This is a genomic window from Streptomyces sp. NBC_00237 (assembly GCF_026342435.1).
Classification (GTDB): domain Bacteria; phylum Actinomycetota; class Actinomycetes; order Streptomycetales; family Streptomycetaceae; genus Streptomyces.
Genome location: NZ_JAPEMT010000002.1, coordinates 1,496,421 through 1,554,091, shown reverse-complemented (window position 1 = coordinate 1,554,091; position 57,671 = coordinate 1,496,421). Strand labels below are relative to the sequence as shown.

The 57,671-nt window shown below is 71.7% G+C and carries 45 protein-coding genes (2 of these 45 cut by a window edge); 27 read left to right on the top strand and 18 right to left on the bottom strand.

The genetic code is table 11. The annotated features are described in order from the left end of the window. From OG897_RS20690 to OG897_RS20670, 5 genes are all read left to right on the top strand, one after another. A protein-coding gene (locus OG897_RS20690) for an RIP metalloprotease (protein WP_266658685.1) crosses the window boundary here: on the top strand, positions 1-1,297 show its 3' portion. 5 nt of this gene lie to the left of the window's left edge; the window shows 1,297 of its 1,302 coding nt (coding positions 6-1,302); its start codon lies beyond the left edge, outside the window; it ends in the stop codon at positions 1,295-1,297. Positions 1,298-1,480: 183 nt separating this feature from the next. Continuing rightward, positions 1,481-2,638 (top strand): flavodoxin-dependent (E)-4-hydroxy-3-methylbut-2-enyl-diphosphate synthase, encoded by a 1,158-nt coding sequence (gene ispG / locus OG897_RS20685; RefSeq protein WP_266658684.1) that lies wholly within the window; start codon positions 1,481-1,483, stop codon positions 2,636-2,638. A 237-nt stretch (positions 2,639-2,875) separates the two neighbouring features. Further along, positions 2,876-3,724, top strand: a complete 849-nt coding sequence (locus OG897_RS20680; protein ID WP_266658683.1) for a GNAT family N-acetyltransferase — start codon at positions 2,876-2,878, stop codon at positions 3,722-3,724. A gap of 23 nt (positions 3,725-3,747) precedes the next feature. Beyond that, the gene (locus tag OG897_RS20675) at positions 3,748-4,290 is read left to right on the top strand and encodes a GNAT family N-acetyltransferase (protein WP_266658682.1); all 543 of its coding nucleotides are present in this window, start codon (positions 3,748-3,750) and stop codon (positions 4,288-4,290) included. A 118-nt stretch (positions 4,291-4,408) separates the two neighbouring features. After that, positions 4,409-6,103 (top strand): proline--tRNA ligase, encoded by a 1,695-nt coding sequence (locus tag OG897_RS20670; RefSeq protein WP_266658681.1) that lies wholly within the window; start codon positions 4,409-4,411, stop codon positions 6,101-6,103. A 228-nt stretch (positions 6,104-6,331) separates the two neighbouring features. Here the strand turns inward: OG897_RS20670 and OG897_RS20665 are convergent, their stop codons facing one another. Beyond that, entirely contained in the window at positions 6,332-6,931 is a 600-nt protein-coding gene (locus OG897_RS20665; RefSeq protein ID WP_266658680.1) for a TetR/AcrR family transcriptional regulator, read from the bottom strand. A 141-nt stretch (positions 6,932-7,072) separates the two neighbouring features. Here OG897_RS20665 and OG897_RS20660 point away from each other — a divergent pair, with 141 nt between their 5' ends. Further along, positions 7,073-7,951, top strand: coding sequence for an NAD(P)-dependent oxidoreductase (locus OG897_RS20660; protein WP_266658679.1), 879 nt, complete (start codon positions 7,073-7,075; stop codon positions 7,949-7,951). 144 nt (positions 7,952-8,095) lie between these two features. On the opposite strand, the gene OG897_RS20655 is transcribed toward OG897_RS20660, so the two are convergent. Genes OG897_RS20655 through OG897_RS20645 form a run of 3 tightly spaced genes read right to left on the bottom strand, consistent with a single transcriptional unit; the run spans position 8,096 to position 9,979 of the window. Next, positions 8,096-9,007 (bottom strand): aminoglycoside phosphotransferase family protein, encoded by a 912-nt coding sequence (locus OG897_RS20655; RefSeq protein WP_266658678.1) that lies wholly within the window; start codon positions 9,005-9,007, stop codon positions 8,096-8,098. A 31-nt stretch (positions 9,008-9,038) separates the two neighbouring features. After that, entirely contained in the window at positions 9,039-9,482 is a 444-nt protein-coding gene (locus tag OG897_RS20650; protein ID WP_266658677.1) for a ferritin-like domain-containing protein, read from the bottom strand. Continuing rightward, positions 9,479-9,979, bottom strand: a complete 501-nt coding sequence (locus OG897_RS20645; RefSeq protein ID WP_266658676.1) for a hypothetical protein — start codon at positions 9,977-9,979, stop codon at positions 9,479-9,481. Before OG897_RS20645 ends, OG897_RS20650 begins: the two co-directional genes overlap by 4 nt. A gap of 154 nt (positions 9,980-10,133) precedes the next feature. Between OG897_RS20645 and rimP the strand changes: the two genes are divergently transcribed. The 9 genes from rimP (at position 10,134) to OG897_RS20600 (ending at position 22,144) form a co-directional block, all read left to right on the top strand. After that, entirely contained in the window at positions 10,134-10,658 is a 525-nt protein-coding gene (gene rimP, locus OG897_RS20640) for a ribosome maturation factor RimP (RefSeq protein ID WP_266658675.1), read from the top strand. Between the two features lie 2 nt (positions 10,659-10,660). After that, positions 10,661-11,713: a transcription termination factor NusA gene (gene nusA / locus OG897_RS20635; RefSeq protein WP_266658674.1), complete on the top strand. Its 1,053-nt coding sequence runs from the start codon at positions 10,661-10,663 to the stop codon at positions 11,711-11,713. A 131-nt stretch (positions 11,714-11,844) separates the two neighbouring features. Further along, positions 11,845-12,135 carry a YlxR family protein gene (locus OG897_RS20630; RefSeq protein ID WP_266658673.1) on the top strand — a complete coding sequence of 97 codons (291 nt, stop codon included), beginning with the start codon at positions 11,845-11,847 and terminating at the stop codon, positions 12,133-12,135. A gap of 166 nt (positions 12,136-12,301) precedes the next feature. Then, a complete protein-coding gene (infB, locus tag OG897_RS20625; RefSeq protein ID WP_266658672.1) occupies positions 12,302-15,454 on the top strand; it encodes a translation initiation factor IF-2 in 3,153 nt (1,050 codons plus the stop codon). Positions 15,455-15,611: 157 nt separating this feature from the next. Beyond that, entirely contained in the window at positions 15,612-15,905 is a 294-nt protein-coding gene (locus OG897_RS20620) for a DUF503 domain-containing protein (RefSeq protein ID WP_266658671.1), read from the top strand. A 26-nt stretch (positions 15,906-15,931) separates the two neighbouring features. Further along, on the top strand, positions 15,932-16,378 hold the full coding sequence (rbfA, locus tag OG897_RS20615; protein WP_266658670.1) for a 30S ribosome-binding factor RbfA: 447 nt from the start codon (positions 15,932-15,934) through the stop codon (positions 16,376-16,378). Further along, positions 16,375-17,277 carry a tRNA pseudouridine(55) synthase TruB gene (gene truB / locus OG897_RS20610; RefSeq protein WP_266658669.1) on the top strand — a complete coding sequence of 301 codons (903 nt, stop codon included), beginning with the start codon at positions 16,375-16,377 and terminating at the stop codon, positions 17,275-17,277. The genes rbfA and truB overlap by 4 nt, the downstream gene beginning before the upstream one ends. Positions 17,278-17,534: 257 nt before the next feature. Continuing rightward, complete coding sequence (locus OG897_RS20605; RefSeq protein WP_266658668.1) at positions 17,535-20,984, top strand: trypsin-like peptidase domain-containing protein; 3,450 nt, start codon at positions 17,535-17,537, stop codon at positions 20,982-20,984. Positions 20,985-21,190: 206 nt separating this feature from the next. Then, positions 21,191-22,144, top strand: a complete 954-nt coding sequence (locus tag OG897_RS20600; protein ID WP_266658667.1) for a bifunctional riboflavin kinase/FAD synthetase — start codon at positions 21,191-21,193, stop codon at positions 22,142-22,144. A gap of 58 nt (positions 22,145-22,202) precedes the next feature. Here OG897_RS20600 and OG897_RS20595 read toward each other — a convergent pair whose 3' ends face one another. Continuing rightward, positions 22,203-24,119: an FAD-dependent oxidoreductase gene (locus tag OG897_RS20595; RefSeq protein WP_266658666.1), complete on the bottom strand. Its 1,917-nt coding sequence runs from the start codon at positions 24,117-24,119 to the stop codon at positions 22,203-22,205. 172 nt (positions 24,120-24,291) lie between these two features. Here OG897_RS20595 and OG897_RS20590 point away from each other — a divergent pair, with 172 nt between their 5' ends. After that, entirely contained in the window at positions 24,292-24,498 is a 207-nt protein-coding gene (locus tag OG897_RS20590) for a CsbD family protein (RefSeq protein ID WP_266658665.1), read from the top strand. A gap of 102 nt (positions 24,499-24,600) precedes the next feature. On the opposite strand, the gene OG897_RS20585 is transcribed toward OG897_RS20590, so the two are convergent. The 9 genes from OG897_RS20585 to eccE form a co-directional block, all read right to left on the bottom strand. Beyond that, on the bottom strand, positions 24,601-25,638 hold the full coding sequence (locus tag OG897_RS20585; protein WP_266658664.1) for an ABC transporter ATP-binding protein: 1,038 nt from the start codon (positions 25,636-25,638) through the stop codon (positions 24,601-24,603). Further along, positions 25,635-26,633, bottom strand: a complete 999-nt coding sequence (locus OG897_RS20580; RefSeq protein ID WP_266658663.1) for an ABC transporter ATP-binding protein — start codon at positions 26,631-26,633, stop codon at positions 25,635-25,637. Before OG897_RS20580 ends, OG897_RS20585 begins: the two co-directional genes overlap by 4 nt. Continuing rightward, positions 26,630-27,604, bottom strand: coding sequence for an ABC transporter permease (locus OG897_RS20575; protein ID WP_266658662.1), 975 nt, complete (start codon positions 27,602-27,604; stop codon positions 26,630-26,632). The genes OG897_RS20580 and OG897_RS20575 overlap by 4 nt, the downstream gene beginning before the upstream one ends. Continuing rightward, positions 27,601-28,680 (bottom strand): ABC transporter permease, encoded by a 1,080-nt coding sequence (locus OG897_RS20570; RefSeq protein ID WP_266658661.1) that lies wholly within the window; start codon positions 28,678-28,680, stop codon positions 27,601-27,603. Before OG897_RS20570 ends, OG897_RS20575 begins: the two co-directional genes overlap by 4 nt. A 126-nt stretch (positions 28,681-28,806) precedes the next feature. After that, positions 28,807-30,738 (bottom strand): ABC transporter substrate-binding protein, encoded by a 1,932-nt coding sequence (locus OG897_RS20565; RefSeq protein ID WP_266658660.1) that lies wholly within the window; start codon positions 30,736-30,738, stop codon positions 28,807-28,809. 283 nt (positions 30,739-31,021) lie between these two features. Then, entirely contained in the window at positions 31,022-34,918 is a 3,897-nt protein-coding gene (locus tag OG897_RS20560) for an SCO5717 family growth-regulating ATPase (protein WP_266658659.1), read from the bottom strand. Between the two features lie 477 nt (positions 34,919-35,395). Further along, positions 35,396-35,629: a DUF397 domain-containing protein gene (locus OG897_RS20555; RefSeq protein WP_266658658.1), complete on the bottom strand. Its 234-nt coding sequence runs from the start codon at positions 35,627-35,629 to the stop codon at positions 35,396-35,398. Between the two features lie 177 nt (positions 35,630-35,806). After that, positions 35,807-36,496, bottom strand: coding sequence for a hypothetical protein (locus OG897_RS20550; RefSeq protein WP_266660359.1), 690 nt, complete (start codon positions 36,494-36,496; stop codon positions 35,807-35,809). Positions 36,497-36,501: 5 nt separating this feature from the next. After that, positions 36,502-37,581, bottom strand: coding sequence for a type VII secretion protein EccE (gene eccE, locus OG897_RS20545; RefSeq protein WP_266658657.1), 1,080 nt, complete (start codon positions 37,579-37,581; stop codon positions 36,502-36,504). Positions 37,582-37,782: 201 nt separating this feature from the next. Between eccE and eccB the strand changes: the two genes are divergently transcribed. From eccB to OG897_RS20515, 6 genes are all read left to right on the top strand, one after another. Further along, the gene (gene eccB, locus OG897_RS20540) at positions 37,783-39,285 is read left to right on the top strand and encodes a type VII secretion protein EccB (protein ID WP_266658656.1); all 1,503 of its coding nucleotides are present in this window, start codon (positions 37,783-37,785) and stop codon (positions 39,283-39,285) included. Further along, positions 39,282-40,532: a type VII secretion-associated serine protease mycosin gene (gene mycP, locus OG897_RS20535; protein ID WP_266658655.1), complete on the top strand. Its 1,251-nt coding sequence runs from the start codon at positions 39,282-39,284 to the stop codon at positions 40,530-40,532. Before eccB ends, mycP begins: the two co-directional genes overlap by 4 nt. A gap of 203 nt (positions 40,533-40,735) precedes the next feature. Further along, positions 40,736-41,191 (top strand): hypothetical protein, encoded by a 456-nt coding sequence (locus OG897_RS20530; RefSeq protein WP_266658654.1) that lies wholly within the window; start codon positions 40,736-40,738, stop codon positions 41,189-41,191. After that, on the top strand, positions 41,188-42,492 hold the full coding sequence (locus tag OG897_RS20525; protein WP_266658653.1) for a WXG100 family type VII secretion target: 1,305 nt from the start codon (positions 41,188-41,190) through the stop codon (positions 42,490-42,492). The genes OG897_RS20530 and OG897_RS20525 overlap by 4 nt, the downstream gene beginning before the upstream one ends. Positions 42,493-42,505: 13 nt before the next feature. Further along, a complete protein-coding gene (locus tag OG897_RS20520; RefSeq protein WP_266658652.1) occupies positions 42,506-42,871 on the top strand; it encodes a WXG100 family type VII secretion target in 366 nt (121 codons plus the stop codon). A gap of 37 nt (positions 42,872-42,908) precedes the next feature. Further along, entirely contained in the window at positions 42,909-43,208 is a 300-nt protein-coding gene (locus OG897_RS20515; protein WP_266658651.1) for a WXG100 family type VII secretion target, read from the top strand. Positions 43,209-43,271: 63 nt separating this feature from the next. Here the strand turns inward: OG897_RS20515 and OG897_RS20510 are convergent, their stop codons facing one another. The 4 genes from OG897_RS20510 to eccCa form a co-directional block, all read right to left on the bottom strand. Next, complete coding sequence (locus tag OG897_RS20510) at positions 43,272-43,823, bottom strand: hypothetical protein (protein ID WP_266658650.1); 552 nt, start codon at positions 43,821-43,823, stop codon at positions 43,272-43,274. A gap of 12 nt (positions 43,824-43,835) precedes the next feature. Beyond that, entirely contained in the window at positions 43,836-46,103 is a 2,268-nt protein-coding gene (locus OG897_RS20505; RefSeq protein WP_266658649.1) for a hypothetical protein, read from the bottom strand. Further along, entirely contained in the window at positions 46,100-46,555 is a 456-nt protein-coding gene (locus tag OG897_RS20500; protein ID WP_266658648.1) for a hypothetical protein, read from the bottom strand. Before OG897_RS20500 ends, OG897_RS20505 begins: the two co-directional genes overlap by 4 nt. Positions 46,556-46,659: 104 nt before the next feature. Continuing rightward, positions 46,660-50,757 (bottom strand): type VII secretion protein EccCa, encoded by a 4,098-nt coding sequence (gene eccCa, locus OG897_RS20495; RefSeq protein WP_266658647.1) that lies wholly within the window; start codon positions 50,755-50,757, stop codon positions 46,660-46,662. Positions 50,758-50,944: 187 nt separating this feature from the next. Here eccCa and eccD point away from each other — a divergent pair, with 187 nt between their 5' ends. The 5 genes from eccD to dapB all read left to right on the top strand — a co-directional run. Further along, positions 50,945-52,492: a type VII secretion integral membrane protein EccD gene (gene eccD / locus OG897_RS20490; protein WP_266658646.1), complete on the top strand. Its 1,548-nt coding sequence runs from the start codon at positions 50,945-50,947 to the stop codon at positions 52,490-52,492. A 190-nt stretch (positions 52,493-52,682) separates the two neighbouring features. Then, complete coding sequence (gene rpsO, locus OG897_RS20485; protein WP_266658645.1) at positions 52,683-52,973, top strand: 30S ribosomal protein S15; 291 nt, start codon at positions 52,683-52,685, stop codon at positions 52,971-52,973. 376 nt (positions 52,974-53,349) lie between these two features. Beyond that, positions 53,350-55,560: a polyribonucleotide nucleotidyltransferase gene (locus OG897_RS20480; RefSeq protein WP_266658644.1), complete on the top strand. Its 2,211-nt coding sequence runs from the start codon at positions 53,350-53,352 to the stop codon at positions 55,558-55,560. Between the two features lie 2 nt (positions 55,561-55,562). After that, a complete protein-coding gene (locus tag OG897_RS20475; RefSeq protein WP_266658643.1) occupies positions 55,563-56,942 on the top strand; it encodes a pitrilysin family protein in 1,380 nt (459 codons plus the stop codon). Positions 56,943-56,965: 23 nt separating this feature from the next. Continuing rightward, positions 56,966-57,671, top strand: the 5' portion of a protein-coding gene (gene dapB, locus OG897_RS20470) for a 4-hydroxy-tetrahydrodipicolinate reductase (protein WP_266658642.1). It continues 47 nt past the right edge of the window; only the first 706 of its 753 coding nucleotides appear in the window; it begins with the start codon at positions 56,966-56,968; its stop codon lies off the right edge, out of view.

The following is a 57,671-nucleotide window of genomic DNA, read 5'->3' as shown; positions in this document are numbered from 1 at the left end:
GCAATTCCTGTTGACGGTCCTCGGGATAGTCATCTTCTTCGTCGGGCTGCTCGTCTCGATCGCCCTGCACGAGCTCGGCCACCTCTCCTTCGCCAAGCTCTTCCGCATCCGCGTCCCGCAGTACATGGTCGGCTTCGGCCCCACCATCTTCTCGCGGCACAAGGGCGAGACCGAGTACGGCATCAAGGCCATCCCGCTCGGCGGCTACATCCGCATGATCGGCATGTTCCCGCCCGGCGCCGACGGCCGGATCGAGGCCCGCTCCACCTCGCCGTGGCGCGGCATGATCGAGGACGCCCGCTCGGCGGCGTACGAAGAGCTGAAGCCCGGCGACGAGGAGCGGCTCTTCTACACGCGCAAGCCGTGGAAGCGCTTCGTCGTGATGTTCGCCGGTCCCTTCATGAACCTGATCATCGCCTTCGTGCTCTTCCTCGGCGTGTTCATGGTCATCGGCCAGAACAAGCAGACGACCACCGTCGACAACGTCGTCCCCTGCGTCGTCTCCCAGAGCGAGGACCGGGCCTGCCGGGACAGTGACCCGCCGTCGCCCGCCAAGGCAGCGGGCCTGAAGAAGGGCGACCGGATCGTCGCCTTCCAGGGGCAGCCCGTCACCGACTGGGCGGCCCTCTCCGACCGCATCCGCGCCTCCCGCGGCGAGGTCAGCATCACCGTCGACCGCGCGGGCAAGCAGCAGGTCCTCACCACCACGGTCGGCACCAACAAGGTCCTCAAGAAGGACGCCGACGGCAACCCGGTCAAGGGCGAGTACGTCGAGGCGGGCTATCTCGGCTTCGGCCCCGGCGTCGCCATCACGCCCCTCACCTTCGGCGAGTCCATCGACCAGATGGGCGTCATGTTCCAGTCCGGCGTCGACTCCCTGATCGCGCTGCCCTCCAAGGTCCCGGACCTGTGGAACGCGGCGTTCAACGGCGAGGAGCGCAAGTCGGACTCCCCGATGGGCGTCGTCGGAGCCGCCCGCGTCGGCGGCGAGATCATGGGTCTGGGCCTGCCCACCGACACCACCATCGGCTTCATGCTCACCCTGGTGGCGGGCTTCAACCTCTCCCTGTTCCTCTTCAACATGCTGCCGCTGCTCCCGCTGGACGGCGGCCACATGGTCGGCGCCCTCTGGGAGTCCCTCCGCCGCAACCTGGCGAAGGTCTTCAAGCGGCCCGACCCCGGCCCCTTCGACGTGGCGAGGCTCATGCCCGTCGCGTACGTCGTCGCGGGCATCTTCATCTGCTTCACCGTGCTGGTCCTGATCGCCGACGTGGTCAACCCCGTCCGCATCTCCTGACCCCGCAGTCGCCCCCCGTCACCGGCGCCCCTCCCGGGGTGCCGGTTTCTGGTCTCCATTGAGTGGATTTGTCGACGTGGTGTATTCGGCTCTTTCGGGGTGACGTACGCTCGAAGACCGGAGTCCGCCGATCTCGGGCACGATCTCGGCACACTTAGATCCACACTTGGGGTTGCACAGCAGATGACTGCAATTTCTCTCGGAATGCCCGCCGTTCCGACGAAGCTCGCCGACCGAAGGATCAGCCGCAAGATCCAGGTCGGCACCGTGGCGGTCGGCGGAGACGCACCCGTGTCGGTGCAGTCGATGACCACGACCCGTACGTCCGACATCGGCGCGACGCTCCAGCAGATCGCCGAACTCACCGCGTCCGGCTGCCAGATCGTCCGCGTCGCCTGCCCGACCCAGGACGACGCCGACGCACTCGCCACGATCGCGAAGAAGTCGCAGATCCCGGTGATCGCCGACATCCACTTCCAGCCGAAGTACGTGTTCGCGGCGATCGACGCGGGCTGCGCGGCAGTCCGCGTCAACCCGGGCAACATCAAGCAGTTCGACGACAAGGTCAAGGAGATCGCGCACGCCGCGAAGGACTCCGGCACCCCGATCCGCATCGGCGTCAACGCGGGCTCCCTCGACGCCCGCCTGCTGAAGAAGTACGGCAAGGCCACCCCCGAAGCCCTCGTCGAGTCGGCCCTCTGGGAAGCCTCCCTCTTCGAGGAGCACGGCTTCGGCGACATCAAGATCTCGGTCAAGCACAACGACCCGGTCGTGATGGTCAACGCCTACCGCCAGCTCGCCGCCCAGTGCGACTACCCCCTGCACCTCGGCGTCACCGAGGCGGGCCCCGCCTTCCAGGGCACCATCAAGTCGGCCGTCGCCTTCGGCGCCCTCCTCTCCGAGGGCATCGGCGACACCATCCGGGTCTCCCTCTCCGCCCCGCCGGTCGAGGAGATCAAGGTCGGCATCCAGATCCTGGAGTCCCTGAACCTCAAGCCCCGCCGCCTGGAGATCGTCTCCTGCCCGTCCTGCGGCCGCGCCCAGGTCGACGTCTACAAGCTCGCCGAGGAAGTCACCGCCGGGCTCGAAGGCATGGAGGTCCCCCTCCGCGTCGCCGTCATGGGCTGTGTCGTCAACGGCCCCGGCGAAGCCCGCGAGGCCGACCTCGGCGTCGCCTCCGGCAACGGCAAGGGCCAGATCTTCGTGAAGGGCGAGGTCATCAAGACCGTCCCGGAATCGAAGATCGTCGAGACCCTCATCGAAGAGGCCATGAAGATCGCCGAGCAGATGGAGAGGGACGGCGTCCCCTCCGGCGAGCCGACGGTCGCGATCGGGAAGTAGCTCCCGGCGGCCCCCGCCTGCCCCGCGTTCCCGCCGGAACGCGGGGCACGCGCGTTTCCCGAGCGCTGTCGGCAGGGTCGTCGTCCGGGGCGGGCGGGGCGCCGCTCCTGTCCGCGCCGCCCCTCCCCGCCCCCTGCCGTCCGCGCCCGCGAGCACGGCTTTTCGGTCCGGCTGGGTGCTTTCGAACGTCCCGGGTACAGTGCGGAGATCAGCGATCCGTACGGTGAGGCACTCCACGTGTTGACGACGACCACCTGCCGCGTCCTCGCACCCGGCGACCTGGGCGAGGCCCTCGCCCTGCTGGAGAGCGAGCCCGTCAACAACGCCTTCGTGACCTCCCGGGTCCAGGTCGCGGGCCTCGACCCCTGGCGGCTCGGCGGCGAGATGTGGGGCTGGTACGAGTCCGGCAGACTCCGCAGCCTCTGCTACTCCGGCGCCAACCTCGTCCCCATCTGCGCCACGGACGAGGCCGTCCGCGCCTTCGCCGACCGCGCCCGCCGCACCGGCCGCCGCTGCTCCTCCATCGTCGGCCCCGCCGAGGCCACGTCCCTCCTGTGGCGGCTCCTCGAACCGAGCTGGGGCCCCGCCCGCGAGGTCCGCGCCCACCAGCCCGTGATGGTCGCCGAGCAGCTCCCCGCCGACATCACCCCCGACCCCCTCGTCCGCCGCATCCGCAAGGACGAGATGGAAACGATCATGCCCGCGTGCATCGCCATGTTCACCGAAGAGGTCGGCGTCTCCCCGATGGCCGGTGACGGCGGCCTCCTCTACCAGGCGCGCGTCGCCGAACTGGTCGGCGCGGGCCGCTCCTTCGCCCGCCTCGACGACCACGGCAAGGTCGTCTTCAAGGCGGAGATCGGCGCGGCCACCCCCGCCGCCTGCCAGATCCAGGGCGTCTGGGTCGCCCCCGAACACCGCGGCCGGGGCCTCTCCGTCACGGGCATGACCGCCGTGCTCCGCTACGCCCTCGCCGACGTCGCCCCCGTCGTCTCCCTCTACGTCAACGACTTCAACACCCCCGCCCGCGCCTCGTACCGCCGGGTCGGCTTCCGCGAGGTCGGCGCTTTTACCAGCGTCCTCTTCTGACCGCCGGCGGCTAGGGTTCGCCCATGACGGACGAAGCAGCCATCGGCCCCCTGGACCTCACGGAGCACGTCGACGAGGCGCTCGCCGTGCAGGCGCTCGCCTTCGGACTCGGCGCGGACGAGGTGGGCGTACGACGCCACATCGTGCTCCGCCACATGACCAGCCCCGGCGCCCGGGCGCTCGGCGCGACCACCCCCGACGGCCGCCTCGTCGGCTTCGTGTACGGCATGCCCAACGACCGTACGCACTGGTGGTCCACCGTCGTCGAGCCGTACCTGCGCAGGTACGGACGGGACGGCTGGCTCGACGACTCCTTCGTGATCACGGAACTCCACGTCCATCCCGACTTCCAGGCCCGCGGCATCGGCCGCGCCCTCATCACGGCGCTCACCGACCCGGCCCCGCAACCGCGCTCGATCCTGTCGGCGATCGACATCGAGAGCCCGGCGCGGGCGCTGTACCGGTCACTGGGGTACGTGGACCTGGCCGAGCAGGTGCTCTTCCCGAGCGCCCCGAGGCCGTACGCGGTGATGGGGGCTCCGCTGCCGCTGCTGCGGCGCGGGTAGGGGCCCCGCCACGGGCGGTCCGGCCCTGGCGGCCCCCGGGCGACCCCGGAACCGATTTCCGCCCGCCCCCACCCCCCGGCTAACCTCCTGACACCACCCTTCCGAGCAGGAGTTCACCATGGCCCAGGTCCAGCGCATGTCCCGTTTGATGGTCAAGACATTGCGTGACGACCCGGCGGACGCCGAGACCCTCAGCCACAAGCTGCTGGTCCGCGCCGGTTACGTCCGTCGCAACGCCGCCGGCATCTGGACCTGGCTGCCCCTCGGCAAGAAGGTCCTCGACAACATCTCGCGCGTCGTGCGCGAGGAGATGGACGCCATCGGCGCGCAGGAGGTCCTGCTGCCCGCCCTCCTCCCCAAGGAGGCGTACGAGGCGTCCGGCCGCTGGGAGGAGTACGGCGACCTCCTCTTCCGCCTCAAGGACCGCAAGGGCGCCGACTACCTCCTGGGCCCCACGCACGAGGAGATCTTCACCCAGACGGTCAAGGACCAGTGCACGTCCTACAAGGACCTGCCGGTGATGCTCTACCAGATCCAGACGAAGTACCGCGACGAGGCCCGGCCCCGTTCCGGCGTGCTGCGCGGCCGCGAGTTCCAGATGAAGGACTCGTACTCCTTCGACACCACCGACGAGGGCCTCGCCGAGTCGTACCGCCTGCACCGCGAGGCGTACATCAAGATCTTCAACCGCCTCGGCCTGGACCACCGCATCGTGTCCGCCGTCTCCGGCGCCATGGGCGGCTCGGCCTCCGAGGAGTTCCTCGCCCCGGCCGCCGCCGGTGAGGACACCTTCGCCGACTGCCCGAACTGCGACTACGCCGCGAACACCGAGGCCGTCACCTTCGGGCTGAAGGCCGTCGACGGCTCGGCGCACCCCGCCGCCGAGGACATCGCCACCCCCGACACCCCCACCATCGAGACCCTCGCCGCCCAGCTCGGCGTCGACGCCTCCGCGACCCTGAAGAACCTCCTGGTCAAGGTCGACGGCGAGATCGTCGCCGTCGGCGTCCCGGGCGACCGCGAGGTCGACCTCGGCAAGCTGGGCGAGCACCTCGCCCCCGCCGTCGTCGAGCTGGTCACCGCCGAGGACTTCGAAGGCCGCGACGACCTCGTACGGGGCTACGTCGGCCCGCAGGGCCTCGCCAAGGTCCGCTACATCGCCGACCCCCGCGTCGCCCCCGGCACCGCCTGGATCACCGGTGCCAACAAGGTCGACACCCACGCCAAGAACGTCGTCGCGGGCCGCGACTTCGAGGTCGACGACTACCTCGACGTGGTCGTCGTCGAAGAGGGCGACCCCTGCCCGAAGTGCGGCACCGGCCTCAAGCTGGACCGCGCCATCGAGATCGGCCACATCTTCCAGCTCGGCCGCAAGTACGCGGACACCTTCTCCCTGGACGTCCTCGGCCAGCAGGGCAAGCCGGTCCGCGTCACCATGGGCTCGTACGGCATCGGCGTCTCGCGCGCCGTGGCCGCCCTCGCCGAGCAGACCGCCGACGACAAGGGCCTGTCCTGGCCCGCCGAGATCGCCCCGGCCGACGTGCACGTCGTCGCGGCGGGCAAGGCGCTCCAGACGGAGCTGGCCGTCGAGGTCGCCGAGAAGCTGGGCGCGGCCGGTCTGCGCGTCCTGGTCGACGAGCGCCCCGGCGTCTCGCCCGGCGTGAAGTTCACCGACTCCGAGCTGATCGGCTGCCCGAAGATCCTGGTCGCGGGCCGCCGCGCCGCCGACGGCGTCCTGGAACTCAAGGACCGCCGCACCGGCGAGCGCGAGGAACTGACGGTCGAGGAGGCCATCGCCCGCCTGACGGCCTGACGGCCTGATCCGCACGGTTCGACGGCAGGGCCCCGTACTCCTCGAAGGAGTACGGGGCCGTGCCCGTACGGAGCTGCCCGTACGGAGCCGGAACGTGCGCGCGGCTGCGCGGGGCCTGCGGGTCATCTACGGGTGCGTCGCGACCGGTCGCGCGCACGCGGCGGAGCCGCACATCGATCTCACGAGGCGGAGCCGCACATCGATACGGCCCCGCGCCCCTGACCGGCCTCAGCGATACGACGTGATCAGCCGTGCCAGGTGCCGCCCCACGACCTCCAGGGGTTCCGTGCTGCGGGCCACCTGGGCGGCCATCTCCGCGCCCTCCAGCGCGCTGACGACGGTGTACGCGAGCTCCACCGCGTCCCGCTCGCCGAAGCCCGCCCGCAGCAGCGCCTTTGCCACCAGACTCCGCCAGTGCGCGAACGCCTCCGCGGCCGCCTCCTGGATGCCGGGGGAGTCCACGGCCGTGCCGACGACCGTCGACGTCACCGGACACCCGTCCAGCCAGTCCGACTCCTCCAAGCCCTCCCCGAGCACCTTCGTCAGGACGAGGACGGCCGTCGCCGGATCGTCCTCGGCGGCGAGCATCTTCTCCAGGATGTCCGCGAACTCCTCGTCCCCGTGCCGCACGGCAACCGTGCCCAACTCCTGCTTCCCGCCGGGGAAGAAGTGGTACACGGAGCCGAGCGTGGCCTGTGCCTCGCGGGCGATCTGCTTGATGCCGGTGCCCTGGTAGCCCTGGCGCTGCATCAGCCGTGACGTCGTCCGGACGATGCGCTCCCGGGTGCCGAGGGCGTCGGAGTGCTGGGGTTCTGGCCTCTTCTTCACCCCGCGATCGTACCGAGTAGAGCGTTCTTTTCAGCCTGGGTAGAGCGTTCGTTCTAGTCCGTGCTACGTTCTTCCCATCTCCACCAGATAGAGCGTTCGTTCTAGACCTCAAGGGTCTGGACCTCACGACAGGGCACCCTTATGACCACGCAGAAGTCCGTCACCGTCATCGGCCTCGGCCCGATGGGCCGCGCCATGTCCGCCGCCTACCTCGACGCGGGCTACCGCGTCACCGTCTTCAACCGCACCCCCAGCCGCGCCGACGAGCTCGTCGCCCGAGGCGCGCACCGCGCCGACAGCATCGAACAGGCGCTCTCCGCCAATGAGTTGAGCATCCTCAGCCTCACCGACTACGACGCCGTGTACGCACTCCTGGAGTCCGAGGCCGCCACCGCCGCCCTGTCCGGCCGCGTCCTGGTCAACCTCAGCTCCGACACCCCCGACCGCGCCCGCGAAGCCGCCGAGTGGGCGGCCTCGCACGGTGCGCAGCACCTCACCGGTGGCGTCGGCGCCCCGCCCACCAGCATCGGCGACCCCGAGATGTACACGTACTACAGCGGCCCGAAGGACGTCTTCGAGCAGCACAAGGACGTTCTCGAAGTCCTCACCCGCGCCGACTACAAGGGCGAGGACCCGGGCCTCGGAGCGCTCTACTACCAGCTCCAGATGGACATGTTCTGGACCGGCCTGACCAGCTGGCTGCACGCCCTCGCCGTGGCCCGCGCCAACGGCATCACCGCCGAGGACCTCCTGCCGTACGCCACCGACGTCATGGGCACCATGCCGGGCTTCTTCGCCCACTACACGCCCCGTGTCGACGCGGGTGAGAACGGCGGCGAGCTGGAGCGGCTGTCCATGGGCATCGCCAGCATCGACCACGTCCTGCACACCACCAAGGCCGCGGGGGTCGACCCCACGCTCCCCGCCGCCGTCCTGGAGACCTTCCGGCGCGGCGCCGCCGCCGGGCACTCCGAGAACAGCCTCACCAGCCTGGTGGAGGTCTTCACCAAGGGCGCCTGACCCGCAGAACCTGACCCGCAGAACCTGACCTGCGGGACCTGACCTGCGGGACCTGACCCGCGGAACACGTGAGGGCGGGCGGGGTGTGCGCACACCCCGCCCGCCCTCGCCCCGCCCGCCCTCACGTGTCAGCAGCCCCGGCGCCTACAGCCAGCTCGCGAACTCCAGCAGCATCTCGCCGTCCTGCCGCCGCCCCGCCGCCATCGCCCGCGTCCCCGACTCCACCGCCCGGAACAGCGTCCAGCCGTGCAGCCGCTCCCGGTCCACGTCCAGGGAGTCGGCGAGCCGGTTGACCCGGCGGCGCGTCGCCGGAGCCCCGGCCGCCGTCGCGATCTGGTCGTCGATCCGGTCCCGTACGAGACGCGCCAGGTCGTACGCACGCTCCCCGACCAGCGGATCGGGACCGACCGCCAGCCACGGCGTACGGTCGCCGCCCAGCACCTTGCCCTGCCGGAAGTTGCCGTGCAGCAGCAGGAGTTCGGGGGAGGAGGCGACCAGTTCGTCGCGCGCCGCGAGAGCCGCGTCCACCAGGGGCAGCAGGTCGGAAGGGGCCTCGCGCATCGGCTCGGACTGCCGCTGGGTGCGCTCCGCCACCGTCTCGAAGGGGTGCCCGACCGCAGGGGCCACCCACAGCTTCCGTACCGTCCCCGCCGCCTCAAGGAGTGCCTTCGCCTCCGGCAGCGACCGCAGCGACACCTCGCAGTGCAGGCGTTCCAGGAGCAGCGCCCCGGGCTCCACCGGGCCGTCCGCGAGCAGGTCGTCCGCGAGGCGGACCGCCCCCCACCCGTTCCAGTGCGCGAGCGCCGCCCGCTCCCGCTCCGGGTGCGCCTCCTCGGGTACGAGCTTCAGCGCGGCCTGCGTGCCGTCCGCGCGGCGCACCAGCACCACCACGCTGCTCCGGCCGCCCGGCGCCATGACCCGCTCGAAGGTCAACTCCCGTCGTTCCAGGGCTTCCTGAGCCAGCGACGGAGCCCGCCCGAGCCAGTCGGCGGCCACCGTTTCCCCGTACGCCTCGCCCAGCGCCTTCACCAGGCGCTGTGGCGGTTCGAAAGCCATAGGTGGGGTGTTCTCCTTCGATTCCCAGGGCTCACACGCCTTCGCGTGCCGAAGTGGTCAGTTCGGCGAGCCCAGGAAAGGCTACGCTGCTGCCCCGCCAGCGGGCCGCCCGCACCGCCGCCTCGCGCAGGGCCCCGGCCGCCTCCCGGCGCAGCGGGCCCTCGGCCGCGCGCACCAGGTCCGAGTACACCCCGGCCACCCGGTCCTCCAGTACGGCGGCCAGCTTCGCGGCGCTCACCGCTTCCGGCACCGGGAACGGCAGCGCGTAGGCGGCCTCCGCGACCACGGGCTTCCCGCCCAGGTCACCCACCGTGCGGGCCAGCGCGTCGCGCCGCGAGCGGTGCGCGTCGTACGCCTCCTTGGCCTCGGTGCGGCGCTTGCCGCCGATCCGGCCGCCCACCACTCCGTACCCGTACACAGCCGCATGCTCGGCGGCGAGCGCCGCCTGTACCGCGTCGAGCGCGTCCCGCGTCACTTCGAGCCCCCGTCGTCCAGCAGGTACACGTGTACGGCACCCGAGGCCGCCACCGACGCCAGCAGCCGGGCCAGCTCCGGGGTGGCCCGGTCCACGGCGGCCAGCTGCGCGTCGGAGGCCCGCCGGGCGGCGTCGGCCAGCTCCTTCACCGCGGCCCCCGGCTCGGCGGCCACCGTCACGGGAGCGCTCCCGGCGGTCGCGCGGCCCGTCGCGCCGCGCAGCACCTGAGCCTGCCGGGCGACCTCCTCGCGCAGCGGCTTCAGCCGCCCCGCCTCGGCGGGGTGCTTCTTCAGTACGGCGTCGTAGTGGGCGAGCAGGTCCGCGCTCGTACGGGTCGCCGCCCCCCGGATGCGGGCGGCGGCCTTGCCCGCCGCCGCGGAAGTCTGCGTACCGGAAGAACCGGACGGGGCGTCTGTGTTCGAGCAGCCGGCCAGCAGGCCCGCTGCGGCGGCCCCGCTCAAGGCCAGCGCACGTCTGCGAGTGGTGGGCGTGCGCAACTGTTCCGTCTCCCTCGGTCCCCGGGTGATCACCGCAGGCGAGCGTACCTTCGCCGGGTGCGGGACGGACGGCAACACCCCTTCGGACCGGATACCCTTTGACCTGACACACGACGAAACAGACAACAGCACACGCGGCCGAGGAGTCACCCGGATGAGCACCACCCAGAGCGACAGGCTGCGCGAACTGCTGGAACCGCTGGTCGCCGCCCAGGGCCTGGACCTCGAAGAGATCGAGGTGTCCAAGGCGGGCAGGCGCCGCATGCTGCGGGTCGTCGTGGACTCGGAGGAGGGCGTCGAGCTCGACGCGTGCGCCGAGGTCAGCCGCGCCATCTCCGACAAGCTCGACGAGACCGACGCGATGGGCGACGAGGAGTACGTCCTCGAAGTCGGCTCCCCGGGCGCCGACCGCCCGCTCTCGGAGCACCGCCACTACGTACGGGCCACCGGCCGCCTCGCCAAGCTCCAGCTGAACGACGGCGCCGAGCTGATCGCCCGCATCCTCGTCGTGGACGAGGACGGACTCGACCTGGAAGTGCCGGGCGTGAAGGGGCGCAAGCCCACCGCCCGCCGCGTGGAATTCGCCGACATCGCGAAGGCCCGCGTCGAGGTCGAGTTCAACCGCAAGGACGACGAGAACAAGAAGATCGTGAACGACGAGAAGGAAGAGGAGGCGTAGCCGTGGACATCGACGTGAAGCTTCTGAAGGGCTTGGCGAAGGAGAAGGAGATCTCCTTCGACCAGCTTGCGGAGGCGATCGAGCAGGCCCTCCTCATCGCCTACCACCGCACGGACGGCAGTTTCCGCCGCGCCCGCGTCAAGCTGGACCGTGAGAACGGCCATGTGACGGTGTGGGTGAAGGAGGACCCGGCGGACCTCGAAGAGGGCCAGGAGCCCAAGGAGTTCGACGACACCCCGGACGACTTCGGCCGGATCGCCGCCAGCACCGCCAAGCAGGTCATCCTCCAGCGTCTGCGCGACGCCGAGGACGACCAGACCTTCGGCGAGTTCGCGGGCCTGGAGGGCGAGGTCATCACGGGCGTCGTCCAGCAGGGCATGGACGCCAAGAACGTGCTGGTGGACATCGGCAAGCTGGAGGCCATCCTGCCGGTGCAGGAGCAGGTCCCCGGCGAGGAGTACACGCACGGCCTGCGCCTTCGTACGTTCGTCGTACGGGTGGCCAAGGGCGTCCGGGGTCCCTCCGTGACCCTCTCGCGCACCCACCCCAACCTGGTGAAGAAGCTCTTCGCGCTGGAGGTCCCGGAGATCGCCGACGGTTCGGTGGTCATCGAGGCCATCGCCCGCGAGGCCGGTCACCGCACCAAGATCGCGGTCCGCTCGACGCGCTCCGGCATCAACCCCAAGGGCGCCTGCATCGGCCCGATGGGCAGCCGTGTGCGCAATGTCATGGCGGAGCTGCACGGCGAGAAGATCGACATCGTCGACTGGTCCGACGACCCGGCCGAGATGGTCGCCAACGCCCTGTCCCCGGCCCGCGTCTCCAAGGTCGAGGTCGTCGACATGTCGACGCGCTCCGCCCGGGTGACCGTGCCGGACTACCAGCTGTCGCTCGCCATCGGCAAGGAGGGCCAGAACGCGCGCCTGGCCGCCCGCCTCACCGGCTGGCGCATCGACATCCGCCCCGACACCGAGGAGCTCGGCGAGGGCGAGGAGCCGGGCGAGTACCGCCGGGACAACGGTGAAGGCCGTGACCGTCGGGACGACCGAGGCTGAGTGAGCCGCAGGCGGTGGTGTGAGCCCGGGTGAGACCCGGGCCACATCGTTTTTCGGACCGAACTTGAACGAGCAGGCTTTCGATCCTTGCCCCAAAGGGGTGAGGTCGGTGCGGGGAGGTAGACTTAGTCGTGTCTGGCCAAACGCATACCGGCGCATGCCCTGAGCGAACCTGTGTGGGTTGCCGGGAGCGAGCGGCCAAGAACGATCTGCTGCGCATCGTGACGGTCGAGGGTGAATGCGTCCCCGATCCACGCGGTACGCTGCCCGGCCGGGGTGCGTACGTACACCCCGCCTCTGCCTGTTACGACCTGGCGGTCCGCCGCCGGGCGTTTCCCCGGGCCTTCCGGGGCCAGGGTCCGCTCGACACCGCGTCGCTGGAGAAATACGTGGCGCACCGTGCCGGGCAGGCAACACAGTAGGACAGCAGTGATCTGCAAGAAGTGAACGGCACGGGTCCCCGTGCGGTCAGGTACCTCGCGAGTTGGAAGTAGGTCGAGATTGCGATGAGCACTCGATGAGTACGCGATGAGTACGCCCATGAAGTAGCGACGGTCCGGCGTTCAACCCGGACCTAAAAGGAGCGAAGTGGCTAAGGTCCGGGTATACGAACTCGCCAAGGAGTTCGGTGTTGAGAGCAAGGTCGTCATGGCCAAGCTCCAAGAACTTGGTGAATTCGTCCGTTCGGCGTCCTCGACGATCGAGGCGCCGGTTGTACGCAAGTTGACTGACGCACTGCAGGGCCCTGGCGGCAACGCCGGGAAGTCCGCAGCGAAGCCCGGCGCGCCCCGCAAGGCGACGCCTGCCAAGCCCGCGGCACCTTCCGCGGCAACCCCGGCGGCACCGGCGGCTCCCCGCCCCGGCGCCCCCAAGCCCGGTGCACCGGCCCCCAAGCCGGCCGCCGCCGAGGCACCCAAGAGCGAGCCCACGGCCCCCGCCGCGACCCCGGCTGCCGCCGGTCCGCGTCCGGGCCCCAAGCCCGTCACGAAGCCTGCCCCGGTCACCCCGGTGCCGCAGGCCGAGTTCTCCGCGCCTGCCCCCGCGCAGCCGCAGACCCCGCAGCAGGCCCCGCGTCCCGCGGGCGCCACCCCCGGCCCGCGTCCCGCCCCCGCCCGTCCGGCCCCCTCGGCCGGTCAGCGCGACGGCGGCCAGCGTGACGGTGGTCAGCGTGACAACCGTGGTGGCGAGCGTGGCGGCGACCGCCCCGCACGTCCGGCCGGTCAGGGCGCCCCGCGCCCCGGTGGTGCCCGTCCCTCGGGTCCCCGCCCCGGCAACAACCCCTTCACCTCGGGTGGCTCCACCGGCATGGCGCGCCCGCAGGCGCCCCGTCCCGGCGGCAACGCACCGCGTCCCGGCGGTGCCGGTGCGCCCGGTGGCGCCCCGCGTCCGCAGGGCGGCCCCGGCGGCGCTCCGCGTCCGCAGGGCGGCCAGGGCGGCGCAGGCCGTCCGAGCCCCGGTGGCATGCCCCGCCCGCAGGGCGGCGCTCCGCGTCCGGGTGGTGCCCCCAGCGGTAACCGCCCGAACCCGGGCATGATGCCGCAGCGTCCGGCTGCCGGTCCCCGTCCTGGTGGCGGTCCCGGTGGCGGCGGTCGCGGTCCCGGTGGCGGCGCTGGTCGTCCGGGTGGCGGCGCTGGTCGTCCCGGTGGCGGCGGCGGCTTCGCCGGTCGTCCCGGCGGCGGTGGCGGCGGCTTCGCAGGCCGTCCGGCCGGTCCCGGCGGCGGTGGCGGCGGCGGCTTCGCCGGTCGTCCCGGTGGCGGCGGCGGTGGACGTCCCGGCTTCGCCGGCCGTCCCGGCGGTCCCAACGCACGTGGTGGCACGCAGGGCGCCTTCGGTCGTCCGGGCGGTCCCGCGCGTCGTGGTCGCAAGTCGAAGCGTCAGAGGCGCCAGGAGTACGAGGCCATGCAGGCCCCGTCCGTGGGCGGCGTGATGCTGCCTCGCGGCAACGGACAGACCGTCCGCCTGTCGCGCGGTGCCTCGCTCACCGACTTCGCCGAGAAGATCAACGCCAACCCGGCTTCGCTGGTCGGCGTGATGATGAACCTCGGCGAGATGGTGACGGCCACGCAGTCCGTCTCCGACGAGACGCTCAAGCTGCTCGCCGACGAGATGAACTTCATCCTCGAAATCGTCAGCCCGGAGGAGGAGGACCGCGAGCTTCTCGAGTCCTTCGACATCGAGTTCGGCGAGGACGAGGGCGGCGAGGACATGCTCGTGTCCCGTCCGCCGGTCGTGACCGTCATGGGTCACGTCGACCACGGTAAGACCCGCCTTCTGGACGCGATCCGCAAGACGAACGTCGTTGCGGGCGAGGCCGGTGGCATCACGCAGCACATCGGTGCGTACCAGGTCGCCACCGAGGTCAACGGTGAAGAGCGCGCCATCACCTTCATCGACACCCCCGGTCACGAGGCGTTCACCGCCATGCGTGCCCGTGGTGCGAAGTCCACCGACATCGCGATCCTCGTGGTCGCGGCCAACGACGGTGTGATGCCGCAGACGATCGAGGCGCTCAACCACGCCAAGGCCGCCGGTGTCCCGATCGTCGTCGCGGTCAACAAGATCGACGTCGAGGGCGCCGACCCGACCAAGGTGCGCGGTCAGCTCACCGAGTTCGGTCTGGTGGCGGAGGAGTACGGCGGCGACACGATGTTCGTCGACATCTCGGCCCGTCAGAGCCTCAACATCGAGGCCCTGCTGGAAGCGGTCATCCTGACCGCGGACGCTTCGCTCGACCTCCGGGCGAACGCCGAGATGGACGCACAGGGCATCGCGATCGAGGCCCACCTCGACAAGGGCCGTGGTGCTGTCGCCACCGTCCTCGTCCAGCGCGGTACCCTCCGCGTCGGCGACACGATGGTCGCGGGCGACGCCTACGGCCGTGTCCGCGCCATGCTCGACGACAACGGCAACAACGTGCAGGAAGCGGGTCCCTCGACCCCCGTCCTGGTGCTGGGTCTCACCAATGTCCCCGGCGCCGGCGACAACTTCCTCGTCGTCGAGGAGGACCGCACGGCTCGTCAGATCGCCGAGAAGCGTGCCGCTCGTGAGCGGAACGCGGCGTTCGCCCGCCGTGGCGTCCGGTTCTCCCTGGAGAACCTGGACGAGGCCCTCAAGGCCGGTCTGGTGCAGGACCTCAACATCATCATCAAGGGTGACGCGTCCGGTTCGGTGGAGGCTCTTGAGTCCTCGCTGCTCCAGCTCGACGTCTCCGACGAGGTCGACATCCGCGTCCTGCACCGTGGTGTGGGTGCGGTCACCGAGTCCGACATCGACCTGGCGACGGGTTCCGACGCCATCGTCATCGGATTCAACGTCCGTGCGGCCGGCCGTGCACAGCAGATGGCCGAGCGCGAGGGCGTCGACGTCCGCTACTACTCGGTGATCTACCAGGCCATCGAGGAGATCGAAGCAGCGCTCAAGGGCATGCTCAAGCCGGAGTACGAGGAGGTCGAGCTCGGTACCGCGGAGATCCGCGAGATCTTCCGCTCGTCCAAGCTCGGCAACATCGCCGGTGTCCTCATCCGCTCGGGCGAGGTCAAGCGCAACACCAAGGCGCGCCTCGTCCGCGACGGCAAGGTCATCGCCGAGGACCTCAACATCCAGGGTCTGCGCCGCTTCAAGGACGACGTCACCGAGATCCGCGAAGGGTTCGAGGGCGGTATCAACCTCGGCAACTTCAACGACATCAAGATCGACGACGTCATCGCGACGTACGAGATGCGGGAGAAGCCGCGCGGCTAAGAGCTGCGTAGCGACACCGTAAGCACCATCGGTCGGGGCCGCTCGGCGGAGATTATTTCCGTCGAGCGGCCCCGGCCGTTGCGTGTACGGTTCTTGTGTCCCTGCCAAGCAGTGGCAGCGGTACACGAACCCGAACCGGCGGGACATCCGGACACACATGTATGTGGGGACTCTGTCCTTCGACCTCCTGCTCGGCGACGTACGGTCGCTGAAGGAGAAACGCTCCGTCGTCCGGCCGATCGTCGCCGAACTGCACCGCAAGTTCGCGGTCAGCGTGGCGGAGGTGGGTGACCAGGACCTCCATCGCAGGGCCGAGATCGGGGTTGCGATGGTGTCCGGCGACACAGGGCACCTCACAGACGTACTGGACCGGTGCGAGCGCATGGTGGCCGCCCGGCCCGAGGTGGAGTTGCTGTCGGTACGGCGGCGGCTGCACAGTGACGAAGACTGAGCAAGAACACACAAGGAGAAGGACCAGTGGCCGACAACGCTCGGGCGAAGAAGCTGGCGGACCTCATTCAGCAGGTCGTCGCCGAGAAGCTCCTGCGCGGGGTCAAGGACCCGCGTCTGGGGACGCACGTGACGATCACGGACACCCGCGTCACCGGTGACCTGCGGGAGGCCACGGTCTTCTACACGGTGTACGGCGACGACGAGGACCGTGCCAGCGCGGCGGCGGGGCTGCAGAGCGCCAAGGGCGTCCTGCGCTCGGCGGTCGGGCAGGCGGCGGGAACCAAGTTCACGCCCACCCTCACCTTCGTCGCGGACGCCCTCCCGGAGAACGCCAAGACGATCGAGAGCCTGCTCGACAAGGCGCGGGCCTCCGACGCCAAGGTGCGCGAGGTGTCCTCGGACGCCACGTTCGCCGGTGACGCGGACCCGTACAAGAAGCCCGGTGACGACGAGGACGACGCCTCCGTATGAGCACAGCAGTAACGAAGACGCCGGACGGACTTGTCATTGTCGACAAGCCGTCCGGCTTCACTTCGCACGACGTCGTCGCCAAGATGCGCGGGATCGCCAAGACCCGCCGCGTCGGCCACGCCGGAACGCTCGACCCGATGGCGACGGGAGTCCTGGTCCTCGGCGTCGAGAAGGCGACCAAGCTCCTCGGCCACCTCGCGCTGACCGAGAAGGAGTACCTGGGCACCATCCGGCTCGGCCAGGACACCCTCACCGACGACGCCGAGGGCGACATCATCACGTCGACCGACGCGTCCGCCGTCACCCGCGAGGGCATCGACGCGGGTGTCGCGAAGCTGTCCGGCGCCATCATGCAGGTGCCGTCCAAGGTCAGCGCCATCAAGATCGACGGCAAGCGGTCGTACAAGCGGGCGCGGGAGGGCGAGGACTTCGAGATCCCGGCCCGCCCGGTGACCGTCTCGTCCTTCCAGGTGTACGACGTGCGGCCCGCGGTCGCGGAGGACGGGACGCCGGTCGTCGACCTGGTCGTCTCCGTCGTCTGCTCCTCGGGCACGTACATCCGCGCCCTCGCGCGCGACCTCGGCGCCGGGCTCGGCGTCGGCGGCCACCTGACCGCGCTGCGGCGCACCCGCGTCGGCCCGTACGGCCTGGACGCGGCCCGCACCCTGGACCAGCACCAGGAGTCGCTGGCCGTCATGCCGATCGCGGACGCGGCGGCCGCCGCGTTCCCGCGCTGGGACGTGGACGAGAAGCGCGCCGGGCTGATCATGAACGGCGTACGGATCGACATGCCCGCGCACGAGCGCAACCCGGTGGCCGTGTACGGCCCCGACGGGCGCTTCCTCGCCCTGGTCGAGGACCAGAAGGGCAAGGCCAAGAGCCTGGCCGTCTTCGGCTGAGAAGCCTGAGGCGTCCGAGGCATCGCGAGAGGTGCGACATCGTGGAGCGGGCGTTCGACGCGCCGCCCGCTCCACGATCCCCTCCCGCTCCCCCGTGCTCTCCCCCGTAGAGGGGTCTGTCCGTTTCACACGGCAGTTTCACCCCTACGAGCGGGCGCTCGGAGTGAATGCGGGGAGTGACGGGGGGCGCTTTCGGCAGGCGTTCTTCTGCCGCTGATCATCCTCTGCCTACGGTCGTGGGCAGGGGGTGTTCCTTTATGGCGGCGGACGGGACTCGGCCGGACGACGGGTCCCGGCCGGGCAGCAGGCCGGGGCCGGTCCCGCCGTCCCCGCCGGTGGTGCTGGTACGGATCCGCGACCGTGCCGGACGGCCGCGCGGCACCGGCTTCGTCGCCGACGACCAAGGCACCGTCATCACCAGCCACGAGGCCGTCGACGGCCTGACCGGGCTCGTCCTGCACGCCCCCGGCGACCGCACCTGCCTCGCCGAGCACGACGACATCGTCCCGCTCCCGGAGGCCGGGCTCGCCCTCGTCCGCACCTCGGGGCTCGGTGTGCGCCCGCTCCCGGTGACCGGGCGGCGGAAGATCGCCGTCGGGACGTACGTACGGCTGGCGGCCGGGGGGTGGCGGGAGGCGAGGGTGCTCGGTGCGGCCCCGGTGACGTACCCGGCGAAGGACCGCTTCCATCTGCTCGGCTCCGCGATGGAACTGGCGATGGGCACGGCGGGCAGTGACGCGCTGCGGCCGGGCGGGGCTGCGGCCGGGGGGCCGGTGCTGGACGCGGAGACGGGGGCGGTGCTGGCCGTTCTGGGCACGTCCCTCCTCCCCCAGGCCCTCAGCTCCGTTCGAGCAGGGGACGCCCCCCACACGCACCGGGCCGCCGGATTCGCCGTACCGCTCGGGGACCAGACGGACGGTCCGCTGGGGGAACTGCTGCGGCGGAACGCGGCGACCGTGCCCGCCTACGGGGAGGACCTCAACCTCGCGGGAGCCTTGCAGCTCACCGGAACCTCGGTGGGATCGGTGGGCGGTCCGAGCGTGTGGCAGGACCCGGTCGAACGGGACTGTCCGCGCCGGGAGTTCGCGGACTTCACGGTGGGCGGGGCGTACGTCCTCGGGCTCGTCGGCACGCCCGGCACCGGGCGCACCACCGAACTGCGCGCACTCGCCGCCCGCCGCGCCCGTGGCCCCGAACCCGCTCCGACGGTCTGGCTGCGCGGGGCCGATCTGCACGGCGCGGACGGGTCGGTCGCCGACGCGGTGGGGCGGGCGCTCGCCCAGGCGGGGCGGATCGTCGCCGCCTCGGGGACCCCCGGCGACATGTCCGTCGCCACGCCCGAACGGGTGGCCCGGCTGGCGCACGCGGCGGGCCGCTCGCTGCTCGTACTCCTCGACGGGCCCGAGGAGATGCCGCCCGTGCTGGCCCACCGGCTCCCGGAGTGGACGTCCGGGACGGCGCGGTGGCTGCGGGAGCACGGGGCGCGGATGGTGGTCGGCTGCCGCCCGGAGCACTGGGAGCAGGCGGGGGCCCTGTATCCGGAGTCCGGCGCGGTGCACCTCGGAGACCTCTTCGAGGAGGAGGCGGCCTGTGCGAGGGAGAGGTACGGGATCGAGGCCGGGGCGCTGCGGGAGGCGGACGCGCGGCACCCGCTGACGCTGCGGCTCCTCGCGGAGGTGCGGGCGGCGCTGCCGGGCGGTGCGGCGGCGCCGGGGTGCCCGACCCGGGAGGAGGTCTTCGAGGCGTACCTCGCCCTGGTGTGTTTGCGGGTGGCGGTACGGGTGGCAGCCGCGCGGCGCCCTGCGGTGCGGGGCACGGCGGTGCGGCGACTGGCGGCGGAGGTGTCGGGGCGGGTGCACGAGGCGGCCCGTCGCTGTCTGGGGCCGGGGCAGGGGGAGGTGGACCGCGCCTCCTTCGAGGAGATCTTCCCGTGGCGGACGGGGTGGGCTTCGGCGGTGCTCACGGAGGGGGTGCTCGTGCCCGCGGGGAGCGGGTACCGGTTCGCGCACGAGGAGGTGGCGGACTGGGTGCAGGGGGCGCACCTCGACCTGGCGTCGGCGGTGGGAGGGCTGGTGGCGGCACCCGTGCGGGCGCAGGAGGAGCTGAAAGGTGTCCTCCCCGTGCCCCGGCACCGGATCGGGCCCGTCGTCGAGGCCATGCTGCTGCTGGAGCGCCATTTCGGCTGCGAGCAACTTGCCGCACAGATGCGGGAGTTGATCGCGGCGTTGGGTGTTCTCGAAGGGGAGGGAAGCGCCGACGCCCAGTGGTGGGGGTCGCGGCTCCTTGCGGGGAGCCTTCTGAGGGTGCCCGATCTCGGGCCGTACGCCTGCGTGCTCCGGGAGCTCGCGCGGGCGGTGACCGAGCGGTCCCTCCGGGAGGGCGGGCCGCACGGGCTCGGCGGGTTCGGCTGGTTCGGGCCCTGGTTCTGGGAGCGGATCGAGGTCGATCAGGCCGAACGGGTCGATCTGCTCAGGGTGCTGGTGCCCGCGGACGGAGCGCCGGAGGGCCGGAGCGCGCCCCGGTACCTCGACTCGGTCGCCCGGATCCTGGTGGGTGACGTACGCCGGGTGCAGGTGCTGCTGTGCGACTGGTTCGACGACACCCGGCCGATTCCGGGGCCCGCCCGACTCACCGTCGCCGAAGTCGCCCAGGCCCTCCTGCACACCCATCGGGGGCTCGCGCTGGACGACCTCGTGGAGACGCTCGTCCAGGCCGGGCATCCGCGTGCCGACGAGCTGCTGCACGTGCTCGCCGCCGACGAGCCGTCCGCGCTGTGCCGGGCCGTCGACCGGTGGGCGCACGACGGGCGGGCCGAGCGGCGGGTCGCGGCGGCGTCGTACGGGGGAGTGGTGGCCGCGTACGCCACCGGTGGGGCCGACCGGGAGCTGCTGAGGTTCGCCGCGCTGGCGCTCCTCGCCCGGGGCGGCGACCTCAGCCTGCACGGGGCGGCGCTCGCGCTGCTGGTGCGCGATCCGGCGTCCCGGTCGCGGTTCTTGCCGCGCGCGGTGGCGGCGTTCGTGGTGGGCGAGCCGAGGGTGCCCGCGGCGGCGCTGGTGAGCGCGCTCGCCACGCATCAGGAGCCGGTGTTCGCCGCGCTGCGGACCGCCCTGCACTCGGCGGGGCCGCAGGCCGGGGAGGTGCTGCGTGCGCTGGCCGCCGTGCACACGCCCGCGCTCGACCGGCGGGTGGCCGCACTCGTCGCGGAGTACGTGGCGCGGCGGCCGGAGGGCGCGGTGCACGCCGCCGCGTACGTGGAGGAGCGGCTGGAGAGCGGGCCGGGGGCAAGGGGCGTGTTGTCTCCGCTGGTCAGAGGGATGGTCAGAGGGAGCCCCTGCGAGGTGCGGAGCGCGCTGGCGCGGGTCCTCGCCGCGCCCGGGACAGCGGCCTGCGAACCCCTGCGGGCCGAGCTCCTCGACGTACTCCTGGAGTACGAGGAGTACGAGGAGCACGAGGAGTACGCGGGCGGTGGACCGGAGCGGGACCACACCGTGCTGGACGCCGTGCTGAGGGCGGCGGCGCTCGGGGCGGAGGAGCGGGAGGCGGCGCGGACGCGGGAGCTGGTGCGGCGGGCGGGGGCGCTGCTGATGCGGACGCCGGAGGGGGCGGCGTGCTTCGACCGGCGGCTCGTGGCGCTGGCCAGGGAGGTGCCGGGGTTCGCCCGGCTGGTGGCGGAGTGGCTGGGACAATCCAGCCCCTCCGGCGTTTGACGAGCGGGGGTCCGGGAGCAGCGCCCCGGGGGTGACCGCATCCGGCCACCGGCCCGTGCCCGGAGCCCCGGCCCGATCCAAGGCACCGATGCGCAGCGCCGGCGCCGGGCATGGCAGTCTTAGACCTGCGGAAGAGCAGGTTGAGGGGCCGTCGGGGCCCCGGGCAGCCACCATCACGTACCAGAGACGTACAAGGAGCGGTCACAGTGCAGCGCTGGCGCGGCTTGGAGGACATTCCCCAGGACTGGGGACGCAGCGTCGTCACCATCGGCTCCTACGACGGCGTGCACCGCGGGCACCAGCTGATCATCGGGCGGGCGGTCGAGCGCGCCCGCGAGCTGGGCGTGCCGTCCGTCGTCGTGACGTTCGACCCGCACCCCAGCGAGGTCGTCCGGCCCGGCAGCCACCCGCCGCTGCTTGCCCCGCACCACCGGCGTGCCGAGCTGATGGCGGAGCTGGGCGTCGACGCGCTGCTGATCCTCCCCTTCACGGCCGAGTTCTCGAAGCTCAGCCCCGCCGACTTCGTGGTGAAGGTGCTGGTCGACAAGTTGCACGCGCGGCTCGTCGTGGAGGGACCGAACTTCCGGTTCGGGCACAGGGCCGCGGGGAACGTCGCCTTCCTGGCCGAGCTGGGACCGACGTACGACTACGACGTCGAGGTCATCGACCTGTTCGTGAGCGGGGCCGCGGGCGGCGGCGAGCCCTTCTCGTCGACGCTGACGCGGCGGCTCGTGGCCGAGGGGGACGTGGCGGGCGCCGCGGAGATCCTCGGGCGTCCGCACGCCGTCGAGGGCGTGGTCGTACGGGGCGAGCAGCGGGGGCGGGAGCTGGGGTATCCGACCGCCAACGTGGAGACGCTCCCGCACACCGCCATCCCGGCCGACGGCGTGTACGCGGGCTGGCTGACCGCCGACGGCGAGCGGATGCCCGCCGCGATCTCGGTCGGCACCAACCCCCAGTTCGAGGGCAAGAAGCGGACCGTCGAGGCGTACGCCATCGACCGGGTCGGACTGGATCTGTACGGCATGCACGTGGCCGTCGAGTTCCTGGCGTACGTGCGCGGCATGGCCAAGTTCGAGTCGCTCGACGGGCTGCTGGAAGCCATCGCGGACGACGTGAAGCAGGCGCGGTCGCTGACGGCGGACGCGGACGCGACGTAGGCACGGGTACGGGAAAGGGGCCCGCCGGAGTCTTCCGGCGGGCCCCTTCCTCAGGTGCTCACCCCGTGTGCACCTCCAGCGCCGTCCGCACCGCCGACTCCAGTGCCCCCTCGATCCACGCCGGTTTGACCGAGGTGTGGCAGCCCGCGAAGTGCAGACGGCCCTCGGCGGCCGGGATGTCGGGGAAGAGTTCCGTGTGCTGGCCCGGGAGGAGGACCGACGCCTCGCCGTACGCGTACGGGTCGCGCATCCAGGACTGCGTCTTGCCGACGCCCGTGTAGAAGACCTCGATGCGCTGCCCGTACACGTCCTGGACCCCGCCCAGCGCCCTCGGGTAGCGCTCCTCGTCCTCGAAGCAGTCCCACTTCAGCGCGTCGTCCGACCAGCTGTACGAGGCGAGGAGGACGCCGCCCCTGCTGCCCGGGACCGGGTGGGACGGCTGGAACATGAACCGGTTGGCGTTGTCGGTCACCGACCCGCCGCCCCTCACGTGTGCCGCCTCCGGCTGGTCCCGCTGGGCCACCCGGTGCGCCGCGTAGTGCACCCGCTGCCCCTGGGAGATGTGTCCGTCCGGTACGGAGGGATGGGCGCCGAGGAGCGACCCGTCGGCGGGCGCCCTGCCCCGCCGGTACTCCTCGTACAGGCCGGGCCGCACCGCCTCCAGTTCCCGCTTCCAGTCCTTCTCCTCGAACTCCCACCAGCGGCGCGAGAATTCGAGCAGTACCTTGGTCGCCGAGTCGTAGTGCAGCTCGGTGACCGCGCGCCGCTTGCCGTACGAGAGGGCCGGGGCGAAGGTGACGTGCCGCAGGCCGCTGAAGGGGACGGTCAGGACCACCTCGTCGCCGCTGAACGTCTCCTGGACCACGTCCTTGCCGCCCCGGCCCTCGGAGACGGTGTGCACGCTCACCCCGCGCGGCCCGTGCTCGACGCGCACCGCCCGCCGGTCGAGCCGGACCGCGTCCTTCACCCGCTCGTACAGTGCGTCGGTGAACGTCGCGGTGCCGCCGGGGAGTTCGTAGAACGCGGTGTCCGGGCTGATCAGCGCCGCGGACAGGAAGCTGTGCACGAAGCCGAGGTTGAGCCGGGAGGTGAGGTTCTCGACCGTGCCGATCAGGTCGATCGTGGCCTCGTCCAGCTTCGCCCGTTCCGTCAGGTAGCGGTTCATCGAGTGGTTGCCGTACGTCTCGAGGACCGTCGCCCAGCCTTCCACCAGGTCGGCGCCGGTCTTCCCGTCGATCAGCGCGCGGACGGGCGCGAGCGCGGCGCGCAGGATGTCGGCCGCGGGCTTGTCCTCGTACGCGGCGGGAACGCCGAAGGAACGATTCACCGCACGCGGGTTGCTCCGGTAGTCGGCCCGGCGCATCCGTACGCCATTGGTGTGGATCCAGGTGTGCAGGGCGGGCTTGCCGGACGCGTCCACGTCGGTGAGGTAGAAGCGGCGGCGCTTCAGACCGAGGGAGTCCAGGAGGCCGGTGACCAGCGGATGGCTGTCCGGGATGCGCATCGCACCCGCCTCGGCGTACTGCCGGGGGTCGGCGAACGGCTGCGCGGCCTTCTCCTGGCCGCCGGTCCTGAAGGTCTTGACCCGGCCGCCGACCCGGTTCCCGTTGGCCTCGATCACCGTGACCTTGTGCCCGGCCTGCTTCAGGAGGTGCGCGGCGGTCAACCCGGCCGGGCCCGCGCCGACGATCAGCACCTTCTTGGGGGCACGGCGGCTGCGGGGCAGGCCCTCGTCGAGGAGGACGCGGCGGTAGCGGGGGACCAGGGGCTGGTTCTCCGCGTCCAGGACGAGGATGGCGCGGGCCACGGCCCGGCAGACGTCCCGGGGCGCGGGGGCCGAGGAGGGCGGGTCCGCGAAGGTGGCGGCGACGGCCGTCGGGAGGGTGCCCGAGGGGGTGGGCAGGGCGAGGCTCGCGGCGAGCGCGGCGGTGCCGGTCGCCGCCATGACCGTACGCCGAGAGGGTGGTCTGTTCATGACTCTTACGTTCCGGGCCGGGGGGCGCGGGGCGGGCGCGAACACTCTCACGGATGGCCGCATTCACCCGTTTCGCCCAGCGGGCGGAGACCCGCTCCGCGTGCGGGCTCCGGTGACCTGCGGCAACGTGGACGGCGATCCGTATCCCCGTACCCCTGGGAAAGGCGAGACCGTGACCGACGGCGAGAGCACGTTCGACAAGCTCAAGGGCAAGGCCAAGGAACTGGGCGGCAAGGCCACCGGCGACGACCGGCTGGAGGCCGAGGGCCAGACCGACCAGCTCAAGGCGAAGGCCGAGGAGCTGGGGAACAAGGTCAAGGACAAGGTGGAGGGCATCAAGGACTCCCTCACCAACAACAAGAAGGACGACGGCGCCTGAGCGGTGGTGACCGGCTGACGGCGGGCCCCGGTGCGCGGACGCGTGCCGGGGCCCGTGCGCTGACGACCTCGGGAGCCCGTGCGCTCTTGCCCCCCGAGGCCGTTACTCCTGCGGGGCGGTCGGCCCCGGCACCCGCTCTTCCCGGTGCGCCGCCCAGTGGCACGCCACCTGCGGGCCCTCCCCGCGTGCGGGCAGCACCGGCAGCGGCCGGGTGCGGCACTGCTCCGCGACGCCCGCCGCCTCCGCCCGCCCCGAGGCGAGGATCTGGCACCGGGCGTGGAAGCGGCACCCGCCCGGAATCCGCGACGGGTCCGGCGGTTCACCGCTCAGCACGACCGGTTCCCCGTCCGCCTCGGGCAGTACGGACAACAGGGCCTGGGTGTACGGATGCTGAGGGTGCCTCAGTACGTCCTCCACCGTGCCCGACTCCACGATCCGTCCGAGGTACATGACCGCCACCCGGTCCGCGATGTTCCAGGCGAGCCCCAGGTCGTGGGTCACCACCAGGGCGGACAGGCCGAGTTCGTCGCGCAGCTTCAGCAGGAGCGCGAGGATCTCTCCCCGTACGGAAGCGTCGAGCGAGGCCACCGGCTCGTCGGCGACGAGGAGTTCGGGCCCCAGGACGAGCGCGCCCGCGATGACGACGCGCTGCCGCTGGCCGCCGGAGAGCTCGTGCGGGTACCGCAGGAAGAAGCGCTCGGGCGGCCGCAGCCCGGCCCGCGAGAGGGCCTCGGCGACGGCCTCGCGCTCGTCGCCCGCGTACCCGTGGATGCGCAGTCCCTCGGCGACGGCGTCGTACACCGTGTGCCGGGGATTGAGCGAGCCGCTCGGGTCCTGGAGGACCAACTGCACCCGCTTGCGGTACGCCTTGAGCCCGCGCGCCCGGTAGTCCAGTACGTCCCCGCCGAAGCGGACCTCCCCGGACGTGGGCCGCACCAGGCCGAGCAGCGCCCGCGCCAGGGTGGTCTTGCCGCACCCCGACTCCCCGACGAGCGCGACGATCTCGCCGGGCGCCAACGCCAGATCGACCCCGTCGACGGCCCGCGCGGGAGGAGCACCGCGCCGCCCGGGAAAGGTCACGTGCAGTCCCTGGGACGCCAGGATGGGCGTGTCGGCGGGGGCTTCGGCGGTGGTGGTCATGGGGCGGAAACTCCCTGAGGGGCTGCGGGGGACACGTGGACGCACGCCGCGTGGTGGTGAGGGGTGGCTGCACGGAGGGGCTGGTCGGTCGTCGGGCAGGAGTCCAGGGCGACCGGGCAGCGGGGGTGGAAGGTGCAGCCGGTCGGGAGCAGGGCGGGATCCGGGGGGTCGCCCGGGAGGCCGCGCGGGGCGCGGCGGGAGGACGGGTCGCCGATGCGGGGGAACGCGGCGGAGAGGGCCCGGGCGTAGGGATGGTGGGGGGCGGTGTAGACGGACGGGGCGGGGCCGACTTCGACGACGCGGCCCGCGTACATGACGGCGAGGCGGTCGCAGGTGTCGGAGAGGACTGCCAGGTCGTGGCTGATCATGAGCAGGGAGATGTGGTGGGTGGAGACCAACTGGTCGAGCAGGCGCAGGATCTGGGCCTGGATCATCACGTCGAGGGCGGTGGTGGGCTCGTCGGCGACGATCAGGTGGGGGTCGCAGGCGAGGGCCATCGCGATCATCACGCGCTGGCGCTGGCCGCCGGAGAGTTCGTGGGGATAGGCGTCGGCACGGGACGCGGGCAGGCCCACCTGTTCGAGGAGCTCGGTCGTGCGCTCGCGGACGGCGGCGGGGGTGGGGCGGCCGTGGATCAGCAGGGGTTCGGCGACCTGGTCGCCGATGCGGTGCACCGCGTTCAGGGAGTGCATCGCGCCCTGGAAGACGATGGACGCCCCGGCCCAGCGGACGGCCCGCAGACGGCCCCACTTCATGGTGAGGACGTCCTCGCCGTCGAGCAGGATCTCGCCGGTCAGGCGGGCGGTGGCGGGGAGGAGGCGCAGGAGCGCGAGGGCGAGGGTGGACTTGCCGCAGCCCGATTCGCCCGCGACGCCGAGTTTCTGGCCCGCGGCGAGGGTGAGGTCGACGCCTCGGACGGCGTGGACGTCCTTGCCGTACGTGACGTGGAGGTTCCTGAGTTCCAGGACGGGTGCTGTCGCGGGTGCTGTGCTCAACGGCTCGTTCCCAGCTTCGGGTTGAGTACGGACTCCACCGCACGCCCGCACAGGGTGAAGGCGAGCGCGACCACGGCGATGGCCAGTCCTGGCGGGGCCAGGTACCACCAGTGGCCCGAGGACACCGCGCCCGTCTCCCGCGCCTCCTGGAGCATGCCGCCCCACGACACGACGTTCGGGTCGCCCAGGCCCAGGAAGGCGAGGGTGGCCTCGGTGAGGATGGCGGAGGAGATCAGCAGGGTGGTCTGGGCGAGGACCAGGGGGACGACGTTCGGCAGGACGTGGCGGGTCATGATGTGGGCGTGCCCGCCGCCCAGGGCCTGCGCGCGTTCGATGTACGGGCGTGACTCGACGGCGAGCGTCTGGGCCCGTACGAGACGGGCGGTCGTCGGCCAGGACGTCACGCCGATCGCCAGGACCACCGTCCAGACGCTCTGCTCCAGCACCGTGGCCAGCACGATCGCCAGGACCAGGGCGGGCATCACCAGGAACCAGTCCGTGATCCGCATGACGACGGTCGCGAACCAGCCGCCGAAGTGCCCGGCGAGGATGCCGACGAGGGTGCCGATCGCGACGGAGAGCGCCGCCGCCATCAGGCCCACGGCGAGCGAGATCCGGGCGCCGTACAGCAGCAGGCCGAGCAGCGGGCGGCCGTACTGGTCGGTGCCGAGCGGGAAGCGGGAGCTGGGGGATTCCAGCGCCTTGCCCGGCGCGTTCGAGACGTTCTGCACGTCGCCGCCCGCCAGGAGCGGCGCGGCCAGCGCCATGGCCGCGATCAGGAGGAGCGCGGCCAGGCCGAACAGACCCGCCCGGTGCGTGCGGTACTGCGTCCAGAAGCGGGCGGCCGACTGCCGACGGCGTTTTTGGGCGAGGGAGCGCGCCGAGACCGGCGTGGCGTCGGTGTCCGGAGCGGGGGAGGCGTCCCGCGCGGGGTCGGCGTCCGGCGCGGGCGTGGATTCGGTCGTCGTCATCGGCCCACCCGGGGATCGAGCAGCGGATACAGGAGGTCGGCGAGGAGGTTCATCAGGATCATCGCTCCGGCGAACACCACGAACAGCCCCTGGATCAGCGGCAGATCGGGCACCGGGATCGCCTGGTAGAAGAGCCCGCCGAGACCCGGCCAGGAGAACACCGACTCCACCAGGATCGAGCCCGCCGCCACATGGCCCAGGTTGATGAAGACCATGGTGACCGTGGGCAGCAGCGCGTTGGGCACCGCGTGCTTGCGGCGGACGCGCGCGTCCCGCAGCCCCTTCGCCCGCGCCGTCGTCAGATAGTCGCTGCCCATCTCGTCGAGCAGCGAGGACCGCATGACCAGGAGCGTCTGCGCGTACCCGACCGCGACGAGGGTGAGGACCGGCAGCACCATGTGGTGCGCCACGTCCAGGACGTGCGCGAAGCCGGTCTCGGACCCGGACTGCATGCCGCCCGTCGGGAACAGGCCCGGAATCGGCCCGATCCCCACCGAGAACACGATGATCAGCAGCAGCCCCAGCCAGAACGACGGCACCGACCACAGGGTCAGTGCGATCCCCGTGTTCAGCCGGTCGCCGAGCCCGCCGTGCCGCCACGCCGTCCGGGTGCCCAGCCACAGGCCGATCGCGGAGTAGATCACCACGGCGGTGCCCGTCAGCAGCAGCGTCGCCGGGAACCTCTCCGCGATCAACTCGCCCACGGGCGCGTGGAATTGGTACGAGTCCCCGAGGTCCCCGGTGAGCGCCTTGCCGCAGTAGTCGAGGAACTGCTGCAACACCGGCAGGTCGAGCCCGAACTGCCTGCGCAGTGCGGCCAGTTGCTCCGGCGACACCGCACGGTTGTGCGTCATCGCCTTCACCGGGTCGCCCGGGATGATCCGGAACAGGAAGAAGCTGGTGACGAGTACGGCGAAGAGCGAGACGGCCGCGCCGCCCAACTTCCGCGCCACGTACAGCAGATACGCGGTCTTCGGCCCGGCGGCGCGGTGCGCGGGGCCGCCCCGCGACGGTCCGGTCCTCACCGGGCCGCCGCCGGGCTCCCGCACCACGGCGGGGGTGCTCGCCGCCGTCATGCGGTGCGGCTCGCGGGTGGGGGTGCGTACGGGCGCGTGTGCGTGTTCATGGTCGTCGCTCTCGGTTCGCTGGGTGCGGGGTGTCCGGCCGTACGGGACCTCGTCGCGGCCCTTGCCGTACGGGACCTACTCGCGGTCCTCCGCCGTGCCGCTCCGCCGTCGTACGGCGACGAAGGCGAGCACGGCGACCATCACGGCCGCGATCCCGATGATGATCCACACGGCGGGCGAGGGGCCGGTCCCCCCGTCCTGCGTGTCACCGGCGGCCGGCTCGGCCGACCACCAGCTCCAGTACCCGTCCTGGCCCCAGATGTTGCCCGCGGCCTCCGGCATCGTCTTGATCGACTTGATCTGGTCGGTGCGGTACGCCTCCACCGCGTTCGGGTAGACCATCACGTTCATGTACCCGGTGTCGTACAGCCGCGACTGCATCTGCTTGACCAGCTCCGCGCGCTTGGCCTTGTCGTACTCGACCGTCTGCTTGCCGTAGAGGTCGTCGAACTGCTTGTCGCAGATGAAGTTGTCGCTCTGGCCCGACGCGTCGGGCGTGGCGGGCAGCGCCGCGCAGGTGTGGATCGACAGGACGTAGTCGGGGTCCGGGTTGACCGAGTAGCCGTCGAAGGCGAGGTCGTACTCGCCCGCCATCCAGCGGTCCGAGACGTTGTCCAGGCACTCGACCTTCAGACCGATGCCGAGCTTGCCCCACCACTCGGTGAGGTACTTGCCGATCGCCTTGTCGTTGGGGTCGGTGGCGTGGCACAGGATGCGGAAGTCGAGCGGCTTGCCGTCCTTGCCGAGGCGCTTGCCCTCCCCGTCCTTCTTGTACCCGGCGCCGGAGAGCAGCTTGTCTGCCTGCGCCGGGTCGTACGCGATCCGCTGCTGGGCGGACGGCTTCCAGTGGTAGTCGGCGAAGCGCGGCGGGATGTAGCCCTGCCCCTCCACGGCGTGCCCCTGGTAGACCTTGTCGACGATGGCCTTGCGGTCGACGGCCATGAACAGGGCCTTGCGCACGACCGGATCGAGCAGCGCCGGATGACCGTCGCCGAACTTCTTGCCCGTCTTGTCCCGCGCTCCCGGGTTGGTGGCCAGTGCGAAGAAGCGGCGGCCCGGCGCGTCGTTGACCTTGATGTTCGCCTCGGACTTCAGCGACGCTGCCTGCGCGGGGGTCAGGCCCTGCACGAAGCCGACCTCGCCCCGGCGCAGCGCCGCGACGGCCGCGTCACCGTCCTTGTAGTACTTCATCGTCAGCTCGTCGAACTTCGGCGCGCCGCGCCAGAAGCTCTTGTTGGCCCTCAGCTTCACGTACTGGTCGGGCCTGTAGTCCGTGATGACGTACGGGCCGTTGCCGACGATCGGGAAGGTCTTGTCGTTGTTGAACTTCGAGAAGTCGCCGACCTTCTCCCACACGTGCCGGGGCACGATCGGCACGTCCAGCGCCGTCATCGTGGCCTGCGGCTTCTTCAGCTCGACGACGAGGGTCCGGGGGTCGGGGGCGGTGACCTTCTTGAAGTTGGCGGTGAAGCTGCCGTTCGCGGTGGCGGCTCCCTCGTCCGTCATCATCGTGTTGAAGGTCCACGCGGCGTCCTCTGCGGTGGCCTTTTTTCCGTCCGACCACGTGGAGTTGTCGCGGATCGTGTACGTCCACGTCAGCTTGTCGGGGGAGGGCTTCCACTCGGTGGCCAGGGCCGGGATCGTGTGCGCGTCCTTGACGTCGTAGTTCGTCAGGTACTCGTACACGAGCCGGTGAACGGTCGTACTGACGAGCTTCGTGGCCAGGAACGGGCTGAGCGAGTCCACGCTCTGCGTGACGGCGATGGTGAGGGACCGGGAGTCGGCCTTGGCCTGTGCCTGTGCCTGTTCCTGTGCGGGTACCTGGACCTTCGGCCCGGCTGCGGCCGTGGTCGGCGGGGTCGCGGCCGTGGCCAGCAGGGCGAAGGCCGCCGCGCCGGTCGCCAGGAGGCGTCGGGCGGCCCGGGAACGGCGGGCGGCCCGGGGGCGGGAGGGGGGCGGTGGCGGGGAGTGGGGGGTGGAGCCGGTCGTGGTGCCCTGAGTGTCCATGGAGGGAGCCCTCGCGTCGTCACTTGCGCGTCACTGGATCTTGCATCGGCGGAGTGGTGTGGCGAAGGTCTACCAGCGCCGTTCAGGACGTGTCAACGGCATGTCTACGGCGTGTCAACTGCCGTGTGGGCTGCGGGAATAGACGGCACGGAGAGGGTGTGCGCTCCCGGGAGGGCGGTTCGGGAGGGCGGGTGCGGGTGCGGCTGCGGACAGGCGGAGGGCCCGCAGCGCGGTCGGCGTGCGACCGTACTGCGGGCCCTCATTGGTCTATACCCTTGACGCCCTACTGCTGAGGGGCCGGCGGTGCCTGCGGAGGCTGCTGCTGGGGCCATTCGGCGGGCGGGGCGGCGGGGTGGTTCTCGGGGTCGGGCTGTCCCGCTTGAGGCATGGGCTGGGGCTGGGCGGCGTACGGGGCCGGTGCCTGGCCGGGGAGGGGCTGCGCCCCGGGGTGGCCCGGCTGACCCGGGGCCGGGAACTGGGTCTGGGGCGCGGGCTGACCGGGTCCGGTGAACTGGACCTGCGAGAACGGGGGCTGACCCGGCTGACCCGGCTGCCCGGGGGTCTGGCTCTGGTCCGGGTACGGGCCCTGCGGTGCCTGGGGCTGCTGCCAGCCGCCGGGGGACTGGGGCTGCTGCCACTGCTGAGCGGGCTGGGGCTGGGGCTGCTGGCCGGGCGCGAACTGGCCGGGCTGCGGGGCCTGTTGGCCGGGCTGACCGGGGTGACCCGGCTGCTCGCCGGGGTTGCCGGGCTGGGGCTGCTGCCAGTGCTGGCCGGGCTGGGGCTGACCGGGCTGCGGCTGACCCGGCTGACCGGGCTGGCCCGGCTGGGGCTGGGGAGCGTACGGCTGCTGGTACGGGCCCGGTACCTGCCCGGGGACCTGCTGACCCGGCATCGGCGGGGCCAGGTGCGGCGGCGGGTTGCCGTCCGCCGTCCACAGTCCCTGCGCCTGCTGCGCCCGTACGAAGTCCTCGGCGACCAGCGCGGAGAGGTGGAAGTACGCGTCGCGCGTCTTCGGCCGCATCATGTCGAGGTCGACCTCCGCGCCCGCCGACAGGTGCTCGTCGAACGGCACCACGACCACACCCCGGCAGCGCTGCTCGAAGTGCTGCACGATGTCGTCGACCTTCACCATCTTGCCGGTCTCGCGCACCCCGGAGATGACGGTCAGCGAACGCTGCACCAGCTCCGCGTACCCGTGCGCCGAGAGCCAGTCGAGTGTCGTGGACGCACTGCTCGCACCGTCCACGGACGGCGTCGAGATGATGATCAACTGGTCGGCCAGGTCGAGGACTCCGCGCATCGCGCTGTAGAGGAGACCGGTGCCCGAGTCGGTGAGGATGATCGGGTACTGCTTGCCGAGCACGTCGATCGCGCGCCGGTAGTCCTCGTCGTTGAAGGCCGTGGAGACGGCCGGGTCGACGTCGTTGGCGATGATCTCCAGGCCGGACGGCGCCTGCGAGGTGAACCGCCGGATGTCCATGTAGCTGTTGAGGTACGGGATCGCCTGGACGAGGTCGCGGATCGTCGCCCCGGTCTCGCGCCGCACACGGCGGCCGAGCGTACCGGCGTCGGGGTTGGCGTCGATGGCGAGGATCTTGTCCTGGCGTTCGGTGGCGAGGGTCGCGCCGAGAGCGGTGGTCGTCGTGGTCTTGCCGACGCCGCCCTTGAGGGAGATGACCGCGATGCGGTAGCAGGACAGCACCGGGGTGCGGATCAGCTCCAGCTTGCGCAGCCGCTCGGCCTCCTCCTTCTTGCCGCCGAACTTGAAGCGGGACCCGGCGGAGGGGTTGCGGCTGCTCTTGGGTTTCTGCTTGTTGTTGCGCAGGAGCCGCTCGGAGGACAGCTCGACGGCCGCCGTGTACCCGAGGGGCGCACCGGCGTGCGCGGCCTGCCGCTGGTCGGGCGCGACGGGGGACGGCCAGGCGGCGCCGGTCCGGGGGTCGACGGGGGAGGCGGAGGGCTGGGCCGGGGCTGCCGGGGCTTGAGGTGCCTCGGGCTGAGGGTGGGGCTGGGGCTGGGGCTGGGGTTGGGCGTGCGGCTGCTGTTGCTGCTGCGGTACGGAGGGCTGGGGTGCGGCCGTGCCGGGGTGGGGGAAGCCGTAGCCGCCCTGGGCGGGAGCACCCGGGGCGTCGGGCCCGCCGGGGTGGGGGAAGCCGTAGCCGCCCTGGGCGGGAGCACCCGGGGCGTCGGGCCCGCCGGGGTGGGGGAAGCCGTAGCCGCCCTGGGCGGGAGCACCCGGGGCGTCGGGCCCGCCGGGGTGGGGGAAGCCGTAGCCGCCCTGGGCGGGAGCACCCGGGGCGTCGGGCCCGCCGGGGTGCGGGAAGCCGTAGCCGCCTTGGGCCGGGGCGGGGGTGCTCGGGTCCGCAGGGGCTTCCGGGGCTCCGGGGATCGGCAGCGGCGCGGCCGAACCAGGGAATGGGTCACCGGAGTTGGCGGGCTGCGGCTGATGCTGCGGCTGCGGGAATCCGTACCCGCCGGGGCCTGCAGGGGTGTCGGGCGCGCCCGGGGCGGCGGCCTGCGCGGCGAACGGCGGCTGTGGGTGCACGGCCTCGGGTGCGACGGGCGCGCCGGGTACACCGGGTGCGCCGGGCGTGGCAGGGGGCAGGGCTGCCGGAGCCGCGCCGGGCGGGGGGAATCCGTACCCGCTCTGCGGTGTCGCGGGAGCGTCGGGCCGGGGGAATCCGTAGCCGCCTGCCGAAGCATCCGGGGCGGGGGCCGATGTGGGTGCGGGTGCGGGTTCCTGCGGGAACGGGGTCGGGCCCGAATCCGCGCCGGGCGCCGGCGGCGGGGGCTGAGCCCCGAACGAAGGCTCGGGGAACCCGCTCTGCGGAGCAAGCCCGGGGAGGGGCTGCGGCGCGCCCAGGCCCGGCTGCTGCGGTGCGGGGTAACCACCCTGCGGGGCAACGGAGTTGACGTCCGGCTGGGGGAATCCGTAACCGCCCTGCTGCGGCACCACGGCGTCCTCGGGGAATCCGGAGGAGCCCTGCGGGCGCTGCCCCGAGGTCTCGCTCGACGGTGCGGGCGCGGGCCAGGCGGACGGCACCGGTGCCGGAGCGGGCCACTGCGGGGCGGTGGAGGGCGCTGCGGGCCGGAAGGACGGCGGGAGCGGCGGCAGGTTGCCCTGTGCGGGCGCCGGAGAGGTCCAGGGCTGGAGGGCGGGGCCGCCGGAGGGCGGGGTGTCCTGCGGCTCGTCCGCACCGGAGAGGGCGGGCCGGTCCTCGGGGGCGTGCCCGGGTACGGCGTCGGTGATGCCGTCCTCAGGCGCCTCGGGTTCCTCGGATGCCGCAGGTGTCGCCGTACCGGAGTCGGCCGCCACGGCATCGGAAACGGAGCCGCCGAGCGCGAAGTCGTCCGCGTCGTGCTCCTTGTCCGTACGGGCGGAATCCGTGTCGGAATCCTCGGAGAGGAAGCTGTGGGGGACGGAATCGCGCGGGGCGTCGTCGTCCTCGTCGGGGGCGTCCAGCGTGAACGTGCTCGGCACGAGGTCGCGGGGCTCCTCGGAGTTTGCGGCGGAGTCCGTGTCGGAGGCCGCGTCCGCGTCCGGGGCGACAACTGCCGCGCCCTGCACGGAGGTTGAGCCGGGAATGTCGGACACCCCGGAAAGCGGCCCCTCGGTGGACTCGACGGAACTGGCGGAACCGGTGTCCGCTTCGGTTTCGGCTTCCGGCTCCGCACCCAGGGCCACAGCTGCTTGACCGTCACCGCCGTCGGCAGCCGTCCCGCCCGCCTGCGCCTCCTCCGCGGTGGCCAGCTCGGCCAGTTCCCGCTTCAGGGCGGCGGGGGAGAAGCGCATGGTCGCACCGCTCTCCAGATCCCCGTTCCCGAAGGCTTCCGCGACGCTCTCCGAAGAGGACGCCGAGCCCGAAGGAGAGGGCGCCGAGCCCGCAGAAGAGGGCACCGAGCCCGCACCCGCAAGGGCGGCAGAATCCGGGTCCGCGCCCGCCGCCTCCCCGGAATCCGCACTCGACGCGCCCGATGCACTCGACGCGCCCGACGCACCCGGCGAGCCCGACGCGCCCGACGCGCCCGACGCGCCCGCGTTCTGCGTGTACCAGGCGGGCGGGGTGTAGTCGATGGTGAACTCGCCCGTCCGGTCGGCCTCCGCGTCGGGCGACTCCTCGACGGGCGGGCTGACGGGCACGTTCCAGCCCTCGCGGATCTCGTCCCGCTCGCTGTTCACACTGCCTCCTGCTGTGGTCGAGCACCCTCGTGCCGTGCGTGGTGGATGGGGTGACCGTTTCCGTCGTCCGATCCGCTCGGCGCTTCCCCGTGTCCTGCGTGTACGGGCGCACGGCCGGTCTGCCGACCGCTCCGCGCCTGCGGAGCGGGTGCGCCTGCCGGGCCCGTGCGTCAGCCTAGTCGTCGCCACTGTCCGCACGGCAGGCCCGTTCACCCGACGAACCGCGCCTCCGACGCCACTTGACGCCCACAAGTGACCCCGTGGCGTCACTCCGTCACCGTCAAATCGGTCACAACTCGACATCTCCGTACGGAAGCTGACCTGCGTCCCTTGCCCCGGCACGCTTCCCAACAATCAGGTGTCGACACCTGTGTCATGCGTCATGGCTCCGCCGTCCCCGCTCGGCCCCATACGGCGGAGCGGCCCCCGGAACCGCCCCGGCGACCGCCCCACTGCGAACTCCGACCCCGCCCACGACTACGTCAGGTCGAACTCCCCGTCGCGCGCCCCCAGGACGAACGCCGTCCACTCCGCCTCGGTGTACCGCAGCACCGTGCCGGGGTCCGTCGACGAACGCATCGCGACCGCGCCCTCGGGCAGGTACGCGATCTCCACCCGCTCCTCGGCGTCCTCGGTGCCCGGCGCACCGAGCCACTCCACGTCCGAGATGTCGAGGGCGTAGAGCTCGTCCTTCTCCTGCTGAGTTCCCATACCGGTTGTCCCCTTCGTCACTTCCGCTCGACTCAACCGTCGCCCTCACGGGCGCCGTTGCCAAGGCCATGGTGCCCGATGTGCGGGAGGGGGATTGCGCCATTGTCCCGTTCGTGCAAGAGGCAGGGGCCGCACTCGGGAGTCGGCCGCCCCTTCCTCCCTCCCGCCTCCTCCGGCTCAACCCTCCTGCCCCACGAGGTCCATTCGTCGGGGCGGCCCCACCAGCCCCACCTCCGCAGCCCCGTCCGGCACGGTCGCCACCCACTGCCGCTCGGCCCCGCCCGCACACCACAGCGTGACCCCGTCACCCAGACCCGGCAGGGCCTCGCGCTCCTCCGGTGTCAGGTCCAGCAGCCGCCCCAACCGCTCCGCCTCCTGCGGCGAGACCTGTTGCACGCCGACGAGCGCCGCGCCGCGTACGAGCCCGGGCGCCACCGGACTCACGTACGGCAGCAGCGTCAGTACGGACTGCCAGGGCGCGGGCACCACCCGCCCACGCGGCGGCCGCATCCCGCAGTCCCGTACGACGAGAGCCGGACGCCCCTCGCCCGCCCCGAGCACCGGCACCCGCCCGACCCCGAACACCTCCGCGCCGACCCCTTCCGCGACCCCCGCCCACAGCCGCGCCCGCGCCGTCTCGACCGCCACCCGCACACCGCCCCGGGCCGCCCGCGCCGCGAGCACCTGCGCCGTCCACACCCCGCCGATCAGCAGCACGTCGTACGGAACCGCCCGGTGCACCCCGAGCAGCAGCACGCGCCCCTCCCGGTCGACCCCCACCGGAACCCCGTCGCCCCCGACGGACACGCTCCAGGCCGCGCCGCCGCCCGGCACGCCCGAGCGGCGGGCCCTGCGCGCCCCGAACAAGCCCCTCACCGCGCACCGCCGAGCGGCAGGGTGGCGAACAGCCCGGGAACCTGCTCCCGGTCCATCCGTACGAGATCCAGTCGAGCGGCCCGGGAGAGCCGCCCCAACTCCCGCTGTGCCGCGATGAGTTCGACCTCACCCGCAGCGCTGACCCGGAGATGGCCCGCCGCGCCCGCCGAACCCCGAGCGAGGCGGTGGCGGAACACCAGGCTCACGGTGGCTGTCAGGCCCGAACCACCGGGCAGGGCCGCAACCGATGCGACGGCGTCACGCAGGTCGCCCCCGACCGCGTACGTGGTGTGCGCCAGCCCCGTGCCGTCGCGCCACATCCGCACCGACTCGCCGGTGCTGTCCCCGGCCCCCGTGTCCCCGGCCCCGGCACCCGTGCCCCCGGCCCGCCCACCGGCCGCCGCGTCCACCGCCGCGTCCACCCCCTCCCGATCCAGCACCACCGCCCGCAACCCGCCCGCCCCCTTCAACCTGCTCGCCACATGATCAGCAGCCCGCACCAGGCACCGCTGCGCCCCACCGAGCCCGCCCCCGCGCGCGGCCACCGCCTCGGGGCACAGCCCGGGTTCCAGTCGCAACGCCACCCAGGTGGCCCGCGCCGCAGGCGCACCCCCAACCGCCGGAACCCCTCGCACCTGCTGCACCACCTGCACCGACGCCAGCACCACGTCGTCCACCTCCAGGGCCTCCGCCAGCATCCCCAACGGCAACTCCACCGCGCCGCCCGCCGGGCGCAGTCCCGTACCGGAGGCTTCGACCCGTACCAACGCCGTCAGGAACGTCCCGTCCCCGACCATCCCGACGCCACCCCGGCCCCCCGCGCCACCTCGCCTCTCGTACGCGTACGAACGCAACCCAGGCACCCCGCAAGCGGAATCCGCCCCGGCCTCCCTGACCCGACCCCGCGCGCGGAACCTCGCCGCCACCCCCAGCCACCCGACCGCACTCCGGCCGCGCCTGCGCAGCACGACCAGTGCCACCCCTGCGGCACCGGCCGCGACCCCCGGCCCCAGCCACGCCGAGCCGCCCGTCACGCCCGCCGCAGCCACCGCGAGCGCACCTTCGCAGAGCGCCAACTCCCGTACTCCGAAAGACCTGTTGAGTCCCCGCACCCTCGCCCCGATCGCCGTACCGACTCCTGCGGCCGTAACCCCCGCTTCCGTAAGGGAGTTGACGGAGCGTTCACCCTATCTGAGCTGTGAGTGACCGAAGTCGCGGTCCGTGGCGTACGGAAAGGGGTCCGGAAGCGGCGACCGGGGGAGAGTGGCGGCAGCCCGATGGCATCACGACGAGACGAACTCAACGCGTACGTCTTCGCGAAGCGGAGGCTGGTCGCACAGTTCCTGCACCCCAGCCCGACAGGCTCGGAGGAGGGCGCCCCGCGTCCCCTGCGAGCCGTCCTGCCGGGACTGCTGGCCGGGGCGGTGGGCCTGGCGGGCTGCGCCGCGTGGGGGCTGCTGAGCCCGGTCGCGCCCAGGGACTGGGACGTGCCGTACAGGCACGTCATCGTCGCGACCCCGTCCACCACCCGCTACGTGGTGCTGAAGACGAAGGGCAGGCCCAAGCTCCACCCCGTCCTGAACATGGCATCCGCCCGGCTCCTCGTCCCCGACGCCGAGGGCAGCGTCATCAAGGTCGCCGACACGACCATCGACGAAAGCCCCCTCCTGCGCGGCGCGACCGTCGGCATCCCGTACGCGCCGGACCGTCTGCCGACCGAGTCGGAGGTGACGAAGCCCAGGCCCTGGGCGGTCTGCGACCGGGCGGAGCCCGGCGGCCAGGCGGTGCGGACGGCGGTGTTCGTCCTCGCGGGCCGGGACGCCCGGCAGGTGGAGGGGCGGCACGTGCTGCGGGGCGGCCAGCTCCTGTACGTACGGGACACGGACGACCCTGCCGCGCACTACGTGGTGGACGCGACGGGGACCTCGTACCCCGTGAACCACGAGAACGAGCGTCTGATGAAGCTGCTCGTCGGCACCGGCGAGGTACCGCACCGGGTTTCGAAGGAGTGGCTCAAGACGCTCCACAGGGGTTCGCCCATCGAGATGCCCACGGTGAAGGGTGCGGACGGTCCCTCGCGGGTCCGTGGGCCGAGGCCGGACCTCGGTCGGGTGGGCACCCTCCTGAAGGGCCCCGAGGGAGGCCGCATCAAGCGTTACGTCGTCCTCGCGGACCGGGTCGCGCCGGTCACGGACTTCATCGCCATGCTCCTGCTCGGCAGCGGGAAGGTGCCGCAACCCCCACCCGGCGACGACTCCCGGCTGGTCTACGACCTCACACCGGGAGCCCCGTTCCGCCCGCCCGGAAGCGAACGCTGGCCCACGCTCGGGCCCTCCGCCACCCACCCCTCCCATGGCGTCGTCTGCTCCGTCCTCCACTCCGTCAACCGCTCGACCGGCCGCACCACCCTCACGGTCTGGTCCGGCCCGGACTTCCCCCACCCCCTCCCCGGCAGCGCCACCTCCGCCTACGTCACCCCCGGCTCCGGCCAGCTCTTCCGCCAATTCAGCGGCGCCCGCACCGACCTGGGCCCCGTCTTCCTCGCCACCGAGGCGGGCCTGCGCCACACCATCCAGACGAAGGGCATCGCCGAACCCGGTGACGCGGGTTACCGCGACGCCCCCTCCCCGACGGCGGGCAAGGGGCAGCCGCAGAGCGCGATGGAACTCCTCGGTTACCGAACCGGCCCCCACGCCCCGATCCCGGAAGCCTGGTCCTCGCTCCTCCCGACGGGCCCACGCCTGTCGACGGGCGCGGCGGTACAGGTCCAGGGCCCGTGAAGCGCGCCCGGGACGCGTACGGCACCACCCTCCGCCGCTGCGCCGCCGCCATCACGCTCGCCGTTCTCTGCCTTCCCTCCGCCCAGGCCCGTGGCCAGTCGGATGCCGGGGCCGACCCGGGCCTGTGCGCCTTCGGCGGGAAGCCGTACGGGGGCCGCCCCTGGCCCCTGCAACGCCTCCAACTGGCCGAGATCTGGCACCGGTCGGGTTCGCGGGGGAAAGGCGTCCGGGTCGCGGTGATCGATACGGGAGTGGACGTCAGGAACCCCCAGCTCACCGACGCGGTGGACCAGGGCGCGGGCCGCAGCTTCCTGCCCTCGGGGGCCCGCGACGGCACCCATGACGAAGTCGGCCACGGCACCAAGGTCGCCGGAATCATCGCCGCCCGCCCGCACCCGGGAACGGGCTTCGTCGGCCTGGCCCCCGAAGCCACGATCATCCCCATCGACCAGAACGACGCCGAGGGCACGGGGACTCCCGAGAAGCTGGCGGACGCCATCGGGCACGCCGTGGACCAGCGCGCCGCCATCATCAACATCTCCCAGGACACGGCGAACACCGCCAACCCGGCGGTGCTGGAGAGGGCGGTGCTCAAGGCCCTCGCGGCCAAGGTCGTCGTCATCGCCTCCGCAGGCAACGACGGGGCGGACGGCGAGGCGAAGCCGACCTACCCCGCCTCCTACCGGGGCGTCCTCGCCGTCGCCTCTTCCGACCGCGACAACGAACGCGCCTACTTCTCCCAGACCGGCCCCTTCGTCGGCATCGCCGCCCCCGGTACGGACATCGTGTCCACCGTCCCGGGCGGCGGCCACTGCACCGACAGCGGCACGAGCTTCTCCGCCCCGTACGTGGCAGGACTCGCCGCCCTCGTCAAGGGCAAGCACCGGAACTGGACGGGAGCGCAGATCGTCACGCAGATCCAGCAGACCGCCGAACGGTCGTCCCCGGGCCCCGACCCCCTCCTCGGCTGGGGCGTCGCCGACCCCCTCCGCGCCCTGACCGACGACGCCCGTCCCGGCGACCACCCCGTCGCCACCTGGGACCGCCCCCGTGCGGAGGCCCCCACGCCACTCCACGCCCCGACCGGCGAGACCCCTCAGGAACGCACCGTACGACTGTCTCTCTACGTCCTCACGGGCAGCACGGTCGCCCTCGCCGCGCTGGCGGGCACGGCGGTGGCGGTACGGGACGCACGCCGTCGCGGACGGCGGACACCCACGCCACCCGGACCCGACACCACCCCCTGAACGCGTGTCGCAATACGGCCCACGACACCGCCCACCCGCTACGGCAGCACGCCCCAACCACCGCCCCTGACCAGCGACTTGAACGCATCCCGCGACCCGGTCCGATGGCACGCTCAACCGATCAGCAGCACACCGCACGGCCCACTCCACGGAGCTCCACGGAGCCCACCTCATGGAGACCCCCGCACGACGAAAGGAGCCCTGTGCGCGACGGAGACCGCACCCCCGCCCCCACCGCCCCGGGCGGCGACCTCGCCCGGGGCGCGGACGCCCTGCGCCGCTTCCGCACCCGCGTGCACGCGATGCTCGCCGCCTTCGAGGACGGCCCCGCAGGCCCGGGGAAACTGGCGACCCCCCGCCTCGCCCGCGCCGACCTGGGCGCGCCGGGCACCGCCTTCCCCGAAGCCGACGACCTGTACGCGCACTACCGCCGGGTGCACAGGGGCCTGGTGACGCTCTCCCGCTCCCTCACCGAGCAGATCGAGTCCCTCTCGATCGCGGTGCACGGAGCCGAGGTCGGCTTCGACAACCTGGAGGAAGCCCAACGCCACCGCTTCTGGTCCATCCGCTCCCGTACGGAAGCGGAAGCGGAAGCGGAAGCGGAAGCGGGGCCGGGTCCGGTCCCGGGGCCGGGTCCGGAACGGCGGGCCGACGCATGACCGCTGGCAGCGGCAGCTTCGAGACCCACCGCCTGAACACGATGATCGACCTCGTCGAGGCAGGAAACCCACGGGCCGTCGCAGGTGCGGCATACGCCCTCGCGGACGTGCGGGAGTCCTTCACGGAGGCGGCCCACGAGCTGCGCCAACGCCTGGCAGCGGTGGAGTGGAAGGGCGAAGCGGGCACGGAATTCCGCCGCTTCGGCACCCGCCTGGCGAACCACGCGGACGACCTGGGCACGTACGCACGGGTCGTCGCCGACCAACTGGAGCAGGCGGCGACGGGCCTGGCCTCCGTACGCAACTCCATGCCCCCACGCAGTACGACACCGGAAACGGAACCGCTCGCCCTGCCCGGCTCACCGGCCGACCTGAACCGTCAGGAGGCACTCACCCAACTTAACAGGCTGGCCTCCCACTACGCGGTGGCGGGCGCGAACCTGGCGGCGGCGGAACCACCCCGCTTCGACTCGGACCTGAGGGCGGACGTACCGAGGCCGACGGCGGCGGCGGGCGGCATGGGAGGCACGGGAGGCATGGGCAGCCCGGGAGACGCGGGTGGCACGGGCGGATCCGCTGGGCACGCCCCCAGTACGGCAGGAGCCCACGCCCCGCCCGCCCCCACGGGAATCGACGAACCCACCCGGAGCCACACTCACCCGGCCGCCCCGCGCCCGCAGTGGGCACCCACGCCGCCCGGCCTGCCGGGTGCGCCGCACACGACGGACGTACCCACCACCCGCCCGACGGCGACGACCATGGAACTGAACAGCCTGGCCCCCGGAGCCCATCCGCCGACGGCACCCCACCCCTCACCCCCGCAGCCCCAGGGCCCGGCTCCTTCCACGGCCCCGCCACTGGGCCCGCCCCCCACTCAGCTCGGGGCGATCTCGGGCGGACTCCCGCTGGCCTCGACCGCACGGGGCGGGGCTTCGACGGGCGCCCCGGGCACCGGCAACCGCACGACCACCCCCGCACCGTCCACCGCGTACGGCGCGGCAACCACGACGCCGTCCACCACCGGGCGGCCCGGCGCACCCACGTCCGCTCCCCGGCCCCTCACGGGCATCCCGGGCGTGATGGGCGGCACCCCCACCTGGGCAGCGTCACCCACCACCCGCCCCGCCTTCACCCAGGGCGGCGCGGGCCTGGTCCGCACGCAGCCCACCAACCCCAGGACCGGACGCCGCCCGGCCCCACCCCCGAACCGCGCCACGGAGGACAGCGAGACCTGGACCTCGGCGGGCCCGGCCGCCAACCCCGCAGTCATCACCGGCCCCCCAACCACGCACCCCCACTGAGGAGGACCCACCCATGGCAGTCCAGAAGGTCAACGGAGTCGCGCTGGCGCAACTCCAGACGGAACTCAGCCGGAACTTCGAGAGCGTGAAGGGCCAGCTCCACAAACTGCACGCCACGATCGACGCCCTGGAAGGCCAGTGGAAGGGCATCGGGGCGGGTGCGTTCAACGCGAAGCAGGCGCAGATCAACCAGAACATGGTCCGCATCGGGAAGCTCCTGCTGAAGTTCCAGGAGGCGATCGCGGCGGCCCGCACGATCTCGGGCGACACGGAGGACGACGTCCTGGCCGCCATGCGCGGAATCGACGTCACCCCGGGCTACGCGGACGGCCCCGCAGCCCCGCCCTCCACCCCCACCTCCTCCTTCTCCCGCTACTGACCCATAACCCACCACCACCCAAGGAGCACGCACCTTCATGCCCCCCAACGACGGCACGATGCTGGTCACGTACGCGGCCCTGGACGAGGCGGCCCGCACGATCAAGGCCCAGGCCGCCCACCTCGACGAGAGCCTCGAAGCGATCAAGACCAAGATCGCCTCGGTCTCGGAACTCTGGTCGGGCGACGCCCGCGAGGCGTACAACATGGCCCAATCCCAATGGGACCGCGAAGCCAAGGCCATCCACACCTCCCTGCTCCAGATCTCCCGCGCGGTCCAGGAGGCGGCCCCGGCTTACCGGGAGGGGGACAGGAGGGCTGCGCAGGGCTTTATGTAGTTCGCGGACCCACGTGTGGCCCCCTGCGCAGGATGCCGGGGGCCACATTGCGGTTGGGAGATGTCAGTTGCACTCGTCCGCCACGCCGACGGCTCGGGCGTAGCCGGTCACCAGTTCCCTCATCTTCTGCTCGTTCTCAGGCGTGGTGTTCAGCGCGTATACGACGACGAAGAGTTGGCCCGGTGCGTCCCGCCAAGTCTTGTCCGGCCTGGGGCAGGAGACCTTGCTGACGCCACCCTCTTCCGAGTAGGAGTGCGATCCGTCCTTGGCCACGTGTTCGCTCACATCGATGCGTGGCCAACTTGCGGAGATCTGGGAGACGGCAGTTCCGGGACTGGACCACACGGTCGACAGTGCCATGGTCTTCTCGCCGTCGACGGTGACGTTGCAACGGCGCATGCCGATGACCCCCGTGTCCGCCAGGCGTACGTCGATTTGCTTGCCTCCCGGCAGGAAGGGGTCGAGCAGCGAGGTGCGGAGAGCGGTGCCGCACAGGCGGTCGGGTGTGGCGTACTCCCTCTTCGCCCCTTCCCCGGAACAGGCGGACAGCGCGAAGACCAACGAAACGATGGCGACCGCCGGGCGAACTCGCGGAAGCCGCTGGAGCTGGTACATAGGGAAGCCCTTTTAGGATGAGATCTCGGTGGTGAGGTCGTCGGCCATTCTTGAAGTGTCGCTCTCTGCACTCTTGTAGCCACTCTGGAAACCGTTGAGGGCCCAATCGGCGGGCTTCCCTTGAGGGTTGCTGATGTGAGTCTCCGTAGCCAGCACTGCGGCTTTTTGCGCCACCTTATTCGCAGAGTCGAAATCGTTCTCCCAAATCGCTCCGGAATTCCTGCCCGCGGATTTCAAATCCTCCGACTCGATCTGCTGCCCTACATACTCGATCACCATCCCGGTGAGCGCCGCGGCCCCGCCGCCTGCGACCGCCCCGCCAAGTGGGGACGCGATGAAGGTGGCTCCTGCTCCGGTGACGATTCCCACCGCACCAGAAATTGCCGCCTTATTGTTGCTCAGCGCATCACTGAACTCTTTGTCTGTCGCTCGGGCAGTTCCCAAGAGCGCCTCCTGGCGTCCGTAGGACAAGGTGCCGCTGATCTCCCCGGCTCGGTGGGAAATATCAGTGATGGTCCTTTCCGGTGGGTAGGGATAGCGCAAATCCTCTGGTGTACTCGGTTTCAGGTGGTAGTCCATCAGGCTGCCCATGTAGACCTTGTGACCGTAATGCAGCTGGGCATTGCCCTCAGGTGTCTGGCCCAGATTGAAAAGGAAGCGCGTCGTGTCGAGGTGACTCAACTCGGCTGCTGTGCCGCTCACGGGGTACAACACGTTCGTGCTGCCGTACGTATCGTCAGACAAGGCTCGGCTGATGTCCGGAAGATAGTCGACAGCGACCCTGCCAATGCTGTCCGCCATGTATTCCCGATCCGTCAATCGATTCCCGTCCTCGGAGATCGACGTCACCAGTGACTCCATGATCCGAGCCTGACCCGGTGTGTGCGCGATCACCCGATCGCCCCCCTCTCCCGCCACCCTCCCCGTCGCCGCCGCCTCCACCGCACACGCCATGAAGTCCGGCCCCGCGAAACTCTCCGTCCCGTCCGAATGGTGCGTCACCGGCCAGTCCCGCTCCTCGAAAAGGTACTGAAAATTGCTCAGCGCCTCCCTCCCCTTATCCTCATCCTCCTCATCGACCCAGAATTCGTGATCCTCATCCGCCGTCACGAACGACCCGTTGAAGAATTCCGTCGCCGCCTCCGGACTCTTCGACAGCGCCTGCATGAACCCCGTCATCGGATCGTGCCCCGCATCCGTCCCGCTCCGGTTCAGTGGCAGGGAGTCGTCCCAGATGTCCTCCGCCGACTCCCGCCCGTTCTCGCCGAGTTCCTTCTCCACCCGGATGAGCTCCGCCCCGTACCCCTTCAGGAACTCGTTGTCGTACTGCCCCCACCGCATCAGGTTGCTCATGACCTGGAACCCCATGGCCTCCCGGCGCCCCGCCCCGATCGCCTCGTCCCCCAGACCGATCATGTCCCGCTCCCACTGCCGCATCTGCGGACTGTCGGACCGGGTCGCCTCCGCCAACGTCAGCCCCAGGTACTTCTGCAACTCGTGGTCGTCCTCGAAGCGGGCCTGCCCGGCCCAGAAGTCCAGCGAACCCCGCGCCCCCACCCCCACCGCGAACCGCTCCGCGAAGAGCGGGTCCGACGCGTACTTCTTCAGCCCAGCCTTCAAGGACTCCAACTCCTCCGGCCCCGCCCCCCGCCCCTTCCGCAGGATCGCCGCCATCACATCCGCCTCCCGCAGGGCCGCCGCCGCCCCGTCTCGATCCCCGTACGCCACCCCCGCCACGAACCCCCGCTCCGCCTGCGCCACCAGCGCCCTCAGCACCCTGTCCGCCGACGTGTCGCTCTCCGTCGCCGCATTCAGGATCCGCTGCAACTCGTCCCGCAGCGCCGCACTCTCCCTCTCAGCGGCCTTCTCCCGCGCGGCCTTCTCCGCCCCGGTCTCACCCGGCGTACACGGAGCGTTCGCGAGCACCTTGAAACCGCCCCCGGCCGTCCCCACCACACCCAGCCGCTTCGCCGCCCCCCGCTCGATCGCCCGCTTCAGCTCCTCCCGGTGCCTGACCAACTCGTCCCGGGTGTCCCGCAGGACGTTGTGAATGCTCGTCGCCTGCGTCCGCGCATCCCCGAACTCCCCGGCGGTCTTCCGTACGAACTCCCGCGTGACCCCCGCCGCGACCCCGGCCCACCGCGCCCGCTCCGCCCGCCCCTTCAGCCCCTCCCGGGCCTCCTGCTCCAGCACCTTCAACCGCCGGACCACCTGCGCCCACTCGCGTACGGCATCGTCAAGCGCGGCGAAATTCCCGTGCCGCAACGCTTCCAGCTTCATCGGCGCCGCTCGGCTTCCTCGTCGAAGGCGGTGGTGAGCTGCGCGATGGAGCTGACGGTCCGCGCCACGAAATGTTCGTCGCTCCTGTGGATCTTCTGCGCCGCATCGAGGCCGTTCGAGATGTGCCCGCACGCGTCCACCAGGGACCGCACCTGTTGCCCCCACCGTTCCTGCACCCGCTGCAAGGCACCCCCGAGCGCGAACTCCTGCCCACTCAGGTCCCGTGCCGCCGCGAGGGTCGCGGCCACCGGTCCGCGCCCCTCCTTGCCGAGCCGCTGGAACAGCTGGAACGCATGGCCCCCGATCGCCGCCAGCTCCTGCTGACTAACCCTCAGGTCCCCGTCCCCGCCCCCGCCTCCGCCCCCGCCCGGCGCCGAGTTCAGCCGCATCCCTCCGGAGCCCCCGGTGCCCGCGACCTCACCCTTGATCCGCTCCCACTCGTCCCACGCCATTCGCGGGCACCCCTCTCCGTCGACTCGTAGCAGGCGGTGGACGAAACCCGGAGCCGAAACCCGGAGCCCGAAACCCGAAGCCCAAAGCCCGCAGTCCGAGGCCCTCACCCCACCCACCCCGTCTGCACCAACGAGACCCCCCTCCTCCGAGACACCGCCACGCCCCGCCCCACCGGCAGCACCCTCGGCCGCACACCCCCGAACACATCCCCCTCGTTCGGATCACCGGACAGCACCACCCCCTGCGCCCCCAGCTCCACCATCCGTTGCACGAAGGGCTCGTACGCCGCCCTGCTCGCCCCCGCCGTGTTCCGCGCCAGCACGAACCGCACGCCCACGTCCCGCGCGAACGGCAACAGCTCCACCAGCGGGGAGAGGGGATTCCCGCTCGACGTCGACACGAGGTCGTAGTCGTCCACCACCACGAACACCGTCGGCCCCTCCCACCAGCTCCGCTCCCTCAGCTCCCGCGCCGTCACGTCCGCCGAAGGAGCGCGCCGCCGCATCAGCTCGGCCAACGCCTCCACGTGGTGGTCCATGGAGTGCGACATCGGTACGTACTCCGCGAGATGCGACGGGGGAGTGGCATCGAGCAGCCCCCGCCGGTTGTCGATCACGAAGAACTTGCACTCCTCACCCCCGTACCGCTCGCTCAACTGCCCGATCAGCAACCGCAGCAGATTCGTCTTCCCCGACTCGCTCTCCCCGAAGACCAGGAAGAACGGGTCCCGCTCGAAGTCCGCGAACACGGGCTCCAACCGGTCCTCGTCGACCCCGAAGGCCACCCCGTCCCCCGGCCGCGCACCGCCCCCGGGCAGCTCCCGCGCCGCCAACTCCCTCGGCAACAGCCGTACGGGAGGAGCCCCGGCCACCCCCGCCCATCTCTTCCCGGCCTCCCGCACCAGCTCCGCCGTCGCCTCCGCGAGCCCTTCGCCCGACCCGCCCCCGTCGCAGCGCGGCACCGCCCCCATGAAGTGCAGCTTCTCCGGCGTCAGCCCCCGCCCCGGCACCCCCGCCGGAACCTGCGCCGCCACCCGCCGATCGATCTCCGAGTCCATGACGTCGCCCAGCCGCAGCTCCAGCCGGTTCATCAGGAGGTCCTTGAGCTGCGCCCGTACCTCCATCGAACGCGAAGCGGTCACGACCACGTGCACCCCGTACCCGAGCCCCCGCGCCGCGATGTCGACCACCACCCCCTCCAACGCCTCGTACTCCGTACGGAAGTTCCCCCACCCGTCCACCACCAGGAAGACATCGCCCCACGGCTGCTCGGCTTCCCCCAGGCTCTCCACTTCGTTCGAGCAGGAGGTACCCCCTTCCCTCCCGCCGCGCGCCCGCATCGCCCGGTACGTCGCCACGGAGTCGATCCCCGCCGCCCTGAAGTACTCCTCCCGCGCCGCCAGCACCCCGTGCACCTCGGCGACGGTCCGCCGCACCCGCTCGGGATCGAGCCGCGACGCGACACCCCCGACGTGCGGCAGCCCGGCCACCGCCGCGAGCCCGCCCCCACCGAAGTCCAGCCCGTAGAACTGCACCTCCCGAGGCGAGTGCGTCCACGCGAACGACGCGACGAGCGTCCTCAGCAGCGTCGACTTCCCGGACTGCGGCCCGCCCACGATCTGCATGTGCCCGGCCGCCCCGGAGAAGTCCCTCATCAGCACGTCCCGCCGCTGCTCGTACGGCTTGTCGACGAACCCCAGCGGGACCCTCAGCGCCCCCGCCCCCTGCACCCCCAACGCGTCCAGCGCGGGCGGACAGTCCAACGGCGGCAACCACACCCGATGCGCCTCGGGCCCCTGCCCCTCCAACCGCCGCACGACCACATCGAGCACGGACTCGCTCAGCGCCTCACCCTCCGCGTCCCCCTTGTCCCCCGCTGCCCCTTCTTCCCCTTCACGGTGCCCATGGCCCTCGGGAGACCGCGCAGGCGAGGGAACAACTCCATACACCTCACCCGCCCCCGGAACCCCGTCAGCCCCCAGAGACACCCCCGCCCCCACCCAACCCGCCGTGAACCGCACCGGCCCCCGCCTCGCCCCGCGCACCCCGACCGCACTCGCGGCGCCCACCCCCACCGCACTCCGGTACGCCCCCGACACGTACGCCGCCTTGAACCGCACCAGCTCGTCCGTGCCGTGCTTCAGATACCCCGACCCCGGCACGTTCGGCAGCTGGTACGCGTCCGGCACCCCCAGCGCCGCCCGCGACTCCGCCGCCGAGAACGTCCGCAGCCCCACCCGGTACGACAGATACGTCTCCAGCCCCCGCAGCCGCCCCTCCTCCAACCGCTGCGAAGCCAACAGCAGATGCACCCCGAGCGACCGCCCGATCCGCCCGATCTGGACGAACATCTCGATGAAGTCCGGCATCGCCGTCAACAGCTCACTGAACTCGTCGATCACCAGCACCAGCGAAGGAATCGGCACGAGCGGCACCCCGCCCGCCCGCGCCCCCGCCGCCCGCGCCCGCTCGTAGTCGTGCACGTTCGCGAAGTTCCCGGCGTCCCGCAGCAACTCCTGCCGCCGGTTCAGCTCCCCCCGGATCGAATCCCCCATCCGGTCCACCAGCGACAGGTCGTCCGCCAGATTCGTGATGACCGCCGCCACGTGCGGCAACCGCGCCATCCCCGCGAACGTCGCCCCACCCTTGAAGTCCGCCAGTACGAAATTGAGCGTCTCGGACGAATGCGTGACCGCGAGCCCCAGCACCAGCGTCCGCAGCAGCTCCGACTTCCCCGACCCGGTCGCCCCCACGCACAGCCCGTGCGGCCCCATCCCCTCCTGCGCCGCCTCCTTCAGATCCAGGAGTACGGGAGTCCCGTCCTCGCCCACCCCGATCGGCACCCGCAACCGGTCCGCCGACGGCCGCGCCCGCCAGGTCCTGCCCACCGCCACCTCCCCGGCGTCCCCCAGCTCCAGCAGATCCGCGAACTCCAGCTCCGCCAGCAACGGCTCACCCGCCTCCACCCCCACCGGCATCCGCAACGGCGCCAACTGCCTGGCCAGGGCCTCCGCCGCCGCCACCCCGAGCCGGTCCGGCACGCCCTCATAGGCGACCGCGTCACCCGCCCGCCCCGACCCCGACTCCAACCGCAGCACCCCACCCCCCACCACCACGGACAACGCCCCCCGCGCATCCCCGTCCCCCAGCTCACCCGGCACGACCTCCACCACGGTCACGCCCTGAAGCCCCTCCGCAGCCGCCAGCGCACACCCCGCCGGAACCGTCACCCCGTCCAGTACGACCACCACATGCGGCCGGTCCACCAACGGCACCCCGTCCGCCCGGAACCGGGGCCGCCCCTCCAGCACCCCACCCAACAACCGCTCCAACTCCTCCACCCCACCGGCGACCAGCCGTCGGCACCCCGCCCCGTCCTCCGCCACCCCCGCATCACGCGCCTGCGCGTGCGGCAGCCACTTCACCCACTCCCACTCACCCCCGGCCCGCTCACCCACCGCGACGGCCACCACCAGGTCCGCGGGGGAGTGCAGGGCGGCCAACGCCCCCACCACAGCCCGCGCCTCCCCCCGTACGCACGCCTCCTCCCCACTCACCGTCACGTGATAGAAGGCCCGCAACGACACCGCCATCGGCAACTCGTCCACGGTGCTGTGCACCGCCAGGAACCGCCGCAACGCCCCCGCCGTCAACGGCTCCAGCTCGTCCACCGGCGCGGTCTCCGGAGCCACCAGCGGGGTCGCCAACTCCTGACTCCCCAACCCCACCCTCACCTGCGCGAAATCAGGGTCTCCCGCTCTCCTCTCCCACACCCGGCTGCCCTCCGCCACGAGCGCCCACAACTGCTCCGGCGCCGGATGCACGAACAGCTGCACATCCCGCTGAACCCGCGCGACCTTCCGCACGGACCGCCGCACCTGCGCCAGATGCTTCAGGTAGTCCCGCCGCAGATCCGCCAACTGCCCCTGGTTCCCCCGCCGGTGCCGCACCACCATCGCCACGGTCATGGCAACGGCCGACACGAGCATCAGCCCACCCATGACCTGCATGATCGGCCGCCCGCCAACGAACAGGAAGACCACCGACCCACCCATCCCGATCATCGGCAGGAGCTGCATCAGCACCCCCTCCTGCTGCCCACGCGGCAACTCGGGAGGCGCCTGCAACGGCACGACCTGCTCATCGGCTCGCGCCCCGCCCGGCGAAACCCGTACCGGACGCTTCACAACGATCTGTCCCACGATCCCCCATCCCCTCACCGAACAGACGTGTCACCCCAAACCCCCCTGACCGCCCGCGGATCCTAGTGCCCCACCCACCCCCAGCACCCGCCGACCTCCTCACCCCACACCCTCCCCGCCCCCTCCTCCGTTGGACCAACGCGGCCCCGAGCCCCCGACCCGCCATCCCCCGAAGGAGACCCTCCCGTTGCCCCCCACAACCACAACCACACCCACACCCACCACCACCCCTCCCCACGCGCCGCCCTCGCCAGGGCAAGCCCAGAACCCACCCCCCACCCCCTTCTGCCGCCTCACCCTCACCACCCCCCACACCCGCATCGACCTCGCCCTCCCCGCCGACCTCCCCCTCGCCGACCTCCTCCCCGAGATCCACCGCCTCTCCGCCCCGCGCCCGACCCCGTACGCACCCGTCGGCCACCACCTCGTGCGCCTCGACGGCACCCGCCTCGACAGCTCCCGCACCCTCGCCGCCCACCGCGTCCTCGACGGCGAGATCCTCGCCCTGCGCCCCTTCGCCGAGTCCCTCGCCCCACCCGTCTTCGACGACGTCTGCGACGCGGTCGCCTCCGCCGTCACCCGCGACCGCACCCTCTGGAGCGACCAACTCACCCGCACCGCAGGGCTGTTCGCCTCCTCCTCCCTGCTCACCCTCCTCGCTCTCGCCTTCTGGAACGCGACCCCCACCCACCGCACCCACGGCCTCCCCGGCATCCTCGCCACGGTCACCGCCGTCCTCCTCCTCGCCCTCGCCGCCGTACGCACACGGGTGTACGGAGACCAGGGCGCGGCCATCGCCCTCGGCACGCCCGCCCTCGCCCACGCCGCGGTCGCCGCCACCGCCCTCGTGCCGCCCACTCCCGGCCACGGCCCCGGCCGCCTCCACGCCCTCCTGGCCTGCGCCGCCGTCCTCCTCGCCTCCGTACTCCTGACCCTGGCCACCCCACCGACGCCGCCCCACGACAGCCCCACCTCCACGGGAACACCCGCAGCACCCCCCACCAGCACCCCCTTCCTCGCCACCGCGACCGCCGCCGCCACCGGCCTGCTGCTCACCTTCACCGGCACCCTCGCCGACCTCACCCCCGCCAGGACCGCCGCCCTCGGCGTCCCGCTCCTGGTCGGCGCCCTCGCCTGCCTCCCCGGCCTCGCCGCCCGCTCCGCCCGCCTCCCCGTCGGCTTCGCCCCGCCCCGGCCCGCCACCGGCCCCCAGGAGGCAGACCCCGCGCATCCCCTCGACGACCCCACCACCATCGCCACCCGCACCCACCGCGCCCACGAACTCCTCACCGGCCTCATCGGCGGCTGCGCCCTCACCGCCGTGACCTGCGCCGCCGTCCTCGGCTTCGCCGGCGGCCTGCGCGCCCAGCTCCTCGCCCTGGCCCTCGGCATCGCCCTCCTGATGCGTGCCCACCTCTTCCGCCACACCGCCCAGGCCGCCTGCACCCTCGGCGCGGGCCTCGCCGCACTGCTCCTGCTGGGCCTCGGCCTCGTACTGGACCCGCCGCACACGGGCGCCGCCGCACTCGATCTCCGTACGATCGTCATCGGCACGGGCATCGCCGCCACGGCTGCCGTCCTCACCGCGATCGCCCTGATCGTTCCCGCCAAGGGGGTCAGCCCGTTCTGGGGCCGCTTCCTGGAGCTGGCGGAGGGCTGCGTCCTGCTCACCCTCGTACCGCTCTGCCTGGCGGTCTTCGACGCGTACCACGCCCTGCGCAGCCTGGGCCCGTAGGAATCCTGGCGAGGCCCGCACAAACCGCCTGGTACTCTGGCCTACGGCCGTTTGTGTACGCGCCCGTCGGAGTCTCCCCGGAGCCCCGCGGACTGCGCCCAACGGATCCCCGCCTCCCGAGTAACGGAAGCTCCCCTGAGATCGAGACCAGGGGCACTCGGTGGCAATCACATACACACGAGGAGCACGCATGCCGCTCGACGCAGCTGTCAAGAAGCAGATCATGACCGAGTTCGGCCAGAAGGAGGGCGACACGGGATCCCCCGAGGTCCAGGTCGCCATGCTCTCCCGTCGCATCTCGGACCTGACCGAGCACCTGAAGACGCACAAGCACGACCACCACTCCCGCCGGGGTCTGCTGATCCTGGTCGGCCAGCGTCGTCGCCTGCTCCAGTACCTCGCCAAGAAGGACATCCAGCGCTTCCGTGCGCTGGTCGACCGTCTCGGCATCCGCCGTGGTGCGGCCGGCGGCGCCAAGTAGGACGCCACGAAGGGAGCGGTTCCCGCCACTGGGAGCCGCTCCCTTTGCCGTACGTACAGAGCTTGTACGTGCACGACGTACCCGACCCCACTTAGTCTGGTACGTGCAAGACCGTCACACCGCACGACGTGCACGACGTACGGAACCGTACGAATGCGTACGAAACACGTACGAAACACGTACGAACACAAAGAAGAGCGAGAAGCGCGACGCGTCCAGCCCGCCGGTCCTCGGTAGTGGCCCCCGGAGAAACACGACCCCGGGTGCTTCGATCGAAGACCGGCCCGCACCACGACGGAGCGCGCGCTTCTCCGCCACCGTCCCTCGCCACACGGGCGCAGGAGACGAAAGACGCTAAGTATCGGAGAAAACGCTAGTGGAGAACGAGACCCACTACGCCGAGGCCGTCATTGACAACGGCACCTTCGGCACCCGCACCATCCGCTTCGAGACGGGCCGCCTGGCCAAGCAGGCCGCCGGCTCCGCCGTCGCGTACCTGGACGACGACACCATGGTGATGTCGGCCACGACCGCCTCGAAGCGCCCCAAGGACCAGCTCGACTTCTTCCCCCTCACGGTGGACGTCGAAGAGCGCATGTACGCCGCCGGCAAGATCCCCGGCAGCTTCTTCCGTCGTGAGGGCCGGCCCTCCGAGGACGCGATCCTCACCTGCCGCCTGATCGACCGGCCGCTGCGCCCCTCCTTCAAGAAGGGCCTGCGCAACGAGATCCAGATCGTCGAGACGATCATGGCGCTCAACCCCGACCACCTGTACGACGTGGTGGCCATCAACGCCGCGTCCTGCTCCACGATCCTGGCGGGCCTGCCCTTCTCCGGCCCGATCGGCGCCACCCGCGTCGCCCTGATCAAGGGCCAGTGGGTCGCGTTCCCGACGCACACCGAGCTTGAGGACGCCGTCTTCGACATGGTCGTCGCCGGTCGCGTCCTGGAGGACGGCGACGTCGCGATCATGATGGTCGAGGCCGAGGCCACCGAGAAGACCATCCAGCTCGTCAAGGACGGCGCCGAGGCCCCGACCGAAGAGGTCGTCGCCGCCGGTCTTGAGGCTGCGAAGCCCTTCATCAAGGGTCTCTGCAAGGCCCAGTCGGACCTCGCCTCCAAGGCTGCCAAGCCCACCGGCGAGTTCCCGGTCTTCCTCGACTACCAGGACGACGTCCTGGAGGCCCTCACCAAGGCCGTCAAGTCGGAGCTGGCCCAGGCGCTCACCATCGCGGGCAAGCAGGAGCGCGAGCTCGAGCTCGACCGCATCAAGGAGATCGCCGCCGAGAAGCTCCTCCCGGCCTTCGAGGGCCGCGAGAAGGAGATCTCCGGTGCGTACCGCGCGCTGACCAAGAAGCTGGTCCGCGAGCGCATCATCAAGGACAAGGTCCGCATCGACGGCCGGGGGCTCACGGACATCCGTACCCTCGCCGCCGAGGTCGAGGCCATCCCGCGCGTGCACGGCTCCGCCCTGTTCGAGCGTGGCGAGACCCAGATCCTGGGCGTCACCACCCTCAACATGCTGCGCATGGAGCAGATGCTGGACACCCTCTCCCCGGTGACCCGCAAGCGCTACATGCACAACTACAACTTCCCGCCGTACTCCGTCGGCGAGACGGGCCGCGTCGGCTCCCCGAAGCGCCGCGAGATCGGCCACGGCGCGCTCGCCGAGCGCGCGATCGTGCCGGTCCTGCCGACGCGCGAGGAGTTCCCCTACGCGATCCGCCAGGTCTCCGAGGCGCTGGGCTCCAACGGCTCGACGTCCATGGGCTCGGTCTGCGCCTCCACCATGTCGCTGCTGAACGCCGGTGTGCCGCTCAAGGCCCCCGTCGCCGGTATCGCCATGGGCCTCATCTCCGAGGAGATCGACGGCAAGACGCACTACGTCGCGCTGACCGACATCCTCGGCGCCGAGGACGCGTTCGGCGACATGGACTTCAAGGTCGCCGGTACGAAGACCTTCGTCACCGCGCTCCAGCTCGACACCAAGCTCGACGGCATCCCGTCGTCGGTCCTGGACGCCGCGCTGAAGCAGGCCCGCGACGCGCGTCTGCACATCCTCGACGTGATGAACGAGGCCATCGACGTTCCGGACGAGATGTCCCCGAACGCGCCGCGCATCATCACCGTCAAGATCCCGGTGGACAAGATCGGTGAGGTCATCGGCCCCAAGGGCAAGATGATCAACCAGATCCAGGAGGACACCGGCGCCGACATCACGATCGAGGACGACGGCACCATCTACATCGGTGCCGCCGACGGTCCGGCCGCCGAGGCCGCCCGCGCCACGATCAACCAGATCGCCAACCCGACCATGCCGGAGGTCGGCGAGCGCTACCTGGGTACGGTCGTCAAGACCACCACCTTCGGTGCCTTCGTCTCCCTGATGCCCGGCAAGGACGGTCTGCTGCACATCTCGCAGATCCGCAAGCTCGCCGGTGGCAAGCGCGTGGAGAACGTCGAGGACGTGCTCGCGGTCGGCGCCAAGGTGCAGGTCGAGATCGCCGAGATCGACTCCCGAGGCAAGCTCTCCCTCATCCCCGTCGTCGAGGGTGAAGAGAACGACGGACAGAAGGACGACGCCTAAAAGTGACGTCCCGTAGTTCCGTGACGACGGCCCGCACCTCTTCGGAGGGGCGGGCCGTCGCCCGTACCCAAACGCTTCTCCAGGGCGAGAACGGCATCGGTACGGTCCGCAGGACCACCCTCCCCGGCGGCCTGCGCATCGTCACCGAGACGCTCCCCTCCGTCCGCTCCGCCACCTTCGGGATCTGGGTCAACGTCGGCTCCCGCGACGAGACCCCCTCCCTCAACGGCGCGACGCACTACCTCGAACACCTCCTCTTCAAGGGCACCTCCAAGCGCAGCGCCCTCGACATCTCCTCCGCCATCGACGCGGTCGGCGGCGAGATGAACGCCTTCACGGCGAAGGAGTACACCTGCTACTACGCCCGCGTCCTCGACACCGACCTCCCCCTGGCGATCGACACGGTCTGCGACATGCTGACCGGCTCGCTGATCCGTCAGGAGGACGTCGACGCCGAGCGGGGAGTCATCCTCGAAGAGATCGCGATGACCGAGGACGACCCGGGCGACTGCGTGCACGACCTGTTCGCGCACACCATGCTCGGTGACACCCCCCTCGGCCGCCCGGTCCTGGGCACCGTCGACACCATCAACGCGCTCCAGGCAGACCGCATCCGCCGCTTCTACAAGAAGCACTACGACCCCACCCACCTGGTGGTCGCAGCCGCGGGCAACGTCGACCACGCCAAGGTCGTGCGCCAGGTCCGCAGGGCCTTCGAGCAGGCGGGCGCCCTCGGCAACCCGGACGCGACCCCCGTCGCCCCGCGCGCCGGCTCCCGTACGCTGCGCACCTCCGGCCGCGTCGAACTGCTGGGCCGCAAGACCGAGCAGGCCCACGTCGTCCTCGGCATGCCGGGCCTCGCCCGCAACGACGAGCGCCGCTGGGCGCTGGGCGTGCTCAACACCGCCCTCGGCGGCGGCATGTCCTCGCGCCTCTTCCAGGAGGTCCGCGAGAAGCGCGGCCTGGCCTACAGCGTGTACTCGTACACCTCGGGCTTCGCCGACTGCGGCCTGTTCGGCGTGTACGCGGGCTGCCGCCCGAGCCAGGTCCACGACGTGCTCAAGATCTGCCGCGACGAACTCGACAAGGTGGCCTCCGACGGCCTCACCGACGACGAGATCCGCCGCGCGGTCGGCCAGCTCTCCGGCTCCACGGTCCTCGGACTCGAAGACACCGGCGCGCTGATGAACCGCATCGGCAAGAGCGAACTGGCCTGGGGCGAGCACATGTCGGTCACCGACATGCTCACCCGCATCTCCGAGGTCACCCCGGACGAGGTCAGGGAAGTCGCCCGCGACATCCTGGGACAGCGGCCGTCCCTCTCGGTGATCGGCCCGCTCAAGGACAAGCAGGCCGCCCGCCTCGACGAAGCGGTCGCGTAACCACCCCTGGTAAGGAAGAAGCAATGAGCAAGCTGCGCGTGGCGGTCCTCGGTGCCAAGGGCCGCATCGGCTCCGAAGCGGTCCGGTCCGTCGAGGCCGCCGAGGACCTGGACCTGGTCGCCGCCCTCGACCGGGACGACTCGCTGGAGACCCTCAGGGAATCCGGCGCCCAGGTCGTCATCGACCTGACCCACCCCGACTCGGTGATGGCCAACCTCGCATTCTGTGTACGCAACGGAATGCACGCCGTCGTCGGCACCACCGGCTGGAACGACGACCGCCTCGCGCAGCTGAAATCCTGGCTCGACGCATCCCCCTCGACCGGCGTCCTGATCGCCCCCAACTTCTCCATCGGGGCCGTCCTGACCATGAAGTTCGCGCAGATCGCCGCGCCGTGGTTCGAATCGGCCGAGGTCATCGAACTGCACCACCCCAACAAGGCCGACGCCCCCTCCGGCACGGCCGCCCGCACCGCCCAGCTGATCGCCGCCGCCCGCGCCGAGGCGGGCAGCGCCCCGATGCCGGACGCCACCTCGACCGCCCTGGACGGGGCGCGCGGCGCGGACGTCGACGGCGTCCCGGTCCACTCGGTCCGCCTGCGCGGCCTCCTCGCCCACCAGGAAGTCCTTCTCGGCGGCGAGGGCGAGACCCTCACCATCCGCCACGACTCCCTCCACCACAGCAGCTTCATGCCGGGCATCCTGCTCGGCGCCCGCCGCGTGGTCACCA

Excerpts from the sequence above, each read along its gene's own strand:
- ispG (WP_266658684.1), top strand. The coding sequence starts at position 1,481 with ATGACTGCAATTTCTCTCGGAATGCCCGCCGTTCCGACGAAGCTCGCC.
- OG897_RS20675 (WP_266658682.1), top strand. The coding sequence starts at position 3,748 with ATGACGGACGAAGCAGCCATCGGCCCCCTGGACCTCACGGAGCACGTC.
- OG897_RS20670 (WP_266658681.1), top strand. The coding sequence starts at position 4,409 with ATGGCCCAGGTCCAGCGCATGTCCCGTTTGATGGTCAAGACATTGCGT.
- OG897_RS20660 (WP_266658679.1), top strand. The coding sequence starts at position 7,073 with ATGACCACGCAGAAGTCCGTCACCGTCATCGGCCTCGGCCCGATGGGC.
- OG897_RS20655 (WP_266658678.1), bottom strand. The coding sequence starts at position 9,007 with ATGGCTTTCGAACCGCCACAGCGCCTGGTGAAGGCGCTGGGCGAGGCG.
- rimP (WP_266658675.1), top strand. The coding sequence starts at position 10,134 with ATGAGCACCACCCAGAGCGACAGGCTGCGCGAACTGCTGGAACCGCTG.
- OG897_RS20620 (WP_266658671.1), top strand. The coding sequence starts at position 15,612 with ATGTATGTGGGGACTCTGTCCTTCGACCTCCTGCTCGGCGACGTACGG.
- truB (WP_266658669.1), top strand. The coding sequence starts at position 16,375 with ATGAGCACAGCAGTAACGAAGACGCCGGACGGACTTGTCATTGTCGAC.
- OG897_RS20605 (WP_266658668.1), top strand. The coding sequence starts at position 17,535 with ATGGCGGCGGACGGGACTCGGCCGGACGACGGGTCCCGGCCGGGCAGC.
- OG897_RS20595 (WP_266658666.1), bottom strand. The coding sequence starts at position 24,119 with ATGAACAGACCACCCTCTCGGCGTACGGTCATGGCGGCGACCGGCACC.
- OG897_RS20585 (WP_266658664.1), bottom strand. The coding sequence starts at position 25,638 with ATGACCACCACCGCCGAAGCCCCCGCCGACACGCCCATCCTGGCGTCC.
- OG897_RS20575 (WP_266658662.1), bottom strand. The coding sequence starts at position 27,604 with ATGACGACGACCGAATCCACGCCCGCGCCGGACGCCGACCCCGCGCGG.
- OG897_RS20570 (WP_266658661.1), bottom strand. The coding sequence starts at position 28,680 with ATGACGGCGGCGAGCACCCCCGCCGTGGTGCGGGAGCCCGGCGGCGGC.
- OG897_RS20565 (WP_266658660.1), bottom strand. The coding sequence starts at position 30,738 with ATGGACACTCAGGGCACCACGACCGGCTCCACCCCCCACTCCCCGCCA.
- OG897_RS20555 (WP_266658658.1), bottom strand. The coding sequence starts at position 35,629 with ATGGGAACTCAGCAGGAGAAGGACGAGCTCTACGCCCTCGACATCTCG.
- eccB (WP_266658656.1), top strand. The coding sequence starts at position 37,783 with ATGGCATCACGACGAGACGAACTCAACGCGTACGTCTTCGCGAAGCGG.
- OG897_RS20525 (WP_266658653.1), top strand. The coding sequence starts at position 41,188 with ATGACCGCTGGCAGCGGCAGCTTCGAGACCCACCGCCTGAACACGATG.
- OG897_RS20520 (WP_266658652.1), top strand. The coding sequence starts at position 42,506 with ATGGCAGTCCAGAAGGTCAACGGAGTCGCGCTGGCGCAACTCCAGACG.
- OG897_RS20515 (WP_266658651.1), top strand. The coding sequence starts at position 42,909 with ATGCCCCCCAACGACGGCACGATGCTGGTCACGTACGCGGCCCTGGAC.
- OG897_RS20510 (WP_266658650.1), bottom strand. The coding sequence starts at position 43,823 with ATGTACCAGCTCCAGCGGCTTCCGCGAGTTCGCCCGGCGGTCGCCATC.
- OG897_RS20505 (WP_266658649.1), bottom strand. The coding sequence starts at position 46,103 with ATGAAGCTGGAAGCGTTGCGGCACGGGAATTTCGCCGCGCTTGACGAT.
- OG897_RS20500 (WP_266658648.1), bottom strand. The coding sequence starts at position 46,555 with ATGGCGTGGGACGAGTGGGAGCGGATCAAGGGTGAGGTCGCGGGCACC.
- rpsO (WP_266658645.1), top strand. The coding sequence starts at position 52,683 with ATGCCGCTCGACGCAGCTGTCAAGAAGCAGATCATGACCGAGTTCGGC.